Source organism: Streptomyces sp. bgisy027, assembly GCF_057710365.1.
The window spans coordinates 1-55,249 of the sequence record NZ_JBYIVZ010000035.1; the positions used below are offsets into that span (position 1 = coordinate 1).

Genomic DNA, 55,249 nt, shown 5'->3' on the forward strand with positions numbered 1-55,249 from the left:
GGTCATGGCGCCGGTGTCCTTCGTCCGATGTGAATGACCTTCAGGATAGGGCATCTGCGAAATTTCCAGCGATTGCGTGTAGAGCGCGGTTGCAAGGATCGCGGTGCTTGCGGTGCTTGCAGTGCTTGCGGGGATTGGAGCGCTTGGAGGGGTTGTGGAGAACTCCGTTGCTGCCCTCCGGCGCGGCTAGCCCCGTGCGAGGTGCCGCATCGCCAGCGCCAGGCCCAGCCTGAACCGGCCTTGCGGTGTGCGCAGTGGCCAGCCCAGCAGGTGCTCGGCGTGCGCCAGCCGTTCCTGGAGCGTGGAGTGGTGGACGTTGATCTCGGCCGCCGCCGCCCGCAGGCTCACCGTCGAGGCGACCGCGTGCAGTGTCCCGAGCAGCCAGGGCGCCGCCGCCGAGGCCGCCTCCAGGGCCTGTACGTCGGGTGGCGGCTCGGCGCCCGCTACGACGAGGTCGGCGAGGAGCGCGATACCGCCCAGCGCGTCGGCGTGGACGACACCGGGGCCGGGGTCCTGGGCGGTGCCCTCGGCCGAGAACCGCAGGGCGACGCGGGCCTCGGACCAGGAGCGGGGCAGTTCGAGCACCGGAACCGCGGGTCCGACGCCGACACGGCCGACCGGCGGCACGGCGTCGGGGTGCGCGGGAACGACCACGGGGCGGCCGGCAAGCGGGGCCAGGACGCGGGCCGGGGCGGCGGGGTCGAGCCCCAGCCCCCGTGCCGCGTGCAGCCGTGCCGCTTCCGGCGCCGAGGCGTCGAGGACGGTCTCGACCAATGCCGGATCGTCGGCGGGCGCCCGTCCGCGGGTCCGATCGAGAACCACTCGGATGACCCCCGCGGCCCGCTCCAGGATCACCGCGTCCACGACGCTCGGCTCCGCCTGCCCGGCCCGCTCCAGCCACAGACCGGTGGCACCGCCCGGCGTCAGCGCGACCGACGGCCACGCGGGGTCGGCCGCCGCCTCGCTCTCCCGGCGCGTCCCGTCCGCCTCGACCCGGACACGCACCCGCCGCTCCACATCCACCAGCCGCGCGGGCACCCCCGCCAGCACGGCAGCGCCACGCACCAACGCCTCCAGCCCGGCCCGCCCCTCGGCAAGCCGATCAAAGTAGGCAATGACCCGAACAGCGGCCCCCGCATCCGGATCAAGCGCAGTCAAACGCCCGGCCAGCTCTTTCATGGGCCCCATGGTGCGCCATGAGACGGAAAACAGGGGAGGCCGATGCCCTGGAACGCTCAGAACGCCGAGCCCGCCGGCGACCTGAAGCGGCGCGGGGAACTGCGCGACCAGCCACATACAGCCCGCACCCACCCAACGACAGAACCCGGCGGACGAGCAGGCACGGCCCGGCACCTCAAGGGGCGCGGGGAACTGCGCGACCAGCCGCACGAGACCCTGCGCGACCAGCCGCACGAGACCCTGTGCGACCAGCCGCACGAGACCCTGCGCGACCAGCCGCACGAGACCCTGTGCGACCAGCCGCACGAGACCCGCACAACCACCCAACCCGGCCCATCCCCCGGGTCACCGCCCCAACAACCGCCGCAGCCACCCCACATGCGCCCCTCGACACGCCCGGGACACCGCCGCCTGCGGAGCGAACCCGTCAAACCCGTGGAACCCCCCGGGCCACACATGAAGCTCCGCCACGCCCCCCGCCTGCCAGATCCGCGACGCATACGCCACGACCTCGTCCCGGAACGTCTCCGCCGAACCGACATCCAGAAACGCCGGCGGCAACCCGGACAGATCCCCGGCCCGAGCCGGCGCAGCGTACGCGGGCACCTCGGGCCCACCTCGCCGCTCCCCGAGCAGCGCAGTCCACCCGGTCTCGTTCGCCGTCCGGTCCCACACACCGAGCCCCGCCATCTGATACGTGGACGGACTGTCGTTGCGGTCGTCCAGCATCGGGCACATCAGCATCTGCCCGATCAGCTCGGGCCCCTTGCGGTCCCGCGCGAGCAACGCCAGCGCGGCCGAGAGCCCCCCACCCGCACTGGCCCCCGCCACCACGATCCGCCCCGCGTCACCACCGAACTCGCCCGCGTGCGCCGCCGTCCACTCCAGCCCGGCGTACACGTCCTCGACCGGCGCCGGATGCGGATGCTCGGGCGCCAGCCGGTACTCCACCGACACCACCACCGCGTCCAGCTCCTTCGCCCAGGCCAGGGGAGCGTCCACGCCGACACGGTTGTTGCCGATGATCATCCCGCCGCCGTGCACGTGGTAGATCACGGGCCGCGGTCCCGCGTCCACGGGCGCGGCCGGCCGGCAGATCAGCAACGAGATCTCCGGCGCGCCGACGGGACCCGGCACCGCTCGGTCCTCGACCTCGAAGTACCCGTCCATCGTCAGGTCCAGCTCGGCCAGCAACTGGATTCCCGCACCCTGACGGACCTCGGCTATCTCGTCCATCGTCAGGCCGGGTGAGATCACGTCCTTGATGAGTTCCAGCGCGGCGGCCAGCTCGGGATCGAACGGGGGTGGGGCCTGGGTCATGGCTACTCCTCACACAGGGGGCACTCACGTGCCTCGCGGCTCTGCGGTCAGCATCCGCGCACCGGCCCCGCCCGCGGGGGCCGCCGGACGGCGGAAGCTGCCCGCCGCCCGGCGGGTGGCACACCCGTGACCGGGAGCTTGCCAGGACATGACCGGCTCAGCACCTCCTTCTCGCCCGGCTTCGGTGTGCTCGTCCGCGCGGTCGTGACGGCGACCGGCCCGTGCGCTTCGAGGAGACGGGAGCGGGCATCCGCCGAACCCGTACGAGCAGATGGCGTCCCAGCGCCACTGCCGTCAACGCGGCGACCAGCGCGCACACGCCGAGCCACCCGAAGCCGCCGTAGGCACGCGCCCCCAGCCACGAGCCCGCGGTGCCGCCGAGGTAGGCGCAGGTCATGTACGCGGTGCTCAAGCGGGCGCGGACATCGGTGCCGAGGCCGTAGATCCGGACCAGGTTCGCCACTTGGCCGGACTGCATGCCGACATCGAGCAGCAGCGTGCCGACGACCAGCGCGCCGAACCCCGGTAGGCCGCCGACGACGCCGAGGGCCAGGACCGGCGCCGCCGCGCCGACCATGAGCAGGCACACAAGGGTGACGCGGTCCGGACCGTGGCGGTCCACCAGCCGCCCCGCGACCGGCGTGCACACCATCGTCGCCGCGTTGACCAGGGCCAGCAGCCCGGCCGCCGTCGCGTCGAGGCCGTACGCCGGGCCCGTGAGCAGCAGCGCCACGCCCGTCCACACGGCGGAGAACCCGGCGAACACCATGGCCTGGTACAGGCCCGAGCGGCGCAACTCGGGCTCGGTGCGCAGCAGGCGCAGCGGTGCGGCGAGCAGCGCCGGGTAGGGCTCCGCGGTGGACGGCTCCGGGGACGGCAGCATGCGGGCCAGCAGCACGGCGACCGTCAGGGAGAGCGCGGCGGCCACGACGTACGGTGCCCGCCAGCCGAGCCAGTCGCCGAGGGCGCCGCCGAGCGCGCGGGACAGCAGCATGCCGGCGAGGCAGCCGCTGAGCAGGGTGCCGCCGACCACGCCCTGCCGCTCGGCGGGCACCAGGCCGGCCGCCAGCGGGCCGGCGAGCGGGGCGATCACCGTCGCCGTGCCGACCAGGACGCTCGCGGCGAGGAGCGGCATCAGCGCCTGCGCGGCGGACGCCGCGAGCAGGCCGGCACCGGTCAGGGTGAGCAGGGCGACGAGCAGCCGGCGGGGCCGCAGCCGGTCGCCGAGCGGGACGAGCAGGTAGATGCCGGCCGCGTAGCCGAACTGGGTCGCCGTCACCACCGTGGTCGCCGTGTCGGGGGAGACACCGAGGCCGGAGGCCACCAACGGGCCGATCGCCTGCGGGAAGTAGACATTGCCCACGGCGACTCCGCAGGCGAAGGCGAGCAGCGCGACCGCGGAGGTAGTCTGCCGGTGGTTGAGATCCGTCATGCACCGAAGTCCACGTCGGCGACGGTCCGTTGCCAAAGGATGTAGCCCGGGGCTTAATGATCAGCTTCCTGCTCGACGTCGACGACCTCGCGGACACCCGGTTCGCGATCTCGCCGCTGCGCGAGGTCATGGGCAGCCTGCGAGCCCTGCGCGCCCCCGCCCTCTTCCCCCTGCACACCCCGTGGCGCCGCGCGGTGCTCGACCGCCTCGACCCCGCCGACGCGCGGCTGCTGCGAGCCCTGGTCGGACAGACCCTGGTCCTGCCCGACTTCCTCACCCCGCGCCCGACGACCTTCGCACCCGCGCTGGAGGACCAGCTCGCCGTCGTACGGGCGACGCCACCCGAACTCATGCGGCGCGACCTGCTCGCCACCCACGCCCCGCACCCCCTGCCCGACGCACTGCGGCAGATCACCGCACCCGGCGACGGGCCGGTGACGGATCTGCTGGAGGAACTGTCCGAACTGCTCCTGCGCTACTGGGAGTTGGCCATCGGACCGCACTGGCCGAGGATGCGGCTGGTGCTGGAGGCAGACATCACCCACCGTGCCCGGCAGCTGGCCACCGGCGGCGCCCAGCTCCTCTTCTCCGACCTGCACCGCAACGTGCGCTGGCGAGACGGAGTGCTGCGCGTCGGGCAGATGATCGGCCGGCACGAGGTGGACGGATCCGGGCGGGGACTGCGCCTGGTGCCCTCCCTCTTCGCCCACAAGCCCGCGCCCCCGGTCAGCGCCGACGAGCCGCCGATGCTCGCCTACCCCGGCCGGGGCGCCGCCACCTTGTGGGAACCACGGCCCGACCCCGACGCCTCCGCGCTCACCGCCCTGCTCGGTGCTCCCCGGACCACCGTGCTGCGCCTCCTCGCCGAACCGCTGCCCACGGTCGAACTCGCCCGCCGCCTCGGCGTCACGCCCAGCGCGGTCTCCCAGCATCTGAAGGTGCTGCACGCGACGGGGCTGGTCACCCGGGCCCGGGACGGGCGGCGTGTGCTCTACCGGCGCACCGGACTCGGCGACCAGTTGGCCGACCGGGCTTGACTTCGAGAGCGCTCCAAGTCCTAGCGTCGTCAGGGACGGGGCAGGAACCGGGCGAACGGAGACAGGACATGCGGGTCGGCGTGCACATCAACCGGTTCGACCATCCCGGAGGAGGTCCCGCGCTCGGCGCCGAACTCGCCGCCGCGGGTGCCGCAGCCGAGGCGGCGGGCGTGAGCTGGCTGTCGGTGATGGACCACTACTTCCAGATGGAGTTCAACGACCGCGCCGAGGACCCCATGCTGGAGGCCTACACGACCCTGGGCTTCCTCGCCGGGCACACCTCCACGGTCCGCCTCGGCGCGCTGGTGACCGGGGTGACGTACCGTCACCCCGGTCTGCTCGCCAAGATCGCCACCACGCTCGACGTGCTCTCCGGCGGCCGCGCCACCCTCGGCATCGGCGCCGCCTGGTACGACCGGGAGCACGCGGGCCTCGGTGTGCCGTTCCCGCCGGTCGCCGAGCGGTTCGAGCGGCTGGAGGAGACCCTGCGGATCTGCCTGCAGATGTGGGACCCGGCGACGAACGGCCTGTTCGAGGGCAGGCATTACCGGCTCGCCGAGACCCTCGGCATCCCGGCGCCGGTCAGCACCCCGCACCCCGAGATCATGATCGGCGGGGGCGGGGAGAAGAAGACGCTGCGGCTGGTGGCCCGGTACGGCGACGCGTGCAACCTGTTCATGACCTCGCCGGAGGAGGTCGGGCACAAGCTCGACGTGCTGCGCGGCCACTGCGACACCGAGGGGCGCGACTACGACGAGATCCGCAAGACCGTCGTCCACTCGGGCGAGGCCGCGATGAAGGGCGACCTCGACGCCTTCACCCGGGAGATCGCGGGCTACACCGAGCTCGGCATCGACACGGTGATCCTCGGCCCTCGTACGGGGGAGCCGGCGGCGTTCATCGAGAACTTCGCGGCTCCCGCCGTACAGCGGCTGGCCGGGCTCGACTGAACCCCGGCGGCTACCCGCACGGTGTGCTCGACCGAGGGGTGTCCGCGTCGGCGGGGCGGCTGCGGGAGACGATCCGCATCCCGCGGGCGTCGACGACCCGGACCTGCAGCGACCCGCAGCCGCACCGTGTCCACATCGTGCTGCCCGCCGCCGTGTTGTGCCGGGAGATGATCCGGAAGGGCTCGGCACCGTCGGGCCATCCGCAGTGCGGGCAGACGGTGCCGGTCGTGCTGGTCATGGTGACTCCTCGTTCGTCGTGTGGCTGATCGACCGTCGCGACACCATCAAGCGTGCGATGAGCCTTCGTACACGTCCAGGTTGACTTTGTGGACCTGACCTTGAAGCGTGGGCTTCATGATTGACCTGCGCCGACTGCACGTACTGAGAGCCGTGGCGCACTACGGCACGGTCACCGCGGCCGCCAGCGCCCTGCACTTCACAACGTCCGCCGCCTCCCAACAGATCCGGCAACTGGCCCGGGAACTGGGCGTCGACCTGCTGGAGCCGCAGGGCCGCGGGGTGCGCCTCACCTCGGCGGCCGAGAGCCTGCTGGCGCACGCCGACGCGATCCAGGCGCGCTGGGAGCAGGCCGAGCTGGATCTGCGGGCCGACCGTGGCGCGCCGGCGGGGCTGTTGCGCGTGAGCGGTTTCCCGGTGGCCGTCTCGATGCTGCTCGCGCCCATGGCGTCCCGGCTGCGCGAACGGCACCCGGGGCTCACCGTCCGGATCCGGGAGGCGGAGGCGCCGACCGGCTTCGACCTGCTCTTCGAGGGGGAGGCCGACCTGGCCGTCGTCGAGGCGACCATCTACAACCCGCCCCTCAGCGACGACCGCTTCGACCAGCAGCCGCTTCTGGACGACCCGTTCGACCTGGTCGTCCCCGAGGATCATCCGCTCGCCGGACGGGACCGCGTCGACCTCGCGGAGGCGGCGCGCGAGGACTGGATCGCGCCGGTGCCGGACAGCCCCTGTCGGCCGCATGTGCTGTCGGCGTGCGGCGCGGCCGGCTTCACACCGGACATCGTCCATCACGCGAGGGACTGGAACGTCATGGCCCACCTCATCGCCCACGGGCTCGGCGTCGCTCTCGTCCCGCGACTCGCCCAGCTCACGCCCCACCTGCCGATCACCCGGGTCCGCTGTACGGGCGACCCGCACCGCAAACTGCTGACCTGCACCCGGGGCGGCGGGCACGCCCGGCCCGCGGTGGCGGCGGCCCTGGCGGAACTGCGCGAACTGGCACCGAAGGCGGTGGCCTGAGGCACGGGAAAGGGCCGGAGCGCAAGGCTCCGGCCCTTCGTGGTGACCCGTGGCGGGGTCAGGCGGCGACGGCCTCGCCCGCGTGGCCGTGGACGCGCGCGATGACCTCGGTCAGCTGGGCCGCGACCTCGGCGTCGTCGGCCGGGTGGGTCTCGGCGAATCGGGTCACCGAGCCGGGGATGGACAGCTTGACGTCCTCGAGCACCTTGCCGCCGGCGATGCCCACGGCCTTGCGGGTCTCGTCCTGCGCCCACACGCCGCCGAACTGGCCGAAGGCGGTGCCGACCACGGCGACCGGCTTGCCGCCGAAGGCGCCGGAGCCGTACGGGCGGGACAGCCAGTCGATGGCGTTCTTCAGGACGGCCGGGATCGTGCCGTTGTACTCGGGGGAGAACAGCAGGAACGCGTCGGACGCCTGCGCGGCCTCACGCAGCTTCGCGGCGGCGGCCGGGACCCCGCCCTCGACGTCGATGTCCTCGTTGTAGAAGGGGATGTCGGCGAGGCCCTCGAAGAGCACGACCTCGGCGCCCTCGGGAGCGAGCTTGACGGCCGCCTCGGCCAGCTGACGGTTGTGCGAACCGGCGCGAAGGCTGCCGACGAGCGCGAGGATGCGAACAGACATGCGAACTCCAGGGGGGATGAAACACTGCCGTAATGAACCGGACCGAGGTCCGCTTACGTTTCTAGCACCCTAACCGGACCGCGGTCCAGTTTCATTCCCGATGCTTTACGCTGGCTTCATGTCCGCCGCCCTGTCCCCCTTCCCGAAGCCCGAGGAGCCCGACGGCGCGCCCCGGTTGCTGGAGGTCGGTTCCGCCGCCGACGAGCCCTGCCTGCGCGCCGACGCGGCACGCAACCGCGCCCGGTTGCTGGAGGCCGCCTCCGAGCTGATCGCCGAGCACGGCGCGGCCGGCGTCACCATGGAGGCGGTGGCGGCCGCGGCCGGCGTCGGCAAGGGGACCGTCTTCCGTCGCTTCGGCGACCGCACCGGCCTGCTCACGGCGCTGCTGGACCACTCCGCGCGCAAGCTCCAGGGCGACTTCCTGGGCGGACCTCCGCCGCTGGGCCCCGGGGCGCCCCCGGTCGACCGGCTGCGCGCGTTCGGCGTGGCCGTGCTCCACCGCTCGGCGGAGCAGCTGGACCTGCAGCTGGCGGCCCAGCCCGAGCCGACCCGCAGGTTCAGCCACCCCTCGGTCACGGCACTGCACACCCACGTCACGGTGCTGCTGCGGCAGATACAGCCGGAGGCCGACTGCGACCTCCTCGCCCAGACCCTGCTGGCGTACCTCGACCCCGCCCTGATACACCACCTGACCAGGCAGTGCGGTATGCCCATGGACCGGCTGGAGACGGGCTGGCTCGACCTCGTGGACCGGGTGACACGCACACAGGTGTGAACGTTCCGGGGGTCCCCGGAACACCTCAACAGGGCGGCCACGGACCCTAATCGGAACCCCGCGCACAGGTTCTGCAAAGATGCCGTACGTCATGGTGCAGATACCGAAAACGCCCGCGCCCGCTTCCCCCGCACAGCGCTCGGTACCCACGAGCGCCGATGTGGCCCGCCTGGCCGGCGTCTCGCGCGCGACCGTCTCCTACGTCCTCAACAACACCAGTGCCGTCCGCATCAGCGAGCCCACCCGCCGCCGCGTCCACGAGGCCGCCAAGGAACTCGGCTACGTCCCGCACGCCGCGGCCCGCAGCCTGCGCGCCGGGCACAGCCGTATGGTCCTGATGCCCGCGCCCGGCTTCCCCGTCGGCTCCCTGTACAGCCGCTTCCTCGGCGACCTCCAGCTGGCCCTCGGCCGCCTCGACTACACCGTCGTCCAGCACGGCAGCGTCGGCCTGCACGGCGACGAGGCCGCCCGCGCCTGGGCGGAGCTGCGGCCCGTCGCCGTCCTGGTGTCGGGCGCCGGCCTCGGCCCGAAGGGCGTGACGGTCCTCAAGCGCTCCGGCGCCCGGGCCGTGGTCACCCTCGGCCCCGAGTCCGTCGACGGGGCACACGCCCTGCTCATGGACCACGAGGCCGTGGGTCACTGCGCGGCCCGTCATCTGCACGATCGCGGCAGGCGCCGTATCGGCGTCGTCGTGCCCGAGGAGGAGGGCCTGGAGTCCTTCTCGGCACCCCGTCTGCAAGGCGTGCGCCGCGCCCTGTACGGCACCGGCGCCACCCTCACCGAGCTCCCCCTCGCCTACGCGGAGGGGTCCGCGGCGCGGCTCGCCGCCCGCTGGCGCGACCTCGGCCTGGACGCCGTGTTCGCCTACAACGACGAGTACGCGATGCTGCTGACCCGCGCCCTGCAGGACGAGGGCGTCCGCGTCCCCGCCGACACCGCCGTCATCGGCGCCGACGACCTGATGCTCGGACGGCTGCTGCGGCCCAGGCTGAGCACCGTCCACATCGAGCTGCCGTCCGGCCGGGACCTCGCGGAGCTGGTCGACCGCGCGGTGCGCGACCCCGGTGCCGCGCCCGGGACGCACAAGGTGCTGGGGGCGACGGTGGTGCACCGCGAGTCCAGCTGAGGCCGCAGGGCCCTCGCCGGGGCATCCCGCCCGCGCCCCGGGCTCCAGCAGGCCCTGACCGGTCCGGCCGACGTACCGTCGAACTCAGGGAGGCGTGGAATGCGCACGACGGTCGGCATCATCGGCGGCGGCCCCGCCGGGCTGCTCCTGGCCCGGCTGCTGCACCGCGCGGGCATCGACTGCGTGGTCCTGGAGGCCAGGACCCGCGCGTACGTCGAGGCGCGCCAGCGGGCCGGCATGCTGGAGCAGGGCACGGTCGACGCGCTGCGCGAGGCCGGCGCCGCCGAGCGGCTGACGGCCGAGGGCCTGGTGCACCAGGGCATCGAGCTGCGCTTCGACCGGGAACGCCACCACATCGACTTCCCGGCCCTGACCGGCGGCCGTACGGTGACGATCTACGCGCAGACCGAGATCGTGAAGGACCTCGTCGCCCTGCAACTCGCGGACGGGCCACCGCTGTTGTTCGAGGCGGAGGCGCTCGCCGTCGAGGAACCGGACAGCGCCACGCCCGCCGTGCGGTTCGTGCACGAGGGCCGCGAGCACACGCTGACCTGCGACTGGATCGCCGGCTGCGACGGCTTCCACGGCATCGCCCGCGACGCCTTCCCGACCGGGGCCGGCCGCAGTTACGCGCACGAGTACCCGTACTCCTGGCTCGGCATCATGGCCGAAGTCGCCCCGTCCGGCGACGAGTTGATCTACGCACGCGGTGAACGCGGCTTCGCGCTGCACAGCATGCGCTCACCGTCGGTCTCCCGGCTCTACCTCCAGGTCCCCAACGGCACCGCCCCCGACGACTGGCCCGATGAGCGCATCTGGGACGAACTCGCCGCCCGCTTCGCGATCGACGGCGACTGGACTCTGGAGCGCGGCCCCGTCACCGCCAAGTCGGTGACCTCGATGCGCAGTTACGTCCACGAACCGATGCGGCACGGCCGCCTGCTGCTCGCCGGGGACGCCGCGCACATCGTCCCGCCGACGGGCGCCAAGGGCCTCAACCTCGCCGTGGCGGACGTCAGGGTGCTGGCCCGCGCGCTCATCGAGCTGCACCGCACAGGGAACACACAACCCCTGGACCGATACTCGGAGTTGTGCCTTCAGCGGGTGTGGCAGGCCACCCGTTTCTCGGACGACATGACTAGGATGTTGCACGCTCAACCAGACGGGGATGCGTTCGACCACCGGATGCAGCTCGCGCGTCTGCGCCGGATCACCGCATCCCGCCACGCCGCCGCCGAACTGGCGGTGAACTACTCGGGACTTCCGCTCCCGTTGTGAGTCCCGCCGGTGATCGAACGGAGAGTCGCCATGCCGTTGCTCGACCCCAGCACCTGGCAGTCCCCCTCCCTGTCGGGAGGTGAGTACGCCGTCACCGAGCCCGCCACGGGCGACAGGCTCGGCACCGTCACCCTGGCCACCGCCGAGGACATCGGCACCGCGGCCCAGGCCGCCCGTGCCGCACGGTCGGAGTGGGCCCGTGTCCCGCACTTCGTCCGGGCCGCGGTGCTGCGCAAGGCCGGCGACCTGTTCACCGCGCACGCCGACGAACTGCGTGGATGGCTCGTCCGGGAGTCAGGCTCCATCCCCGGCAAGGCCGACTTCGAGCTGCACGTCGCCGCCCAGGAGTGCTACGAGGCCGCCGCCCTCGCCTCCCGCCCCGCCGGGCACGTCCTGCCCAGCGAGGCACCCCGGCTGTCGTACACACGCCGGGTCCCCGTCGGCGTCGTCGGCGTCATCGCGCCGTTCAACGCCCCGCTGATCCTCTCCATCCGCTCCGTCGCCCCGGCCCTCGCGCTGGGCAACGCCGTGGTGCTGAAGCCGGATCCGCGAACAGCGGTCTGCGGCGGTCTGTCGCTCGCCGCGGTCTTCGCTGAGGCCGGTCTGCCCGAGGGGCTGCTGCATGTGCTGCCGGGCGGCCCGGAGGCGGGTCAGGCGCTGGTCGCGGACCCGCGCGTGCCGGTCCTCTCCTTCACCGGCTCCACGGCCGCCGGGCGCGCTGTCGGCGAGGCCGCCGGGCGCCATCTCAAGCGCGCGCACCTGGAACTCGGCGGCAACTCGGCCCTGATCGTGCTGGAGGACGCCGACCTGGACGCCGTGATCTCCACCGCCGCCTGGGGCTCCTTCTTCCACCAGGGCCAGATCTGCATGACGACCGGCCGCCATCTCGTCCACCGGTCGCTGTACGAGGAGTACGTCGAGCGGCTCGCCGCCAAGGCGGACTCCCTCGCCGTCGGCGACCCGCACCGGGCCGAGGTCCACCTCGGCCCGCTCATCGACTCCGGCCAGCTGAACAAGGTGCACGCACTGGTCGAGGCGAGCACCTCACGGGGCGCCAAGCTGGCCGCCGGCGGCACCCACGAGCAGCTCTTCTACCGGCCGACCGTGCTCGCCGGGACGGACGACGAGACGCCCGCGTACGCCGAGGAGGTCTTCGGCCCGGTCGCGCCGGTCCGTTCCTTCGCGACAGCCGACGAGGCCGCGGCCCTCGCGGCGGCGAGTGCCTACGGCCTCTCTCTGGGCATCGTCACCCGGGACACCGCCCGGGGCCTCGACCTGGCCGAACGGATCCCGACCGGCATCGTGCACATCAACGACCAGACCGTGAACGACGAAGCCGTCGCCCCCTTCGGAGGCGTCGCCGCCTCCGGGACCGGCGCCCGGTTCGGCGGCGAGGCCAACCTGGAGGCGTTCACCGACGTGCGCTGGACGACAGTGCGCGGCGACGTGGCGCCGTACCCCTTCTAGGCCGGGCCCCGCGAGGCCGCCTTCCGGATCCGGTCCCTGCGGGTTCCTACTGGCCGTCCTGCTGCGCCTGCGCCTGCTGGGCGGCGACGGCCTTGCGGACCTCGTCCATGTCGAGCCCACGGGCCTGCCCGATGACGTCCGTGAGGGCGGCCTCGGGCAGGGCACCGGGCTGCGCGAACACGGCGACACGGTCACGCACGATCATCAGCGTCGGGATCGACTGGATACCGAAGGCGGCGGCCAGCTCCGGCTGCGCCTCGGTGTCGACCTTGCCGAACACGAGGTCCGGGTTCTCCTCGGCCGCCTTCTCGTACACGGGGGCGAACTGACGGCAGGGCCCGCACCAGGACGCCCAGAAGTCGATCAGAACGAACTCGTTGTCCGTGACCGTCTGGTCGAAGTTCTCCTTGGTGAGCTCCACGGTGCTGCTCATGGCGTATTTCCCTCTTCCTGGTGTCGGGGGCGAAGCCGTCGGCGACAACACGACCGTACGGTCACGTATTCCGCGCGCGTACCCGTGTGGCCACGCCGCACACCACCCGTAAGACTGACCCCATGACGGAAACGGATTCCATCGCTTACGACGTCGTGGTGCTCGGTGCAGGGCCTGTGGGGGAGAACGTCGCGGACCGCACCCGTGCGGCCGGTCTGTCCACCGCGGTCGTGGAGAGCGAGCTCGTCGGCGGCGAATGCTCGTACTGGGCCTGCATGCCCAGCAAGGCCCTCCTGCGCCCCGGCCTCGCCCAGGCCGACGCCCGCAGGCTCCCGGGTCTCTCCCAGGCCGTGCAGGGCCCCCTGGACGCGGCCGCTGTCCTCGCCCGGCGCAACGCCTTCACCGGGGACTGGAACGACGACGGCCAGGTCCGGTGGCTGACCGGTATCGGCGCCGACTTCTACCGCGGCCACGGCCGCCTCGCCGGACCCCGGACGGTGGAGGTGACCGGCGCGGACGGCGCCCGGCACGTCCTGACCGCCCGGCACGCCGTCGCCGTGTCCACCGGCAGCCGGGCCGTCCTGCCCGACCTGCCGGGACTCGACGAGGTCAAGCCCTGGACCAGCCGCGAGGCCACCAGTTCGCAGACCGTGCCCGGACGGCTCATCGTGATCGGCGGGGGAGTGGTCGCCACCGAGATGGCCACCGCATGGCACGCCCTCGGCTCCCGGGTCACGCTCCTCGTGCGCGGCAAGGGCCTGTTGAACCGTATGGAGCCCTTCGCCGGCGAAATGGTCGCCGAGGCGCTCACCGAGGCGGGCGTGGACGTCCGCACCGGCACCTCGGTCACCTCGGTGACCAGGGACAACGGCACCGTCGTGGCCGTCACCGACAGCGGCGACCGCATCGAGGCCGACGAGATCCTCTTCGCCACCGGCCGCGCCCCGCGCACCGACGACATCGGCCTGGACACCATCGGCCTGGAGCCCGGCTCCTGGCTGGAGGTCGACGACAGCCTGCGCGTCACCGGCAGCGAGTGGCTGTACGCGGTCGGCGACGTGAACCACCGCGCGCTCCTCACCCACCAGGGCAAGTACCAGGCCCGTATCGCGGGCGCGGCCATCGCCGCCCGTGCCTCCGGCGTGTCCCTGCTCGACTCGGACCCGTGGAGCGCCCACGCCGCCACCGCCGACCACGGCGCCGTGCCCCAGGTCGTGTTCACCGATCCGGAGGCCGCCGCCGTCGGTCTGTCCCTGGCGGAGGCCGAGCAGGCCGGCCACCGGGTGCGCGCCGTCGACTACGACCTCGGCTCGGTCGCGGGCGCCTCGCTGTACGGCGACGACTACCGGGGCCGCGCCCGCATGGTCGTCGACCTGGAGCGGGAGATCCTCCGCGGCGTGACCTTCGTCGGCCCCGGCGTCGGCGAGCTCATCCACTCGGCGACGATCGCGGTCGCCGGCCAGGTGCCGATCAGCAGGCTCTGGCACGCGGTCCCGTCGTATCCGACGATCAGCGAGGTGTGGCTGCGGCTGCTGGAGTCGTACCGCGACAACTGACGCGCGCGCCGGCCCGGCCGGGGCTCACTCCGGCAGCGTGAAGCCGAGGGCCCTGGCCGCCCCGTCCGGGGCCGGCTGGGCCCAGTGCTCCGCCATCGCCTGATCGGACGACAGGGAGTGCAGTTCGGCCCGGTCCAGATAGAGCACTCCGTCGAGGTGGTCCGTCTCGTGCTGCACGATGCGGGCGGGCCACCCCGAGAACACCTCGTCGACGGCGTGCCCGTGCTCGTCCTCGCCGGTCAGCCGCACCTCGGCGTGCCGGGCCACCACCGCCTGATAGCCCGGGACGCTCAGACAGCCCTCGAAGAACGCGGCACGCCCGTCGCCGACTCCTTCGTACGACGGGTTCACCAGCACCCGGAACGGCTGCGGCACCCGCCCGCGCAGCAGCCGTACCTCCTCTGGCACCGGTGCCGGATCCTCGATCACCGCGATCCGCAGCGACACGCCCACCTGCGGTGCGGCGACGCCGACGCCCGGCGCCGCGTGCATCGTGATCCGCAGGGACTCCACGAAGCGGGCGAGCAGCGCCGGTTCAAGCTGACCGTCGAAGCGCTCGGTGGGGCGCCGCAGCACCGGGTCGCCGGCCGCCACGATGGGCAACGGGCCCTCAGCGGCCAGGAGCTGCTCGACCTGCTCGGCGAGCGGTGCGCGATGGTTCGGAAGTGCCATCGCGCCAGAATGCCACGGCGCGCCCGCGACGGGCGGACTTCCTTGTGGCGTACGTCACTTGAGATGCCGGGAACTCGGCGGTCCCGCGCTCCGACTACTGGACCGCCACAGCAGAGAAACTCCCCACTCCCCGGAGAAGCCGCCGATGTCCACCGCTCCCACCACCACCGAGGCGGAGGCGTCCCCACCCGGCGCCCCGGCGTCGTCGCCCCGCAGATGGGCGCCCCTGCGCCCGCTGGTCCTGCGTCTGCACTTCTACGCCGGAATTCTCGTCGCGCCGTTCCTCCTCGTCGCAGCGACCACCGGATTCCTGTACGCCGGGGCCTTCCAGGCCGAGAAGCTCGTCTACTCCCACGAGATGAACGTCCCCGTGGGCGACACGAAACTGCCGGTATCCGAGCAGGTCGCCGCCGCGCGCAAGGCCCACCCCGAGGGCACGATCTCCGCGGTGCGGCCCTCCCCGGCCGACGACGAGTCCACCCGGGTCATGCTGTCCGGGGTCGAGGGCATCGACCCCGACCACGCGCTGGCCGTGTTCGTCGACCCGTACACCGCCGAGGTGCGCGGCGCACTCGAACAGTACGGCTCGACCGGCGCGTTGCCGCTGCGCACCTGGATCGACGAGTTCCACCGCGACCTCCACCTCGGTGAAACAGGCCGTCTCTACAGCGAGTTGGCGGCCGGCTGGCTGTGGGTGATCGCGGCCGGCGGCCTGGTGCTGTGGTTCTCCCGCCGCCGCGCCCTGCGCAAGGTGCGCGGCACCAGCGGCCGCCGCCGCACGCTCGGCCTGCACGGCACCGTCGGCGTCTGGGCGGCCCTCGGCTTCCTCTTCCTGTCGGCGACCGGCCTGACCTGGTCGACCTACGCGGGCGCCAACATCGACGAGCTGCGCACCTCGCTGCGCCAGGCCACCCCGTCCCTCTCGGCCTCGGTGGGCGGCGAGCACGGGGGTCACGGCGGCGCCGCCGGTGCGGGCGGTAGCGGCGACCACGGTGTCGGCCTCGACAAGGTCCTGGCCACCGCGCGCGCCGAGGGCCTCGGCGACCCGGTCGAGATCGTACCGCCCGCCGACGCCTCCTCCGCGTATGTCGTGAAGCAGGTGCAGCGCAGCTGGCCGACGAAGCAGGACTCGGTCGCGATCGACCCGGCGACCGGTGAGGTGACCGACGTGCTGCGGTTCGCCGACTACCCGGTGCTCGCCAAGCTGACCCGCTGGGGCATCGACCTGCACACCGGGGTCCTGTTCGGCCTGGTCAACCAGATCCTCCTGATGGCGCTCACGCTGGCTCTGATCCTGCTGATCGTGTGGGGCTACCGCATGTGGTGGCAGCGCGGCCGTGACTCCGCCTTCGGCCGGCCCGTCCCGCGCGGCGCCTGGCAGCAGGTGCCGCCGCAGATCCTGGTCCCGCTGGTGGCGGTCGTCGCGGTCATCGGCTACTTCGTGCCGCTGCTCGGCATCTCGCTGGCGGCCTTCCTCGCCGTGGACGTCGTGCTCGGCGAGATCTCCCATCGCCGGGGCAAGCGGACGCCGACCGGCGCGAGCTAGCTCGAACGCATGGCGAGGGGCCCGGTTCCTGGGGGAACCGGGCCCCTCGCGTCGCGCGTATTCAGTCCTCGCCGAAGTCGCCGGTCAGCGCGGAAGCGAGGCGCATGTGCGGCTCCGCCTCCTCATGCCGCCCCTGACGCTGGAGGGTGCGGCCCAGCATCAGCCGGGCGTACTGCTCGACGGGGTCGCGCTCTACGATGACGCGCAACTCGGTCTCCGCGCGCCGCAGTTGGGCCGAGTGGTAGTAGGCACGCGCCAGCAGCAGCCGCGGACCCGTCTGCTCCGGCACCTCCTCGACCAGCCTGCCGAGGACGCGCGCGGCACCCGCGTAGTCCTTGGCGTCGAAGAACAGCTGCGCGCGCTCCCAGCGCTCGGCCGGTGTTCCGTGGTCGTAGTACATCGTCTCCACTCTGACCTCCTTCGTCGCGCTCAACGAAGGTCAGTGGTTCAATATTCCACTACTTGGCGGCGGTCGCGGTCATGGCGGCGAACTCGGCGTCGGCGCGCTCCGTGATGAGGGTCAGCACCCGTCCGGCGGCGGCCAGGTCCTCCTTCGGGATGCCGTCGTAGATACGGGCGGTGATGGGAGCGGTCGCGGCGGACGTGCTCGTGTGGCGCTCCCGTCCGGCCTCCGTGATCCGAACCGCGGACGGCTCCTGGTCCGCCAGCAGCTCCGCCGCGATCAGCTCGTCGACCACGGAGTGGGCCTGGGCCGCGTCGATCTTCAGCGCGCCGACGACGCCGGCGACGAGGGTGTCGCGCTCGACGGGCCCCTCGGCCACGGCGACGAGCCGGAGCGTGACGGACTGCTGGAAGGTCGAACCGTGGCGGGCCAGCACGTTCTCGAGCAGCGCGCGGCCGGCGTAGTGGGCCAGGGCTATGACCCGGGGGTCGACCAGGGGAGTGGTGGTCGTCATGACTGCTCCTTGTCGGACTTTCGGTCGTTGGACTCGCTGTCTCAGGGCTGGTTGCCGTCGGACTCGCTGTCGTTCACGAACGGGTCAAGCGGTACGTCGAGCAGGGTCGTCAACTCACGGGTGAACTCCCGCGTGCGCGCGCTGCCCAGCCCGCCGAGCGGTGCCAGCAGTTGCTGCAGGAGCCCCTGGACGACCTCGATCGCCTGCCGGGTCCGCTCCTGCCCCTGTTCGGTCAGCGCCAGCTGTACGGCGCGCGGGTCGCGGGGGTCCCGGGTGCGTTCGAGGAGGCCGGCCGACTCCAGGGAGCGCGCCAGCTTGGAGACGTACAGCGGTTCCAGGCCCGTGTGGTCGGCGAGGCGCCGCTGACTGGGGCGTTCTCCGCGGTGCTGCATGCCGTGGAGCGAGGCCACCAGCGCGTACTGCGCGTGGGTGAGCCCCAGTGGGGTGACGGCCCGGTCGACCGCGACCCGCCACTTCGTGGACAGGCGCCACACCAGAAACCCGGGTGAGACGTTCTCGGAACCCTTGCTCATGACGAATACAGTACATGGCGATTATATCCATGGCTACTATTTCGCGAACGCATCGAGCCAGCCCCGGGTTACGGACTGACGAGGTGGCCCCGGCAGGGCTAGGTTGGGCCTCATGAGCAATCTTGATCGCGAAGCGGTGCCCGCCGTCTGCGGCGGCCGCGGCTTCGTCGTGGCGGAGCCCGTACGCGAACTTCTCAGCCCTCGCCGCGTCAAGCTCGGCGAATCCACCGAAGTCCGTCGCCTGCTGCCCAACCTGGGCCGTCGCATGGTCGGCGCCTGGTGCTTCGTCGATCACTACGGTCCCGACGACATCGCCGAAGAGCCCGGCATGCAGGTGCCGCCGCACCCGCACATGGGCCTTCAGACGGTGAGCTGGCTGCACGAGGGCGAGGTGCTGCATCGCGACTCCACGGGCAGCCTCCAGACGATCCGACCGCGGGAGCTGGGCCTGATGACCTCCGGCCGGGCGATCAGCCACTCCGAGGAGAGCCCGAAGTCGCACGCCCGCTTCCTGCACGGCGCACAGCTCTGGGTCGCCCTCCCGGACAGCCACCGGCACACGGACCCACACTTCGAACACCACGGCGAACTGCCGGCCGTCACGGCGCCGGGCCTGAGCGCCACGCTGATCCTCGGCAGCCTCGACGGGGCGACCTCGCCCGGCACGACATACACGCCGATCGTCGGCGCGGACCTGGCCCTGACCCGCGGCGCCGACGTACGCCTCCCGCTGGAACCGGACTTCGAGTACGCCGTCCTGTCCATGTCCGGCGAGGCCCACGTCGACGGCGTGCCCGTACTGCCCGGCTCCATGCTCTACCTCGGCTGCGGCCGCACCGAACTGCCGCTGCGCGCGGAGTCGGACGCCGACCTGATGCTCCTCGGCGGCGAGCCGTTCGAGGAGGAGCTGATCATGTTCTGGAACTGGATCGGCCGCACCCAGGCGGAGATCGAGCAGGCCCGCGAGGACTGGATGCGGGGCTCTCGGTTCGGCGAGGTGAAGGGGTACGACGGTGCTCCACTGCCCGCACCGGAACTGCCGCCGGTGCCGTTGAAGCCGCGGGGAAGGGTGCGCTGACCTGCGGAAATGCGTCAGCGTTGGTGGTCGTGGGGCGGAGGGCGGTCGGGTCGTTCTCGCTGTCTTCCACCTGCTTGCCGGGAGGCGTCTGAACAGCTGGCTGACTCCGGCCGGTGCGGTTGGCGATTCCACAGTGTGGCTGCCTGTGGGCGGCTGTGGCAGGACTCTTGCTGACCTAGTGCTGACTTTGCTGACGCCCCGTCATGCTGGGGTGAGGAGCTCTTTTCCCGGCTTCGGCGCTTTCGTAGGCGTTTGCAGGTTCGATGGCGCCCGGACCGATGCTGACCTGGCTGGCGGTCGAGTAAGACGTTGCGGCGGGACGGCGTCGCCTCCCTGCCGCCTTGTGGAGATTCCACAAGATCCCGATGTCATCGCTGCCTGTCGGCAGCGCCGCTTGTGTCCGATCCGAAAGGTGCTGCGCTGGAGAGTGACTGGCAGGTTCTTCGTCTGCGAGAGCAGGACAGAGCCGTCAGGAACGTCCGCCGACTCCCACCTGGCAGGGATGGAACGGCGTCGTACGGGTCGTGCAGTTGAGGTTGACGCAACCACGCACTGAAGATCCACAGCGTGATTGACCGGCCACGTCCCAGAGACAGTGGACTGCTGGGCCTTCTGGGCCTCGTCAAGTAGCTACTTCGGCCTCCAGATCACCCCCTCGTTGGGGGCCAGCACCAGCGAGTCGCCGCTCGCGGAGGCCGCGGGGCAAGTGGAAAGGGACCGCCCCCAGTCACGGCCACCGAGGATCTGGTCGATAGGAACCGTGCGATCAATCAAGTTGAGCGTGATCAGGAGGCTTTCGGTCCCTGGCCGTCTGGAGCGCGTATAGGCCAACACTTCGGTGGGGCTGTCGAGGAATTCGATCACGCCGGGTCCGAGTGCCGGTTGGTTGCGGCGCAGATCCAGCAGCGCCCGTGTGAGCCGGAGCAAGGATCGGGGATCATCTTCCTGCGCTACTGCGGTGCCTCCGGGGGGAAGCGTCAGGGGAAGCCAGGGACTTACGCCTGGCTTGGTGAACCCCGCTGTCGGGCCGTCGTTCCAAGGCATGGGAGAGCGTGCGGGATCGCGGCTCAGTCCGGGGGCTCTCAGTCCCCAGGGGTCCCGGATGTCTTCGGGAGTGATGTCCGCGTTTGGTAAACCGAGTTCATCGCCGTTGTACAGGATGGCTGTGCCAGGCAGGGTGAGGAGCAGCATCATGGCGTTGGGGGCTTGTGCTGTTCCGACTCGTGAGGCCACCCTCGGGTCGTCGTGGCTGCCCATGACCCAGGTCGGCACCGCCGTGCTGGGAAGCACACGGGTGACGGCGCGAACGAGTTCTCTGATGGCCTGGGCCCGCCAAGGGGTCTGGAGCAGGCCGAAGTTGATGCGGTCACGGCGCAAAGCGCCGACGCCTACGCGAACTGGCTCAGCCGTCGCACCGGCCGCCGCTTTCGTCTGCCCACCGAGCAGGAATGGGAGTACGCCGCGGCAGGGCTGGCGGGGCTGCGTCATCCCTGGGGCGACAGCTGGAGCGCCCAGGCGGCCAACACACTGGAGACCGGCCTTCTCATGACCAGCCCGGTCGGGGTCTTCCCCGAGGGCCGGTCATGGTGCGGGGCCTTGGACATGGCGGGCAACGTCGAGGAGTACACCAGCAGCACCTACGGACCGTACCCGGGCGGGGAAGTGGTGCACGACGACCTGTACGTGAGGCTCGGCGCCTACCGCATCGCCCGGGGCGGATCCTTCAACCGGTTCCGTGATCTGGCCAGGTGTCAGCGCCGGCACGGCCCCTACCCGCGCTCGCTGTATGCGATGGGCTTCCGGCTGGCCGAGGACGTTCCCGCGTCGGGGGAGGGCTGACGAGCAGTGCCCAGGCCCGGCAGACGGTGGACGACTTCGAGAAGGAACACGACACATACTTCAGCCACCTCGTCCACTTCGACCCCCAACTACTGGAGTCGCTGCACGCCCCCGGCGCCCTGTCGGACAGCATGCGGATCGCGTCCACCAACGATCCGGTAGTGATCGAGCGGATGTCCACCGTCACCGCGGTCGCCAACCTTCCCGAACAGCATGAGGCCGATCGCAGCCGCTACCTACAGGCGCTGCTCGACATCTACGGCATGCTTCCCGTCCAGGCACAGCACAGTGCCTCTGTGGCAGGAACAACGGTCATCGCGCCGGAGCGCGAGGGGCGCATCCTGGCCGAGCGCCTCGACGTCCTGCCCCAGAAACGGGGGTGGACACCGCATGCCAAGCGGATGCCGGTGGCCGGGGGACTGCTCGTCGGTGTGGACGAGTGGCTGCCCTCGCAGGCAGACCGGCTGGTCATCGTTGACGGCGTCGTGGCCAGCGGGGTGACCCTCATGGCGATGCTGCAGCTGACACTCCGGCCGGGAGCCGACGTCGAGATCTTCACCTGCCACTCCACCCGGCAAGGCGCACTTGCCCTGGCGAGGTACGCCGAACAGCTGAAGGTGTCGCTGACCCTCCACGTCGGTCACGTGTCCGGGGCACTGAACGGAAAGTTCTACGCCGTGGAACCTGACGCACCCGACCAGGTACTGCTGGGCGATGTCGGAGACACCATTAGCCCCGTAACCCCCGCCTTTCCGCCACGCGGACAACGACGTGACCGCGCCTGACCGCCCAGGACTCAGGCCGAAGCCGGTCTCACACAACCCCATCTCCGGCCACGGAGCCGTCGACCGGTACTTCTCCCTGAGCGCGAGGGGCTCAACCTGGCGCCGCGAGATCTCCGCCGGGATATCGACGTTCCTGGCCCTCTCCTACATCGTCGTCGTCAACCCGGCGATCCTCAGCCAGGGAGGCATCCCCCACGCCGCCGCCTTCTTCGCGACAGCAGCAGTCGGCGGCCTCGCCACCATCACCATGGGCTATGGGCACGGCTCCCCTTCGCCGTGGCACCCGGCATGGAGATGAACGCGATGATCGCCTTCTCCGTGGTCGGTACCCTCGCCTACACCTGGCCCGAGGCACTGGGAATGGTGTTCTGGTCCGGCATCGCGATGCTCGCGGTGTCCCTGCTGCGGCTGCGCGAGGCCGTGATCAACGCGATCCCCCCGCAGATGCGTTCGGGACTCGCCGCCGCGGTCGGCATGTTCATCGGACTCATCGGCCTGCAGATCGCCCACCTCGTCACCACGTCCGACGGGCGGCTGTCCGGCCTGGGCGACTGGACGGGACCACCTGCCATCGCCCTCTACATCGGCCTCACCGTCGCCCTGGCCCTGGACGCCGTGGGCGCCCGTGCCGCGGCGGTCCTGGGAGGCATCGCAGCCGCCGCGCTGTACTGCGCGTTCGCGGGCATCCGCACCGACGCCGTCCACGACGGCGTCCACGGCAGCGGCGCCGCACTACTCCGCTTCGACCTCACCGTCATCACCGACCCGAGGGCTTGGAGCATCGTCCTCGTGCTCTTCGCCCTCGACTTCTTCGGCAGCATCGCGAAGGTGGTGGGCCTGTCGGCGCACACCCCCCTGCAGGACGGCAACGGACAGGTGCCCGGTATGCGTCAGGCGCTCCTCGTCGACGCCGGCGCCACCGTGGCCGGATCCGCAGCCGGATCCTCCAGCTTCGTGGCCTTCGTGGAGAGCGCGGTCGGCATCCGAGCCGGCGCCCGCACCGGGATCATGGCGATCGTCACCGGACTGCTTCTGTTCTCCTGCCTGTTTCTAGGCCCGCTCCTGGCCCACGTCCCCGTCGAAGCCACCACCGGTGCTCTGGTCTTCGTGGCGGTCAAGATGCTCGCCGCGCCCCGCTCAGGTGGAGCGGATCGCCTGGGCCTGGCCGTCACAGCGACTGCCGTGGGTGTCACGATCGTCACCCTCGCGATCGACCAGGCCATGGCCGCGGCCTTCATCGTGTGCACGGCCGCGAGCGTACTCAGCCGCCGACGACCGCATCCCGCTCTGTGGGTGACGACGTTGGTCCTCACGGCCAGCGTCCTACTGCAATATTTCAACCTCTGAACAGTGCACGCATGAACCTCTCAAGGAGCCTGCCATGCCCCACGACGACGCCCCCCTGCTCGCCGAATCGGTCCAGCAGCCCGACGGCACCCCCGACAGACTGCGCCGCCAGATCGAGTTCATCATCGAGGTGGACCGGCTCAAGGACATTTTCCGGCAGAGCCCGCTGCTGGCCGCGAACCGCAAAGAGAACGACGCCGAGCACTCCTGGCACCTCGCCCTGATGACCCTGGTACTCGCCGAATACGCGGACGAACCCATCGACACAAGCAAGGTCCTCGCCCTCGTCGTCCTCCACGACCTGGTGGAGATCTACGCCGGAGACACCTTCCTGTACGACACCGAAGCTGCCGCCGACCAGGAAGCACGGGAACAACAGGCGGCGGACAAGCTCTTCGCACTCCTGCCCGCCGACCAACGGGACCATTTCCGGTCCCTGTCGGACGAGTTCGAAGAACGCAGCACACCCGAGGCGCGATTCGCCAAGGCCATGGACCGGCTCCAGCCCCTGCTGCTCAATTACGGAAACCGAGGCGGGACTTGGCGCACCCCTGGCGTCACCGAGAAGGACGTGCTCGCCCGCAAGTCCGTGATCAAGGACGCCTCCGCAGACCTCTGGCAATACGCACAGGACCTGATCCACACCGGAGCCGCCAACGGCTGGGTCCCCCGCGCAGATCCCAGCACCTGAGGAAACTCCGCGTATGTTCACCGACATGGTGTCGTACGCGAGTGGCTGATCACCCTGTCGCGGCCGAAGGCGCCGGGGACGGCCGAGCGGCTGGTCGAGCAGATCTTCACCGCCGGAGTCCGAAGCGGTGCGGCCGGGACCGCGCGCCATGTCCGAGGCGGGACGTCAGCTCATCTTCTCGGCGAGTTCGGCGAGTTCGGCGAGGAACTGCGGCATTCGGCCGGCACCGAAGTCGTAGAACCTCGCCCACTGCGGCTCGAGGGCGATACGCGCCATCCGGTCGTACATGGCCCGGCAGTTCCGCTCGAACTCGGCCGCGTATTCGGCGTCGAAATTCTTCCTCGCGGCCGCGAGGTACTCCGGCACCACCCCGTCGACGATGGTCAGGTGAACCACACCGCGCACCGACAGCGCCTTGGCCGAGCCCGGGCTGTCGCCGGCGTCGATGGTCAGTGCGACCTCGGGGCGGGCCGACAGCGCCTTTACCTTGGGCGCCGTGGCCGCGGTGGACATGACGATCTCCTCGCCGGTCCAGAAGATGCCGATCGGGATGACGCGCGGCAGGCCGTCGAGTCCGTTGTACGCCAGCCGCGCCATGGACGCCTGGTTCAACAACTCTCGTGCGTCGGCCAGCTCCTGCTGCATCTGCCTGCGGTCCATGGTCGCCCTCCTCCTCTGCCAGGCGGCCCCTGCGGCCGCTCATGTCCCTGGGACGGAGCCGTCGAGCCGTTCTCGACATCGCGACCGATCTGGTTCGACCTCGTCAACGAAGCCGACGCCGCCTAGGACATGGAAGGACTCATTGGGTACGACGGGGCGCAGGAGGCTTCGCTGAACTGCGGGAATGCCTGAAGTCACGCGGTTGACGAGCGGGCGGCGGTCGGGCGTGGCCTCCTGTTTTTGATCCCTGAGGGACCCTGAGGGTGTTTATTCCGGCCGCTCAGGATCACGCGACCAGTGGGCACGAGGTGCCCCAGATGCGCGACGTCACTGCTGACGCACCACGAGAGGCAGACTCATGACGGAGATCCGACCCGCCACCACGACCGACTCCGGCGCGCCGGTGGAGAGCGACGAACACTCACTCACCGTGGGCCCCGGGGGACCGATTCTGCTCCAGGACGCCTACCTGATCGAGCAGATGGCGCAGTTCAACCGCGAACGGATTCCCGAGCGCCAGCCGCACGCCAAGGGAAGCGGGGCGTTCGGTCACTTCGAGGTCACGCACGATGTCAGTACGTACACGAAGGCGGCCCTGTTCCAGCCGGGCACCCGCACCGACCTGGTCGTCCGCTTCTCGACCGTCGCCGGCGAGCGTGGCAGCCCGGACACCTGGCGTGACCCGCGCGGCTTCGCGGTGAAGTTCTACACCAGCGAAGGCAACTACGACATGGTCGGCAACAACACGCCGGTGTTCTTCGTGAAGGACCCGATGAAGTTCCAGCACTTCATCCGGTCCCAGAAGCGCCGCGCCGACAACAACCTGCGCGACCACGACATGCAGTGGGACTTCTGGACGCTCTCCCCGGAATCCGCCCACCAGGTCACCTGGCTGATGGGGGACCGGGGCATCCCGCGGACCTGGCGTCACATGAACGGCTACACCTCCCACACCTACATGTGGATCAACGCCGACGGCGGGCGGTTCTGGGTGAAGTACCACTTCAAGACCGACCAGGGCATCGAGTACTTCACACAGCACGAGGCCGACCAGATGGCCGCCGCCGACACGGATTACCACACACGCGACCTCTTCGAGCACATCCGGGACGGAGACCACCCGAGCTGGACCCTCTACGTCCAGGTGATGCCGTACGAGGAGGCCGCGGGCTACCGGTTCAACCCGTTCGACCTCACCAAGGTGTGGCCGCACGGTGACTACCCGCTCATCCCCGTCGGTCGCATGACGCTGGACCGGAACCCCACCGACAACCACGCCCAGATCGAACAGGCGGCCTTCCAGCCCAACAACTTCGTGCCGGGCATCGGACCGAGCCCGGACCGGATGCTGCTGGCCCGGTTGTTCTCGTACGCGGACGCCCACCGCCACCGCATCGGCGGCAACTACCAGCAACTGCCGGTGAACGCGCCCGTCGTCGATGTCCACACGTACTCCAAGGACGGCGCGATGGCCTACCGGAACACCACCGACCCGGTGTACGCCCCGAACTCCAAGGGCGGTCCCGCCGCGGACACGGAGCGTTTCGGGTCCCCGCCCAGCTGGACGGCCGACGGCGAGATCACTCGCGCCGCCTACGTCTCCCACCCGGAGGACGACGACTGGGGGCAGCCCGGCACCATGGTGCGCGAGGTCCTGGACGACGCCGCCCGGGACCGCCTGGTCGACAACGTCGTCGGACATCTCCTCAACGGAGTGAGCGAACCGGTCCTCGAACGGGCCTTCGCGTACTGGTCCAACATCGACGAGACCATCGGCAAACGCATCGCCGACGGCGTACGGGCCAAGGCCGACGAGAAGGACCCCAAGGCTGCCGAACAGGGCAACAGCGCTCGGCGCTCCATGCAGCACAAGGCGTGACGGGCTGGGTGATCGTTGTGCCGGGCTGAGCGTTGCCGGGCGGTCACCGGGCCGCCTGACCGGCGGGCGGGGTCGCATCCCGCCCACGCACTGCCCGGGGCCTGCCAGGCGATGACCGGAGCCGCTGTGCCGCCGTCCGGCCTGCTCGCGCTGGGCGAGAGCACGGCGCCGACGCGAGCCCGCGCGCCGGGGTCGTGCCGGCCGGGCATCTCGTCGCCGTGGTCAGCGCCGCCCGGCTTCTCGGCCCGACCGAACGGCTGTTGTGGCAGAGCGGGCCGATGCTGGACGCCGTACACCGGCTGCCGCTGTTCGTCCGGCCGCTCCCAGGCCGGGTGCACGGCACCGGGCCGGCGCCCGCCATCAGCGAGGACACGACACCGCCGCGGTCGGCGGCACCGGTACGGCGGCACTCGGGCAGGGCGCCTCCTGCGAGCGTGCGCGTCTCCTTCGCCCCCTTCCGGCCGATGCCGATCGGCCTCCTGCTCCTGCCCTGACGGGCGTGACGCGGGGGCCGCCCGGTGCGGCCGGTCCCTCCCATGACCGAGAAGCAGGCTGGTGGTCGCTGCTGGAGCGGCCCTGGGCCGAGGGCCCGTTGGCGGACCAGTACGACGCAGGCGCCGTCGCCCGGGCCACCGGCGACATCCCCGTGCTCATCACCACGATCATCGCTGCTGGAGCGGCCCTGGGCCGAGGGCCCGATGGCGGACCGATACGACGCCGGCGCCGTTGCCTGGGCCACCGGCGACATCCCCGTGCTCATCACCACGATCATCCTCGCGATCCAGTGGGTCCGCTCCGACCGGCGCGAGGCCCGCCGCGTGGGCCGGCGGTCCGCCGTGTGGGGCGGTGGTCACTCACGGTGGCGAAGGCGATGGCCGTGAGCTTTCCGGTCATCTTCATGGCCCGGGACGCTTGCAGCGGGATCCTGCTGCTTGCAGCGCAATCCTGGGCTCGGTGCGTCGCCCGCGGCGGCGCACAGGGCCAATCAGGGCCATGCGTCACCTGATGCGGTGAGCCGTCGTCGGTGATGAGCGCTTTGCGTACGCGACTGATTACGGTTTGTTCTCATGTCGGCCGTGCCAGCTCCTCGACACCACCGCTCCGCGTCACGGACCGGAGCGGTGCTCGTGCTGCTGCTGGCCGCGCTCCTGCATGTGCTGGCCTGTGCCCACGGCCCGACCCCTGCGGGTGAGGTGCGCGCGGACACCCCGCTCGTCGCCGCCGTGTGTGGACAGACACCGCACGACCAGCAGCAGACAGGCACCGGGCAGTCGGCGCCGTATCACGACAGCGACGCGCACTGCTGGGGCGGGGACGAGCCGACGGTGCAGCCTCCGCGTGACGTCACGCCGGCCCTGCCCGTGGTGCATGACGCCGTGCCCGGCGGACACACAGCCGTCCCGGCACCTCCCTCGCGCCCCGGCCCGGCGCCGGCGGCCTTCGGCGGACCGTCGGCCGGGCATGCGCGGGCCCTCCTGGGCGTGTGGCGGGCCTGATCGGCCCCGCTGCCGACCCCGAACCTGACCCGGGCGTACGGCAGCCGACCAGCTCCGCCCCCCTTCCCCGAGCACCCGGCCGACGGCCCTTCACGGCACCGGCCGCAGGAGAAGCACGTCATGAACCACCCCAGCCGTACGCCCGTCCCGCCTTCCCCGGCCCAGCTCCTGGCCGACACCAAACGGCCGGCGCGCACCGTCGCCGGACTCGTCGGCGACACCCCCGTGTTGTGGATCGGGGAGCCCTTCACCGCCGCCGGCCGTGGCTTCTGGGTGAAGCTCGAAGGCCACAATCCCGGAGGCATCAAGGACCGCACCGCCCTGTACATGGTCCGGGCGGCCCGTGAACGCGGCCTGCTGCTGCCCGGTGCCCGGATCGTGGAGTCCACTTCGGGCACGCTCGGCCTCGGTCTGGCCCTCGCCGGCGCCACTTTCGGCCACCCCGTCACCGTCGTCACCGACCCGGGCATGGAACCGCTGATGACCGGCCTGCTCACCGCCTACGGCGCCGAGGTCGAACTCGTCGACACGCCCCACCCCACCGGCGGCTGGCAGGAGGCGCGCCGTCGACGGGTCGAGGAACTCCTGGCCGGCCGGCCGGACGCGTGGTGCCCCGACCAGTACAACAACCCGGACAACGTCGCCGCCTACGCCCCGCTCGCCCACGAGATCGTCGCCCAACTCGGCCGCGTCGACAGCCTCGTGGTGTCCGTGGGCACGGGCGGTCACTCCGCCGGGATCGCCACCGTGCTGCGCGGATTCTTCCCCCGCCTGCGGGTGGTCGGGGTGGACACCACCGGCTCGACGATCTTCGGGCAGCCCGCCGCGCCCCGCATCATGCGGGGACTGGGCTCCAGCATCCACCCCCGCAACGTCGCCTACGACCTGTTCGACGAGGTCCACTGGGTCGCCGCGCCCGAGGCGGTGTGGGCCGCGCGGCGGCTGGCCCGCGACCACTACGCCACCGGCGGCTGGAGCGTCGGGGCCGTGGCGCTGGTCGCCCGCTGGCTGGCCCGCGGGCTGCCGCCGGAGGAAAGGATCGTCGCCGTCTTCCCGGACGGCCCGCAGCGCTACGTCGGCACCGTCTTCGACGACCCCTACTGCCGTGAGCACGGCCTCCTCGGGCATCCGCCGGCCGACGACCCGGACGAGATCGCCCACCCCGCAGAACGGACCGTCACCCGCTGGACCCGCTGCACCCACGTGACCGACCCCCTCGCCACGGCCTCCGCTTCGGGGCTGACGGGAGCCGCCCGATGAGGACGCTGTGGCGGCAGACCCGCTCCTTCCCGCCCGCCGTACGGCTGCTGATGGCCAATCAGTTCGCCATCAACCTCGCCTTCTACATGCTGATGCCCTACCTCGCCGCCCACCTGTCCGGCGGTGTCGGCCTGGCGGCCTGGGCCGTGGGACTCGTGCTGGGCGTACGCAACTTCTCCCAGCAGGGCATGTTCCTCATCGGCGGCACCCTCGCCGACCGCCTCGGCCACAAGATCCCGATCATGACGGGCTGCCTGCTGCGCACGGTGGGCTTCGCGCTGCTCGGCTGGGTCGACAACCTCGCCACCCTGATCGTGGCCTCCGCCGCCACCGGCTTCGCAGGTGCCCTGTTCAACCCGGCGGTCCGTGCCTACCTGGCCGCCGAGGCGGGCGAGCGGCGGGTGGAGGCGTTCGCCGCGTTCAACGTTCACTACCAGGCCGGCATGCTCCTGGGGCCGCTCGTCGGACTTGCCCTGCTCGCCGCCGACTTCCGGCTCGTGTGCACGACCGCCGCGGCCGTCTTCGCCGCACTGACCGTGTTCCAGTGGCGCCGTCTGCCGGCCCGTCCCGGCCATGCGCAGGGAACCGTCCGCCGGGAGGGCGTGCTGTCGCAGTGGCGAACGGTCGCCGCCAACCGGCCCTTCCTGCTCTTCGCCGCCGCCATGATCGGCTCGTACGTGCTGACCTTCCAGGTCTACCTGGCGCTCCCGCTGGCAGCCGCCGACGCCCTCGGCGCCAACGCCACCGCGGCCACGAGCGGACTGTTCGTCGTCTCGGCGGCGGTCGCCGTCGTCGGCCAGTTGCGGCTGACCGGCTGGGCCGGACGGCGCTGGCGATCCGACCAGGCGCTGGCGCGGGGACTGGCCGCGATGGGGCCGGCCTTCCTGCCGCTCGCGCTCGTCCCGCGCGGCTCCTCGGCGGCGGCGCTGGGCGCGCTGGTCGTCGCGGTGGTCCTGCTCGCGGTGGGCTCCGCCGTGGTCTACCCGTTCGAGATGGACACCATCGTCGCCCTGTCCGGCAATCGCCTGGTCGCCACCCACTACGGCCTCTACAACACCATCTCGGGCCTGGGCATCACGCTGGGCAACCTCGTCACCGGAGCACTGTGGGACTTCGCCCGACGGCACGACGCCCTCTGGCTGACCTGGACGGCCCTGACCGCCGTCGGACTCGCCTGCGCCTTCGCCGTCACCGCCCTCGCGCGCACCGGCCGTCTCACCCCCGCGCGCAGGCCGGAGCCGGCCCCCGTCTGACGAGCGCGCTCACCGCGTGGGACGGTCCCCGGTGTCGGGCTGCTCCAGGTGGGAGGCCAGGACCGCGGCCTGGACACGGCGCTGGACGCCCAGCTTGGCCAGCAGCCGCGAGATGTGGTTCTTGACGGTCTTCTCCGAGAGGTAGAGCTTCCTGCCGATCTCGCGGTTGGTGAGACCGTCGCCGATCAGGGCGAGAATGTCCCGCTCACGCGGCGACAGACTCGCCAGCTCCGGGGGCACGGACGGGGTCTCCGCGGGGTCGGCCCGCAGCGAGCGCATCAGCCGGGCCGTCGTCGCGGGGTCCAGCATGGACTGGCCCGAGGCGACCGTGCGCACCGCCGAGACCAGGTCGGAGCCCCTGATCTGCTTGAGGACGTAGCCCGAGGCGCCGGCCATGATGGCGTCGAGCAGGGCGTCCTCGTCGTCGAACGACGTCAGCATCAGACAGGCCAGCTCCGGCATCTGGCTGCGCAGCTCGCGGCAGACGGTGATGCCGTCGCCGTCCGGGAGGCGTACGTCGAGCACCGCGACGTGCGGGCGCAGGGCCGGACCACGGACCAGGGCGTGCTCGACGGTGCCGGCGTCGCCGACCACGGAGATGTCCGGTTCGGCGTCGAGCAGGTCGGTCAGGCCCCGGCGTACGACCTCGTGGTCGTCCAGCAGGAACACGCGGATCGGGTTCTGCTCCGTGAAGGTGCCTGGCCCAGTCATGACGACCCCTCGTTCCCCGGTGTGGCTTCTGACGACGATCATCGCTCGCCGGGGCCGGTCGCACTAGGGCCGACCGGCCCTAGTGGCCCCCGGGAAGCGCCCGGGTCGGCCCGAGAGGTTTACTCACCGGCTCCAAGCGGTGCTCTCACCTGCCGATATGGGGGATTCCAGGGCGAAGTCCACATCCACCACCCCTTCGACGGTACGGATCAGACGGGCGGCGACGGGGATCAAGGACGTGTCCCGGACATGCCCGGCGAGGTTCACCACGCCGTCGTGGACCTCGACCCGGATCGCCGCGGACGACATGGGGAAGAGGTGGGCGACGACCTCGCGCCGTACCTCCTCGGCGATCTCGTCGTCCTCACGCAGGAACACCTTGAGCAGGTCGGCCCGGCTGACGACGCCCTCCAGCATGCCCAGCTCGTTGACCACCGGCAGCCGCTTGACCTTGGCGCGGGCCATGGTCCGGGCGGCCTGGGCCAGAGTCGCGTCCGGGCGGGTGGTGAGCGCCGGGGAGGTCATGAGCTCCTCCGCGGTGACCGCGCCGGCCTTCGCCAGGTCGGACAGGCGCCGCAGCTGGGTGTAGCGGTCCGGGTCGCTGTCGCGGAACTCCTCCTTGGGCAGCAGGTCGGCCTCGGAGACGACGCCGATCACCCGGCCCTCGCCCTCCAGCACGGGCAGGGCGCTGACCTTCCAGTCCTGCATCAGCCGCACGATCTCCACGAACGTGGCCCGGCGGCCGACAGCGGCGACCGTGTGCGTCATGACGTCGCTGACGACGTGCGGGTTGCCGAACATGACGGCTTCTCCTCACTTGCCTCGCGGGCGGGTCAGACGGAGCTGCCGGCGCCGTACGGCGCGTAGAGGTCCAGCAGCCGGGTGCGGGCCGAGCGCAGACGGTGCGCGAGGACGTTGCCGACCCACTGGGCGACGGCGTTGCCGAGCGCCGGGTCCTCCCGGCACATCGCGCGCACGGTCGTCGCGTCGAACTCGTACGCCCGGACGGGGGTCGTCGCCTCGGCGCCCAGGTGCCAGACGTGCGGGGTGAACAGCCAGGACCAGCCGACGAGTTCGTTGTGCCGCAGGCTCTCGATGACGGCCGGGCGGCGGCCCGGTACACGCATGTCGAGTTCTACGGTGCCGGTGCGGATGATCCAGAACCGGTCCGCCCTGTCGCCCTCCTCGAACAGGCGCGTCCCTTCGGGGAAGGACACCTCGCGTGCCATCTGCATGAGCCGTTGCCGGTGTTCGGCCGGCAGCGCGCGCAGCAAGCTGGGCGTGGGTGTGGTGATCATGGCGTGCCTCCCGACGGGTGCAGGGACTTCCACTGCCAGCGTCCGCCCGCCGGCCGCGCCGGACCATGGGCCACCCGGCCCCTCGCGGCGGGCCACCCGGCTCCCGCGCCCCGGTGCCGCCTACCGGTCGCCCGACCACTCGCGGTAGGCGGCCACGGCGGTCGGCAGGGTCGGAAAGATCCGCTCCGCCCCCACGGCGTCCGCGAGGCCGTACGCCTGGAGGTCCTCCCGGAGGTCCTGCTTCACGCGGGCGAGGGCGAACACGATGCCACGGTCCGTGAGCTCCTTGCGCAGCTCGTCGACCGCGTCCAGCGCGGTGATGTCGACCTCCACGTTGGCCTCGGTGTTCAGGACGAACCAGCGGACGGGTGCGGTCTGCTCGTCCACGGCGGCCAGGGCACGGCGGCGGAAGTCCTCGGCGTTGGCGAAGAAGAGCGGTGAGTCGTAGCGGTAGACCAGCAGCCCGGGGATCGTGCGGGCGGTCGGGTAGTCGTCGACGTCGTGCATGCCGGCGACGCCGGGGACCACGCCCTGGATGGCGTCGTGCGGCCGGGCGACCCGGGTCAGCAGCTCGGCCACCGACAGGCCGACCGCGACGAGGACGCCGTACAGGATGTCCAGGGCGAGGACGCCGACCAGGCAGCCGAGCGCGAGAAGGAGTTCGCGGCGGCGGAAGGACGCCAGGCGGCGGAAGCCCGCGAGGTCGATCATGCGGACCGCCGCGTAGACGACGAGCGCGCCGAGGGCGGCCGACGGCGTCCGGCTGAGCAGCGGGCTGAGGAACAGCAGGACCGTGAGGACCACGACCCCGGCGATCAGCGAATACCCTTGGCTGCGGGCGCCGGACGAGGCGGCGAGCGCGGTCCGGCTCGCGCTGCTGCTGACCGGGAAACCGTGCAGGGCGGCGGCGCCGAGGTTGGCCGCGCCCAGCGCCAGGAACTCCTGGTCGGCGTCGAGTTCGGGGCCGTCGTCCGAGTCGTCCTTGCGGCCGGAGAACGCCCGCGCGGTCAGGATGAAGTCCGTGTACCCGACCAGGAGTACGCCGAGGGCGGGCAGCACCAGACCCGGCACCTCGGCCCAGTCCGGCCGGGCGAGGCCGGGCAGGCCCGAGGGGACGTCGCCGATCACCTTGACGCCGTAGCGCTCGTCGAGGTCGAAGAACATCACGGCGAGCGTGCCGAGGAGCACGGCGAGCAGTGGACCGGGCACGGCACGGACGTACTTCGCCACCAGGAAGAGCAGGGCGAGGGCGGTGGCCGACAGCAGGACGGTGGCCACGTGGGCCTCCGTCACACCGGCCGCGAACGACCACACCTGAGGGAAGAACCTGGACCCCGTCGTCTCGACCCCGGTCAGCTTGGTCAACTGGTCCGCCATCATGATCAGCGCCACGCCCGCCATGTACCCGATCAGCACCGGGCGCGAGAGCAGATCCGCGAGGAAGCCGAGCCGTACCGCCCGCGCGACCAGGCACAACAGCCCGACGGTGACCGCGAGGGTGACGGCCAGGGTGGCGTACCGGCCGGGGTCGCCGGCGGCGAGCGGGGCGACCACGGTGGCTGTCATCAGCGCGGTCGTGGACTCCGGGCCGACCGACAGCAGGCGCGAGGACCCGAACACCGCGTACAGGGCCAGCGCCGGCAGGATCGCCCACAGCCCCGCGACCGGCGGCAGCCCGGCCACGCCCGCGTACGCCATCACCTGGGGGACGAGATACGCCGCCACGGTAAGGCCGGCCAGGACGTCACCGCGCAGCCAGGAGCGCCGGTAGCCGAGGAGGGCGACGACTCCCGGCACCAGGTGCCGCCACTGCGGAACGTGCCCGCTCCTGCCCTGCTTCATCGGCCACCCTTCTGCGTCGTGCCTCAGGATCCACCGGAGTGCCCACGGCCGCGACAGACGAATCGATTCCGGCCGAGCATGCACCCCAACGGGCCGTGCCGGCACCTCCGTTCAGCCCACCGGATCCCGCAACGGCCGGGGCCGGTCGGCCCCTTGCAGGGACTTGCGGCCCCTGCCGGGCACGCCGTCCGTGGGCGACGCTCGGATCGGGACCCCCGACTCGGGACCCCCGATCCAGGAGGTGGAACCATGACCCGCACCGTCACTCTCAGCGTGACCGCCGGGTTCGACGGCTCGCGTGAGAGTCGTGCGGCGGCCGAGTGGGCGGCTCGCGAAGCACAATTGCTCGGTCTGCCGCTGAAGCTCATTCACGTGTGGGAGCCCGTACCGGAGCCCATGGCCCAGGCACCGCTCCTCGGCGTCGAGACCCAGCGGCACCGGACCGAGCGAAGCGAGACGGGGGCACCCCCGGCCGAAGGCCCGGGGAGGATTCCACAGGACGCGGCCGAGGGCATCCGAGCGCGGCACCCCGGCCTCGACGTGACGGTCGAGCAGCTGTCCGGGCGGCCCGCCGAGGTGCTGGCCGACGAGGCGAAGGACGCCGAACTCCTCGTCCTCGGCTCGCGCGGACTCAGCGGTATCACCGGCTTCCTCGTCGGCTCGGTCGGCCTCGCGGTCGTGGCCCACGCCGACCGGCCCGTCGTCCTGGTCCGCGCCGCGGGACAGGACGCCGACGAGCACGAGAGCGACCCCGTCGGCACACAGTCCGCCGCGACCGCCCTCCGGCCTGTCGTCCTCGGCCTCGACATCGACAGCCCCGACCATGAGCTGATCGAGTTCGCGTTCGCCGCCGCTGCCCGCCGGGGTACCACGCTGCGGGTCGTACACGGCTGGAACCCGCCCCCGTACTACGCTTACGGCCTGTCCGCGGACCTCGAACTCCACGCTTCCCTCGCACAGCGCGAGACCACGGTCCTCACCGAGGTCATGCGCCCGTGGCGCAAGAAGTTCCCGGAGGTCGAGGTCACCGAGGAATCCCACTACGGCACCCCCGGCGGCCATCTCGTCGACGCCTCCCGGGACGCCTCCCTGGTCGTCGTCGGACGCCGGATCCGCCGCAGCACGTTCGGCGCCCACATCGGCCCCGTCACGCACGCCGTGCTCCATCACGCCATGGCCCCCGTCGCCGTCGTACCGCACAACTGACGGAAATCCGGAGGAGTTGAACGATGAACGCGATGGACCTGCCGATCGTCGTCGGTGTAGACGGCTCCGAACCCAGCCTGCGGGCCGTCGACTGGGCGGCCGACGAGGCCGTGCTGCGCGGACTGCCGCTGCGGCTGGTCCACGCCTCGCTGTGGGAGCGGTACGAGGGTGACGCCCTCGCCCACGACCTGGGCAAGCCGTCCGAACAGGTGCGGGCCCAGGACATCGTGACCACCGCGGCCCGGCGCGCCCACCGCCGCCGGGCCGATGTGAAGGTCCTGACCGACACGCTGCCCGAGGAACCCGAGTACGCGCTGGTGCGGGAGAGCCGCACCGCCACGCTGCTGGTGACGGGCACCCGCGGCCGCGGCGGCATGGCCGAGGCGCTGCTGGGCTCTGTGAGCCTGACCGTCGCCGGGCACGCACACTGCCCGATGGTCGTCGTGCGCGGCAACCACGACAACGCGGTCCGGCCGGGTGGCCGGATCGTCGTGGGGGTCGGAGAGGGGGCGCCGGTCCGGTTCGCCTTCGAGGAGGCAGGGCTGCGCGGAGCGTCGGTGGAAGCCGTACGGGCCTGGCGGTCCCCGGCACGTGAGACCACCGATCACCCGCTGCTCGCCGGCGAACCCGCTCGGCTGCACGAGCAGGAGGCGGCCCAGGCCCTGGAGAAGGCCCTGCGAGGGGTGCCCGCCGATACGGAGGTGCACCGGCGGGTCGTGGAGGGCCACGCCCGGACCGTGCTGGCGGACGCCTCCCGCGACGCCGACCTGCTCATAGTCGGGGCCCGGCGCCGGCCGCGGCACTTCGGGCTCCAACTGGGCCGTGTGGCGCACGGAGTGCTGCACCACTCCCTCTGCCCGGTCGTGGTCGTGCCCGAGCACGACGGATGACGCGCAGCGGGGTACCCGGCCGGATGACCCCGCCGACCGACGGGCCATTCCCATCAACCAACTGATGCTGAAATCAAGGCAGTTCGAAGCATCGACGACTCCGGAGTCGCCTTCATGTCCAAGGCCGAGAACCAGGACACCACCGAACTCTCCGCCGACGAGCTGCGCAAGCTCGACGCTCACTGGCGGGCCGCCAACTACCTGGCCGCGGGCCAGATCTATCTGCTGTCCAACCCCCTGCTGACCGAGCCGCTGAAGCCGGAGCACATCAAGCCGCGGCTGCTCGGCCACTGGGGCACCTCGCCGGGCCTGAACCTCGTGTACACCCACCTCAACCGGGTGATCGGGGCGCGCGGGCTCGACACGCTGTGCGTGTGGGGGCCGGGACACGGCGGGCCGTCCGTGCTCGCCGGGTCCTGGCTGGACGGCAGCTACAGCGAGATCTACCCGGACGTGCCGCGGGACGGCGGAGGGATGGAGCGGCTGTTCCGGCAGTTCTCCTTCCCGGGCGGCGTGCCGAGCCACGTCGCCCCCGAGGTCCCGGGATCCATCCACGAGGGTGGCGAGCTCGGATACTCCCTCGCCCACGCCTACGGCGCCGCCTTCGACAACCCGGACCTGCTCGTGGCCTGCGTGATCGGCGACGGCGAGGCCGAGACCGGGCCGCTGGCCGCCTCCTGGCACTCCAACAAGTTCCTCGACCCGGTGCACGACGGCGCCGTCCTGCCGATCCTGCACCTCAACGGCTACAAGATCGCCAATCCCACCGTGCTGTCCCGGCTGCCCGCGGCCGAACTCGACCAGCTGCTGCGCGGCTACGGCCACGACCCGCTCCACGTCACCGGTGACGACCCCGCCGCCGTCCACCGCGCGCTGGCCCGCGCCCTCGACGAGGCACTGGACCGGATCGCCCTGATGCAGCGGTCGGCCCGTGAGGGCGGCGTCGCCGAGCGGGTGCACTGGCCGATGATCGTGCTGCGCACGCCGAAGGGCTGGACCGGCCCCGCCGAGGTCGACGGTCTGCCCGTGGAGGGCACCTGGCGCGCCCATCAGGTCCCGCTCGCCGGCGTGCGCGAGAACCCGGAGCACCTGCGGCAGCTGGAGGCGTGGCTGCGCTCCTACCGGCCCGAGGAACTCTTCGGCCCGGACGGGCGGCCCGTCGCCGACGTCCTCGCCTGTGTCCCCGACGGCCCCCGCCGACTGGGCGCCACCGCGCATGCCAACGGCGGGCTCCTCGTCCGCGACCTGCCCATCGGGTCCCTGGACTCCTTCGCCGTACCGGTCGACAAGCCCGGCACGACCCTGCACGAACCGACCAGGGTTCTCGCAGAGATGCTCCGACAGGTCATGAAGGACACCCGCACGCGCCGGGACTTCCGGGTCGTCGGTCCGGACGAGACCGCGTCCAACAGGCTCCAGGCGGTCTACGACGCCAGCGGCAAGGCGTGGCAGGCGCAGACCCTGCCGGTCGACGAACACCTCGACCGGCACGGCCGCGTGCTGGAGATCCTGTCCGAACACACCTGTCAGGGCTGGCTGGAGGGCTATCTCCTGACCGGGCGGCACGGACTGTTCTCCTGCTACGAGGCCTTCGTCCACATCGTCGACTCCATGGTCAACCAGCACATCAAATGGCTCAGGACGGCCCGGCGACTGCCCTGGCGCGCGCCCATCGCCTCCCTCAACTACCTGCTGACCTCGCACGTCTGGCGGCAGGACCACAACGGCTTCTCCCATCAGGACCCCGGCTTCGTCGACCACGTCCTCAACAAGAGCCCCGAGGTCGTGCGGGTCTACCTGCCGCCGGACGCGAACACCCTGCTCTCCGTCGCCGACCACGCCCTGCGCAGCCGCGACTACGTCAATGTGATCGTCGCCGGCAAGCAGCCCTGCTTCGACTGGCTGTCCATGGACGCCGCCCGCGCCCACTGCGCACGCGGCGCCGGCATCTGGGACTGGGCCGGCACCGAGAACGGCGGCGAACCGGACGTGGTCCTCGCCTGCGCCGGTGACGTGCCCACACAGGAGGTGCTGGCCGCCGCGCAGCTGCTGCGCCGGCACCTGCCGCAGCTCGCGGTCCGCGTGGTCAACGTCGTCGACATGACCCGGCTCATGCCGCGCGAGGAACACCCGCACGGCATGACCGACTTCGAGTACGACGGCCTGTTCACCGCCGACAAGCCGGTGATCTTCGCGTATCACGGCTACCCGTGGCTGATCCACCGCCTCGCCTACCGCCGCACCGGCCACAAGAACCTGCATGTGCGCGGCTACAAGGAGTCCGGCACCACGACCACACCCTTCGACATGGTCGTCCGCAACGACCTCGACCGTTTCCGCCTGGTCATGGACGTCATCGACCGCGTCCCCGGCCTCGCCGTGCGCGCCGCCGCCGTACGCCAGGAGATGGCCGACGCCCGCACCCGCCACCACGACTGGATCCGCGAACACGGCACCGACCTGCCGGAGATCGCCGACTGGACCTGGAGTACCTGACCCCCCGCAGGGGACCGACCACGCCGATGGCCGGTCCCCTCCGCCCGGGCCTGTCGTGTCGCCGCGTTCCGGGCCGAAAGGCCCCATCGTCGGACCCGGGCAGCCCATGGGATCGGGCGGTCGGGTGCCGCACGGTGGGAGAGGAGGAGGCGAACCGTCATGACCGACAAGGTGCTGGTGGCCTACGGAACGACCAATGGATCGACCGCGCGGATCGCCGAAGCCGTCGCCGACGTCCTGCGCAAGGACGGGCTGGCGGTGGACACGCTGCCCGCCCGGTCCGTGCCGAGCGTGTCCCCGTACGACGCCGTCGTGATCGGCGGCGGACTGTACGCCGGACGCTGGCACAAGGACGCCCGCCGCTTCGTCCGGCGACACGGCCGGGCCCTGACCGGACGCCCGCTCTGGCTCTTCAGCAGCGGGCCCCTCGACGCCACGGCCTCCGAGCGGGACATCCCGCCCGTGCCCGGGGTGAAGAAGGCCATGGCACGGCTGGACGCCAGGGGCCACGTCACGTTCGGCGGCTGCCTGGAGGAAGGCGCCAAGGGCTGGGTCGCCGGGATGATCCTGCGCTCCGGCAAGGGCGGGGACTTCCGGGACTTCACCGCGATCGAGGCATGGGCGGAGCGCGTGGCCGCCGAGCTGAGGAACGGGGCGTGACGAGGGGCGTCCGACGAAGGCACCCCGTCCGGCCCCGCGAGGGTCCCGTCCGGCCCGAGCGGGGCCCGGGCATTCGCGCCAAGCTGGATATGCGGGGCAATTCCGGCGCGGGATGCCGACGGGCGCGAACCGCCTGCGAGACCCCACCGCCGGGCCCGCGCTCCGCGACACGTCGAGTGGGGTGAGGAGCGTCATGAAAGGCTACGTGTTCCACGGCGCCGGAGAGTCCGCCTGGGAAGAGGTCCCGGACCCGGCCGTCAAGGAGCCCACCGACGCGATCGTGCGCGTCGGAGCGGTCACCATCTGCGGCACGGACCTGCACATCCTCAAGGGCGACGTGCCCGAGGTGCAGCCCGGCACCGTCCTCGGCCACGAGGCGGTCGGCGAGATCGTCGAGGTCGGCAGCGACGTACGGACCGTGCGGCCGGGGGACCGGGTCCTGGTCTCCTGCATCACCTCGTGCGGGCGCTGCTCCTACTGCCGCCAGGGGGCGTACGGCCAGTGCCGGGGCGGTGGCGGCTGGATCCTCGGCCATCTGATCGACGGCACGCAGGCCGAGTACGTCCGGGTGCCGTACGCCGACCTGTCCGTGCACCCGCTGCCGGGCGCCATGGACAGCAAGGACGCCGTCCTGCTGGCAGACATCCTGCCGACCTCCTACGAGGTGGGCGTCCTCAACGGAAACGTCCGGCCCGGCGACACCGTCGTCGTGGTCGGCGCGGGCCCGATCGGACTGGCGGCCGTCGCCACGGCCCGGCTGTTCTCGCCCGAACGGATAGTCGCCGTGGACCTGGCCCCCGCCCGCCTGGAGGCCGCCCGGCAGCTCGGCGCCGACGCGGTGGCCGACGCCCGGGAGGCACCGGAACAGCTGGTCACCGACCTCACCGACGGGCTCGGCGCGGACGTCGTCATCGAGGCGGTCGGCGTGCCGGAGACCTTCGAGCTGTGCACCAGGATGGTCCGGCCCGGCGGACATGTCGCCAACGTCGGCGTGCACGGCGTGCCCGCGACCCTGCACCTCGAAGAGCTGTGGATCAAGAACATCACCATCACGACCGGACTGGTCGACACGTACTCCACCCCGACCCTCCTGCGGATGACGGCCGCCGGCCGGCTGCCCACCTCCGAGCTGGTCACCCACACCTTCCCGCTGGACCTCATGGAGGAGGCGTACGACGTCTTCGGCCGCGCCGCCGACACGGGCGCCCTGAAGGTCGTGCTGGGGGAGGAGCGGCACCAGGAGGTCGTCCCCGTGAGCGGCGCCTGACGGTCGGATGGCACTGAGCGGCGCCTGACGGTCGGATGGCACTGAGCGGCGTCTGACGGCCGGAGGGCGCCGGGTCGGGCGTCGCCGGTGGGGGGCTGGTGGCGCCCGAGCGGTGCTTCAGGAGCCGACGAGCGGTTCTTCAGGAGCGGGACTGGCACGGAGCGACACCGCGGGGGATCGGTGCCGCTCCTTCCTCCACCCTCTCTCGTGTCACCGACGGGTGCCAGGGCCGATGGGCCCCGATCACGGTCCGGACGGCCCAGCCGTGTCATCCCGGCCGGGTTCGCGCCCTCGCCGACCGGCGGGATTCCGCATCGCCGCGCGCCGGGGCCGGGGCCGGCAGCGTGACCGGTGTGCGGAGCGGCCGGTGTCCACCCGCCCGCGGGACCGGAAGGAGACGCAGGCGGGAATCCCCGAGGAGGCGCGGGCGGCCCGCATACGGCTGCCGCAGCTGAGGCCGGACGAGCTGCGGGAGGAGTTCCAGGCCCGGCTCGACGCGGCCCGCGGCAGACGCGACCGGGTGCACAGCCTGCTGGAGGCGGCTCTCCGGCGGCCGTGAGCTGGACCTGGAACAGGCCCTGCACGGCATCGTGGAGGCCGCCGAGCGGACCCCCGGCCGGGACGGTCCCGGCCGCCGGGGCACAGGGGATGGGCCGAACGTCCTTCCCCTGTGCCCCGTCCGCCTCTCGTGGCCGCCCCCGCCGGGTGTGACGGTGGGATGAGAGCCCGGATCGTCCGACAGGGCGACCCGGCAAGAGGTGGTGAGGACGATGACACTCCCCCTGGTCGTCGGCGTCGACGGATCGGACGCGAGCCTGCTGGCCGTCGACTGGGCGGTGGACGAAGCCGCCCGCGGTGACCGGCCGCTGGGGCTGGTGTACGCCTCCCTGTGGGAGCGCTACGAGGGCGCCGTACCGTCGACCGGACGTGAACGCCCCTCGGAGCGCGTGCTGGCCGAGCACATCGTGGCGTCGGCCGCCGAACGCGCCGCACTGCGCCAGCCGGAGGTGCCGGTGACGACCGGCATCGTCCCCGCGGACCCGGTCGACGCCCTCCTGTGCGAGGGCAACAACGCCTTCGCCCTGGTGACGGGCGAGCGCGGGCGCGGTGAGCTGAAGGGACTGCTCCTCGGATCGGTGAGCCTGGGCGTCGCCGCCCGCGCGCACTGCCCGGTGATCGTGGTCCGGGGCGACGAGACAGGACTGGTCGGCCTGCACGAGCAGATCCTGTTCGGTGCCGGGGACCTGGCCACCGGCGTGCAGGCCGTGCACTTCGCTCTCCGCGAGGCCGAGGAACGCGGCTGCGCCGTGGACGCCGTACGTGCCTGGCGCCGGCCCGCGTCGGAGGGCGCGTCCGCGTTCACCGAGGATCGCGCGCACGAGCCGGAGGAGCGGGCGGCGGCCCGGCTCGACGAACTGCTGGGCGAGGCCGTGGCCGAACACCCCGGCGTCCGGGTGCGCCGTACCACCGTCGAGGGCCCGGCCCGCCGGATCCTCGTGGACCGCTCGGCCGACGCCGACCTCGTCGTCATCGGAGCGCGTCACCGGCACGGCCATTTCGGCCTGCAACTCGGCCGCGTCGGCCACACCTTGCTGCACCACGCGCACTGCCCGGTGGCGATCGTGCCGCAGATGACGTGAACGTCCCTGACACGTCAGGTGTCGCGCACCCCGTGACGAGGCCGGAACTCTCACCGGCCTCGTTGCTCGGTTCTCGCTGCCGTTGCTAAAGTCCCGTCCGGCTTCTCACCGTTGGGCTCATGCCTCGCCAACCAGCTTCTTCGGGTCCCGATGACCGTGGAGAAGGTGGGAGTCACCTCACACCAAGGGATGTCCCTGTTCCGGTGGTGGCTCCCCACGTGCCGCCGCCGCGCGGGATTTCCCTTCGGCCAACGGTTTTCGGGCTCTGCGACGCGTGAGACCGGCGTTCCGCTCCAGCTCGTCGAGTGCGGGCGAACGGTACTGCGCCACGTCCCCGAAGCCACGGCCGGTGCTCCGAGTTCATGGAGGTCATCGGAGTGACGGAAGTCAAGACGGCCCAAGCCCCGGTCACGCAGCGGCCGTGGTTGATCCTCGCCATCATGTGCGTCGGCTTCTTCATGGCGCTGCTCGACGGAAGCATCGTCAACATCGCCGTCCCGACATTGATCGACGGCCTGGACGCGTCCTACGACCAGGTGCTGTGGATCATCGACGGCTACATGCTGGTGTTCTCGGTACTGCTGATCACCACCGGGCGTCTCGGCGACACCCACGGGTATCGGCGGCTGTTCCTGATCGGCATCACGCTCTTCACCGTGGCCTCGGCACTGTGCGGGCTGTCCGAGTCGCCCGACCGGCTGCTCGCCGCGCGTGTGCTGCAAGGGCTGGGCGGGGCGCTGCTGTTCCCACAGGTGATCTCGTCGATCCTGACGATCTTCCCGCCCCGGCTGCGCGGCCGGGCGTTCGGCCTCTTCGGAGCGATCGTCGGCTTCGCGCCCGTCGTCGGCCCGGTCGTCGGCGGTTTCCTCCTGGCCCATCTCAGCTGGCGCTGGATCTTCTTCATCAACGTGCCGATCGGCGTCGTCACCGCCCTGCTGGCCGTGCGGTACGTCCCGGTCATGCGGCCCGGCCGCAGCAACCGCCTCGACTTCACCGGCGTCGCCCTGGCCACCGCCGGCCTCACCGGCATCGTCTTCGGCCTCATCGAGGGCGAGCGCTACGACTGGGGAACCATCACCGGCCCGATCAGCATCGCGTCCGTCATCATCGCCGGAGTCGTGCTGCTCGTGCTGTTCGTCCTGTGGCAGCACCGCCGCAGGACCGACTCCCTCATGCCGCTCGCCCTTTTCCGCGCCCGCAACTTCTCGGTCGGCAACGGAGTCGGCTTCGTCTTCCAGCTCGGGATGATCGCCATCGCCCTCGTCCTGGTGCTCTATCTCCAGACGGCCCGCGGCCACAGCGCGCTGGAGACCGCCGCGGTCATGCTGCCCAACGCGATCCTGACCGCGCTCGGCTCCACCTACGCAGGCCGGCTGTCCGACAAGTTCGGCGGCAAGTACGTCCTCATGGCCGGCCTCGCCATGCTCACCGTCGGACTGCTCGTCCTGGTCGCCTCCACCGACGCGCACAGTGGTGCCTGGAGCCTGCTGCCCGGACTGATCGTCATCGGCATCGCCGGTGGCGCCACCTTCGCCCCGCTGCAACAGGCCACCATGGACGGCGTGAACCCCCGGTCGGCCGGCGCCGCCTCGGGCGTGTCCAACACGACCCGCCAGGTCGGCGGCGTCCTCGGCACCGCCGTACTGGGTGCCCTGCTGTCCGCCCGTATCAACGCCGATCTCCCCGAGGAGGCCCAGGCGCGGGCCGCCCAACTGCCCTCGGAACTGCGCGACGAGTTCCTGGCCGCAGCCGACGGCGCCGGGAACTTCAGCCCGCCCGCCGTTCCTTCGGGTCTCGGTGCGAGTGAGGCCGACCTCTTCCGACGCCTGGGCGACGAAGCCTTCGCGACGAGCTTCACCCACGCCATGCACGTCACCTTCCTGGTCGCGGCCGCCGTACTCGTCGCGGCGACCGCGCTGTGCGCGCTGTTCACGACGCCGCCGGGGGCGGAACCCGTCCAGGAGACGGCGGACGAGGAGGACACCCGCACCACACCCGAGGACTGACCCCGTGACCGCCGCCGCCGGCCGAGCGGAGCGGGCGCCTCACGCACCCGCTCCCGGCTCGGCGCCGACGCACTGTCGGGGGAGCGGAGGGGCAGGGCTTCGCCCAGATGACGCAGGGTCTGGAGACCGGCCGCCTCCAAGTCGCCGCCCGCGCCCTCGGGGTGGGCCGGGCCGCCCTGGAGGACGCGCTCGCCCACGCACAGGAACGCGTGTCCTTCGGCAAGCCGATCTGGCAGCACCGGTCCATCGGCAACCACGTCGCCGACATGGCGACCTCGCTCACCCCCGCACGCCGGCTCACCCTCTGCGCCGCCCGTCGCGCGGAGGCCGGACACCGGGCGGACATGGAGGCCGGCATGGCGAAGCCCTTCGCCTCCGAGGCGGCCATGCAGACCGCCCTCGACGCCGTCCGCATCCACGGCGGCTACGGCTACTCGACCGAGTTCGACGTCGAGCGCTGCTTCCGGGACGCGCCGCTGGTGATCGTCGCAGAGGGCACCAACGAGATCCGGCGCAACATCATCGCCGACCGGCTCGTGAAGCGGGGTGGGCTGGACCTCTGAGCCGGACGGCCCGAGCCGCCGCATGACACACCTCCTCCGGCCCGAGCCGCCGCGCCACACCCCCGACCACCTCACCAGGACCCACACCCCCCCCGCCGTGGCACAGTGGCCCTATGTGCGGCCGCTATGCCTCCACCCGCAGCCCCCAGGACCTGGTCCAGCTGTTCGAGGTCACCGAGTGGCACCCCGAGGAGACCCTCGCGCCGAGCTGGAACGTGGCCCCGACCGACGAAGTATGGGCGGTCCTGGAGCGCCCTCCGCGTGGCGCCGACGAGGACACCCCGGCCCTGCGCCGGCTGCGGCCGCTCCGCTGGGGCCTGGTGCCCTCCTGGGCGAAGGACGTGAAGATCGGCGCGAGGCTGATCAACGCGCGCGTGGAGACCGTGCACGAGAAGCCCGCCTTCCGCCGAGCGTTCGTCAAACGCCGCTGCCTGCTCCCGGCCGACGGCTTCTACGAGTGGGACCAGGTCAAGGACGCCAAGTCCGGCAAGGTCCGCAAGCAGCCCTACTTCATCCACCCCGAGGACGGGCAGGTCCTGGCCCTCGCCGGTCTGTACGAGTTCTGGCGCGACCCGGCCGTCAAGGACGGCGACGACCCCGCCGCCTGGCTGCTGACCTGCACCATCATCACCACCGAGGCCACCGACGCGGCCGGCCGCATCCACCCCCGGATGCCGCTCGCCCTCACCCCTGATCACTACGACGCCTGGCTCGACCCCCGGCACCGGTCCACCGACGACCTGCGTGCCCTGCTCACCACGCCTGCCGACGGCCAACTGGACGCCCGCCCCGTCTCGCCCGCGGTGAACAGCGTCAGCAACAACGGTCCCCAGCTCCTGGACGAGGTCCCCGCCCCCTGACCGCGGCGAAGGTGAGCTCTCGGTAAGGGCTGGTCCGGGAGAGGCTCATAGAGCGGTTTTGACATCCATTTTCATTTAGTGTGGAGCCGCTGCCGGGACGAATCGGGCTCGGCGGATCATTCGCCCTGCTCGGAGGTATCCATGCCCACGCCCCGACCCCGTCTGTCCGCGGCCCTGCTGACCGGCACCTGCATGACCCTCCTCACGGGCTGCGCCGGCTCCTCGGGCACCGCCGGAGCGCACAGTCCCGCCGCGGCCTCCGCCGTCACCGTCGTGGCCTCGACGAACGTCTACGGGGACCTGGCCCGGCGAATAGGCGGCACCAAGGTCCAGGTCACCTCGCTCATCAGCGATCCCGACCAGGACCCTCACTCCTACGAGGCCGACGCCCGCAACCAACTGGCGCTGTCCAGGGCCGAGGTCGTCATCGAGAACGGCGGTGGCTACGACGACTTCGTCGACCGCATGCTGAGGAGTTCCGGCTCTTCCCCCGAGGTGATCAACGCCGTCGAGGTGTCCGGGAAGACCGCCCCGAAGGTCGGGGAGCTCAACGAGCATGTCTGGTACGACTTCCCGACCGTCGCCGAACTCGCCGACCGCATCGCCGCCGCACTGGGCAAGGCCGACCCGGCCGGCTCCGCGACCTTCACCGAGAACGCGAAGGACTTCCTGCGCCTGCTCCGGCCGCTGGAGCGGAAAGAGGCCCGGATCAAGGCCGGGCACGGCGGCGAGGCCGTGGCGATCACCGAGCCCGTTCCGCTCTACATGATCGAGGCCTGTGGGCTGAGGAACGCCACTCCCGAGGAGTTCAGCGAGGCGATCGAGGAAGGCGACGACGTCTCCCCGAGGACCCTGCGGAACACCCTGGCGCTGTTCAGCGGCAGGAAGGTCAGGGCGCTGGTCTACAACGAGCAGACCTCCGGCCCGCAGACCGAGAAGGCGCAGCGCGCGGCCGAGGCCGCCGGCATCCCGGTCGTACCCGTGACCGAGACCCTCCCCAAGGGCAAGGACTACCTCGCCTGGATGACCGCCAACGTGGACGCGCTCGCGAGCGCGCTGACCAAGTGACAATCCCCGGCGTGTCCCACCCCGGCGCGGACGACGCTCTGATCGGCCTGCGACGAGCGGCCCTGTCGTACGGCGAGCGTGTGGTGTGGCGGGACCTCGATCTGGACGTGGGGCCGGGCGAGTTCCTGGCCGTGCTCGGGCCCAACGGGGCCGGCAAGACCAGCTTCGTCCGCGCACTGCTCGGGCAGCGGCGGCTGTCCGCCGGCACGCTCACGGTGCTGGGCGGTCCGCCCGGCCGCGGCGGTCGGCACATCGGCTACGTACCCCAGCAGTCGACCCTCTCCGCGCAGGCGATGCTGCGCGCCCGGGACCTCGTCCGCCTCGGCGTCGACGGGCACCGCTTCGGACCGCGGCCGCCTACGAGCGAAGTACGCCGCCGCGTGGACGACGTCCTCGCCTCGGTCGGGGCCACGGCGTACGCCGACGTCCCCCTCGCCCGGCTCTCCGGCGGCGAACGGCAACGCGTGCGCATCGGGCAGGCCCTCGCGACCGATCCGCGTGTCCTGCTCTGCGACGAACCGCTGCTCTCCCTCGACCTGCACCACCAGCGGGCGGTCACGGAACTGGTCGACGCCCGGCGCCGCTCCCACGGCACGGCGGTGGTCTTCGTGACCCACGAGATCAACCCCGTGCTGGGCCTCGTGGACCGTGTGCTGTACCTCGCCCGCGGTGGCCATCGCATCGGCGCGCCCGACGAGGTCCTCACCTCCGAGGCGCTGTCGCGGCTGTACGGCACCCAGGTCGACGTCGTACGCGTCCGCGACCGCGTGGTGGTCGTGGGCGTACCCGACGAGTCGGCACACCATTCCCAACTGCCCGACGGAGCAGGGCCATGACCCTCGCCCAGGGGACCTGGCAGCAGATCCTCGTCTTCGACCACTACGGCGAACTGCTCGCCCTCGTCCACAACTCCCTCGTCGCCGGGGCCGCGCTCGGCCTCGTGGGCGGGCTGGTGGGCGTGTTCGTGATCATGCGGGACCTGCCGTTCGCGGTGCACGGGATCAGCGAGCTGTCGTTCGCCGGTGCCTCGGCCGCGCTTCTGCTGGGTGTGAACGTCGTGGCCGGGTCGATCGTCGGCTCGCTCATGGCGGCGGGGGCCATCGGGCTGCTCGGGGCGCGGGCCCGGGACCGCAACTCGGTGATCGGCGTCATCATGCCGTTCGGCCTCGGGCTGGGCGTGCTGTTCCTCGCGCTGTACAAGGGCCGCGCGGCGAACAAGTTCGGTCTGCTGACCGGGCAGATCGTCGCTGTCGACACCCCGCAGCTGTCCTGGCTGCTCGGCACGTCGGCGGTGGTGCTGGTCGCGCTCGCGGTGATGTGGCGGCCGCTCGTCTTCGCGAGTGCCGACGCGGAGGTGGCCGAGGCGCGCGGTGTGCCCGTGCGCGGGCTGTCCTTCGCCTTCATGATCGTGCTGGGCCTCGCGGTCGCACTGTCCGTCCAGGTCGTCGGCGCCCTGCTGGTCCTCACCCTCGTCGTCACACCCGCGGCGGCCGCGGCCAGGGTCACGGCCTCGCCGGTGCTGCTTCCCGTCCTGAGTGTGGTGTTCGCGGTGGCCTCCATCGAGGGCGGCATCCTGCTGGCCCTCGGCGGCAGCATCCCCATCAGCCCGTACGTCACCACGCTCTCGTTCGGGATCTATCTCCTGTGCGGACGTGCCGGCCGCAAGCGGGCCCGGACCGGCGGCGTCGATGGGAAGGGCTGACGTGAAGGGCTGGCATGAAGGGCTGACATGAAGGCATGAATGAGTCTTCATGTATTCCTCTATTGTGGGGGCATGACTGTCACGCTCACTCCACCCGCGGCCGACTCCGCCGCTCCCGCGCGCGCCGGAGCCGTCCCCAGGCGGCGCACCCGGCTGCTCGCCCTGCCGGAGGTCCGCTGGGCCGGCGCGGCCACCGCGCTGTTCCTGCTCGCGCTGCCCCTCCAGCTCGCCGGAGCGCCCGCCTGGATCTGGGTTCCGCTGTACGCGTTGTCGTACGCCACCGGTGGCTGGGAGCCGGGCTGGGAGGGGCTCAAGGCGCTCAAGGACAGGACGCTCGACGTCGATCTGCTGATGGTCGTCGCCGCCCTCGGCGCCGCATCGATCGGGCAGGTGATGGACGGCGCGCTGCTGATCGTCATCTTCGCGACCTCGGGCGCGCTGGAGGCGTTCGCCACCGCCCGCACCGCCGACTCGGTGCGCGGCCTGCTGGACCTGGCGCCCGCCACGGCCACGCGTATCACCGCCGACGGAACCGAACAGTCCGTCCCCGTCGCCGAGTTGGCGGTCGGCGACACCGTCCTCGTACGGCCCGGCGAGCGCGTCGGAGCCGACGGACGGGTGCTGGACGGAGCCGGCGAGGTGGATCAGGCGAGCATCACCGGCGAGCCGCTCCCGGCGGCGAAGGGGCCGGGCGACGAGGTCTTCGCGGGCACCCTCAACGGCACCGGCGCGCTGCGCGTCCGGGTCGAGCGGGACGCCTCCGACTCCGTGATCGCCCGCATCGTACGGATGGTGGAGGAGGCGTCGCAGACCAAGGCGCCCACGCAGTTGTTCATCGAGAAGGTCGAACAGCGTTACTCGCTGGGCATGGTGGCCGCGACGCTCGCCGTGTTCGGCGTGCCGCTCGCGTTCGGCGAGGCGTTCTCCGAGGCGCTGTTGCGCGCGATGACCTTCATGATCGTGGCCTCGCCGTGCGCCGTGGTCCTGGCCACCATGCCGCCCCTGCTCTCGGCCGTCGCCAACGCCGGCCGGCACGGTGTGCTGGTGAAGTCGGCCCTGGTGATGGAGCGCCTCGGCCAGATCGACGCCGTGGCTCTGGACAAGACCGGCACTCTCACGGAGGGGACGCCGCGGGTCGTCGATGTACGGCCGTTGCGCGAACGTGGTCTGGACGAGGACGAGTTGCTGACGCTCACGGAGGGGACGCCGCGGGTCGTCGGCGTACGGCCGTTGAGCGAATGCGGTCTGGACGAGAACGAGTTGCTGACGCTCGCCGCATCGGCCGAGCACCCCAGCGAGCATCCGCTGGCCCGCGCGGTGGTGGACGCGGCGCGTGAGCGCGGCCTCGACCTGCCGGCCGCCGAGGACTTCACGTCCGCGCCCGGGATCGGCGTACGGGCCGTCGTCCGGGGCCGTACGGTCGAGGTGGGCGCACCTGCGCGGCTGCTCGCCGAGGCCGAGGCCGAGTGTGCGGCCGACAGCGACAGCGACAGCGACGGCGCGGTCGCGGCACTGGCCCGGGAACTGGAGGAGTCCGGCCGTACCGCCGTCCTCGTGGTCGTCGACGGAACCCCGGCCGGTGTGCTCGGCATCGCCGACCGGCTGCGTCCCGGCGCGGCCGCCACGGTCGCCGCTCTGACCGTCCTCACCGGCACCGCCCCGATCCTCCTCACCGGCGACAACCCCCGCGCCGCTGCCCGCCTGGCCGCCGAGGCCGGTGTCGAGGACGTGCGGGCCGGGCTTCTGCCGCAGGACAAGGTGGGTGCGGTACGGGAATTGGAGGGCGCGGGGCGCCGGGTGATGGTCGTGGGGGACGGCGTCAACGACGCGCCCGCGCTGGCCGCCGCGCACATCGGCGTCGCCATGGGCCGAGCCGGCTCCGACCTTGCCCTGGAGACCGCCGACGCGGTGATCGTGCGTGACGAACTCGCCGCTGTACCCGCCACCGTCGCCCTGTCCCGCCGCGCCCGCGAACTCGTCGTGCAGAACCTCGTCATCGCCGGGGTGTTCATCGCCGGCCTCGTCATCTGGGACCTGGTCGGCACGCTGCCGCTGCCGCTCGGCGTCGCGGGCCACGAGGGTTCCACGGTCCTCGTCGGCCTGAACGGGCTGCGCCTCTTGCGAGACGCCGCCTGGGACCGGGCGGCTGCGGAGGGAACCGGCTGACACTGGACGCGCCTCGGAGCCATCCTGACGGCGTGATGACTGCGCACGCGACTGCCGGACCCGACCGGGGGCGAGCCGCCAACGAGCGGGAGGTGCGCCGCTGCCGGCGCGGATCACCAGGTCGACCGGGCCCGGTGTGCGGGGCAGGGACGGTTTCTCGGTGCTGTCGAGCCGGTCCAGCAGCAGCCGCAGCGAGCGCGTGCCGATCTCGGCGAAGTCCGTCCGCACGGTGGTCGGCGGGGGAAGGGAGTGCGCGGCGGCCCGGGGGATGTCGTCGTAGCCCACGACACTGATGTCGCCGGGAACGGAGCGGCCGGCTTCGTGGAGGGCGTGCAGTGGGCCGAGGGTCATCTGGTCGCTGGCGGCGAACACGGCTGTGACGTCCGGGAGCGGGGCCGGATCCCGGCCCGGCTCACAGCCCGGGTCGGCACTCCGGTCGCCGATCAGCGGGGTCGGCACCTCCGCGCCGACGGCCTCCAGACCGGCCTGCCGACTGCCCAGCCGGTGGCCGGCCGAGGTTCAGCCGGTCGGGCCCGCGATGTGCCACACCGTACGGTGACCGAGGCCCGTCAGGTGCTCGACGGCCTTGCGGGCCCGGGCCCGGGGGGCGCCGGTGACCTGCTGGGTGTCGGCGTCGAGGCCGTTCTCCAGCACGACCAGCAGGGTGTGGCGTGCCGGGGATCGGATTCGATTTGGACTGGGAGTACAGCAATTGGACGTGTAGTCTAGTGAGTGGTCACTCGGTGCGTGTGGTGCCGAGTGCGGGCGGAGCGAGGTGTGGGCGATGGCGGCCGATGAGGCACTGGAGGCGGAGCGGGACGCGATCGTCGCCGCGCTGGGGCCGGTTGCCGACGGGCTCGCGGCGACGTTCGGGCCGATGTGCGAGGTCGTCCTGCACGACTACCGGCGGCCGGAGAAGTCCGTGGTCGCCGTGGCCGGGGCGGTGACCGGGCGGGCCGTGGGCGGCGCGATGAGCGAGATCGGCATGCGGATCGTCGCGCGCGGCGAGGGGGCGGGCGACGAGCTGAACTACGTCACCCGTACCCGCGGCGGCAAGCTGGTCAAGGCTTCCACGATGGTGCTGCGCGACTCGACGGGCACGGTGTTCGGCGCCCTCTGCGTCAACCTCGACGTCACCGCGGTGAACGACGCCCACGCCCTGCTCGGCGCCCTCGCCGGCATCGGCGCCGCCCCCGCCGACGTGCCGGTCACCACCTTCGGCAACGACATCGACTCCGTCGTGGACGCCATCCTCGACGCCCATCAACTCCGGCAGAACGGCAGCTGGGCCGGACTCGACCGCGCCCAGCGCCTGGAGCTGTTCCGCGGTCTCGACGAGCGGGGCGTGTTCGCCGTCCGGCGCGCGATCGAGCAGGTCGCGGGGCGGCTCGGGATCTCCCGTGCGTCCGCTTACAGCTATCTGTCGCAGGCGCGGGCGGAGGGCGGGGCGGCGGCGGACCAGGGCGGGACCGTCGAAGACGCGGGATCCGCGGCGGAGCGAGCGGTGGCGGGCGAGCTGCGGCGGACCGCACCGTGACGGACCGAAGCGCGACGGACCGAGCCGTGACGGACAGAAGCGTGATGGACCGAGCCGTGATGGACCGAAGCGTGATGGACCGAAGCGCGACGGACCGAAGCGTGACGGACGTGACCACGGCCTGCTCGGTCGCGTAGGACCCAGCCGCGTCGGCCCCGGCCATGTCGAACCCGGCTACGTCGGACCTGGCCGCAGCAGACCGAGCTGTCATCACCAAGACACCCTGGAGGACACGCGTGACGACCACCACCCCGCCGGTCACCCTCGACGACGTCCGTGATGCCGCCGCGCGGCTCAAGGTCGTCGCCCATCGCACCCCCGTGCTGCGCTCGCGCACGCTCGACGAACTGGTCGGCGCCGAGGTCTTCCTCAAGTGCGAGAACTTCCAGCGGGTCGGCGCCTTCAAGTTCCGCGGCGCCTACAACGCCGCCTCGCGGCTGACCCCCGAGCAGCTCGGCCGTGGCATCGCCGCCTACTCGTCCGGCAATCACGCCCAGGCCGTCGCCCTGGCCGCCCGGGAACTCGGCACCACGGCGGTCATCGTCATGCCGGAGGACGCCCCGCCGTCGAAGCGCGCGGCGACCGAGGGCTACGGCGCCGAGATCGTCACGTACGACCGCTACACCGGCGACCGGGTCGCGATCGCCGAGGCCCTGGCCGCCGAGCGGGGCCTCGCGCTGATCCCGCCGTACGAGCACCCGCACGTCATGGCCGGCCAGGGCACCGCGGCTCTGGAACTCCTGGAGGAGGCAGGGGAGCTGGGCGCCCTGCTGACGCCGGTCGGAGGGGGCGGGCTCATGGCCGGCAGCGCCACCGTCGCCAAGGGACTGCACCCGGACATCCGGATGATCGGTGTGGAACCGGAGGCCGGTGACGACACCAAGCGCTCCCTGGAGGCGGGGCGGCGCATCAGCATCCCGGTGCCGCACACCATCGCCGACGGGCAGGCCCTGCACATTCCCGGGGAGCTGACCTTCTCCGTGAACCGGCGGCTCGTCGACGAGATCGCGCTGGTCGCCGACGACGAGATCCGGGACGCGATGCGGTTCGCCTTCGAGCGTCTGAAGATCGTCGTCGAGCCGAGCGGCGCCACCCCGCTCGCCGCCCTGCTCACCGGCCGGGCGGGGGCACTGCCGCGCCGGGTCGGCATGATCGTCTCCGGCGGGAACGTCGACGCCGCACGCTTCGCCGAGCTCTGCGGGAACCGGGCCTGAGCCGGCGTTCCCCCGCCGGCGAGCGGGCCGTCCCCCGGTTGGCGGCCCCGGGTGGACAGGCGGACGATTGAGGGGAAGGAGGCCGGCCGCCGACGGCGGTGTCCAGGGCCGCCGGGGAGACCGGCACCGGCCGCGGTGAATCACGGCCGGAAGGGAGCGCGTCATGTTGGAAGTGAAGACGCTCGGCAAGCCCGACGAGCGGCGTGATTTCCCCCGCGGCCACCTCGAAGCCGTCCACATGCCGGACCTCGATTTCGCCGTGGCGACGTTCGAGCCCGGCTGGCGCTGGACGGAGTCCGTGGCCCCGCTGGCGGGCACCAAGACCTGCCAGATGCACCACAACGGCTACATCCTCCAGGGCCACCTCCACATCCTCATGGACGACGGCACCGAGACCGACGTCGGCCCCGGCGACGTCTTTGTCTGCACCCCCGGGCACGACGCCTGGGTGGTGGGCGACGAGCAGGTCGTGACCTACGACTTCCAGGGGCAGACGGCACGGGAGTTCGCGAAGAAGTAACCGCCGACCTGCACGAAAAGCACCCGTCGGCTCCACGCCGGCACGTCACACGGTGACGACGACCTTGGCGCGCGCGTGCTCCACCTCCAGGTAACGGATGGCCTCGGCCGCCTCGCTCAGCGGATACGTCCGCTCGACGACTGGAGCGATCTTCCCGGACTCGGCCAGCTCCCGCAGCGCGTCGAGGTTCGCCCTGCTCTGCCGAGCGGCGATCTCCAGCAGCTGGTGGTTCCGTGCGAACGGAGCCACCAGTCGGCGCTTGATGAACAGCCCCATCGGTCCGACGACGCTGCCGCCCTCGTACACCCCGCCGCCGGACAGGACGAGCGTCCCGACGGGGTTGAGCACGCGCCGGAACTCCCCGAGCGAGTGGTTGCCGACCAGGTCCAGCACCACGTCGTAGCGCGCCTCGCCCCGGGTGAAGTCCTCCTGGGTGTAGTCGACGACCCGGTCGGCGCCGAGTGAGCGCACCATGTCGACGTTGCGGGTGCTGCACACGGCCGTCACCTCGGCGCCGTACGCCTTGCCGAGCTGCACGGCGAACGTGCCCACGCCGCCCGACGCCCCGTTCACCAGCAGCGTCTGCCCCGGCTGCACCCGGGCGACGTCACGCAGGCCGATCAGGGCGGTGTTGCCCGCCAGTGGTATCGCCGCCGCCTGCTCGAAGGTGAGATCGGCCGGCTTCGGACCCACCTCGTCGGCCCGGGCGCACACGTACTCCGCGAACGCGCCGTCGGCCTCGCCGTACACCTCGTCTCCGGGCTTCAACTCCGTGACACCGGAGCCCACCGCCTCCACCACACCCGCGAAGTCCCGCCCCCGCACGGGCGCCTTGGGCCTGCGGAACCCCATCATGGTGCGACCGATCACCGGGTCGCCGTGCATGAGGTGCCAGTCGTACGCGTTGACCGAGGCAGCGTGCACCCGCACCAGCACCTCGTCCGCCGTCGGCACCGGCCTGTCGACGTCCCTGAACTCCAGGACGTCCGCCGAGCCGTACCGATCCTGAATCACTGCCTTCATGGGATCCCCCTCCACTCCTGTCGAGCGTATGGATGCCGGACCGCGCCGGCCATCAGGGGCGGACCCTGATTTTCTCCGGGGTCGAGCCCTCCCCTTGCCCTGAGGAAACCGATCGGTTTACGCTTCCGAGGCAAGGAAACCGATCGGTTTCCAATCTCTGGACAAGTGCTGAGCATGACGAGGAGACCC

54 protein-coding genes and 4 pseudogenes are annotated in these 55,249 nt (G+C 71.8%); 38 read left to right on the forward strand and 20 right to left on the reverse strand.

Translation table 11 applies throughout. The features are described 5' to 3' along the window. Positions 1-186: 186 nt before the first annotated feature. From AC3ETA_RS30825 to AC3ETA_RS30835, 3 genes are all read right to left on the reverse strand, one after another. On the reverse strand, positions 187-1,179 hold the full coding sequence (locus AC3ETA_RS30825) for a helix-turn-helix domain-containing protein (RefSeq protein ID WP_432196167.1): 993 nt from the start codon (positions 1,177-1,179) through the stop codon (positions 187-189). A gap of 345 nt (positions 1,180-1,524) precedes the next feature. Continuing rightward, on the reverse strand, positions 1,525-2,499 hold the full coding sequence (locus AC3ETA_RS30830; RefSeq protein WP_432196168.1) for an alpha/beta hydrolase: 975 nt from the start codon (positions 2,497-2,499) through the stop codon (positions 1,525-1,527). A gap of 157 nt (positions 2,500-2,656) precedes the next feature. Then, positions 2,657-3,931, reverse strand: a complete 1,275-nt coding sequence (locus AC3ETA_RS30835) for an MFS transporter (RefSeq protein WP_432196169.1) — start codon at positions 3,929-3,931, stop codon at positions 2,657-2,659. Positions 3,932-3,987: 56 nt separating this feature from the next. On the opposite strand from AC3ETA_RS30835, the gene AC3ETA_RS30840 reads away from it, so the two are divergent. Then, a complete protein-coding gene (locus AC3ETA_RS30840; protein WP_432196170.1) occupies positions 3,988-4,968 on the forward strand; it encodes an ArsR/SmtB family transcription factor in 981 nt (326 codons plus the stop codon). Positions 4,969-5,036: 68 nt separating this feature from the next. Then, the gene (locus AC3ETA_RS30845; RefSeq protein WP_432196171.1) at positions 5,037-5,918 is read left to right on the forward strand and encodes an LLM class F420-dependent oxidoreductase; all 882 of its coding nucleotides are present in this window, start codon (positions 5,037-5,039) and stop codon (positions 5,916-5,918) included. Positions 5,919-5,928: 10 nt separating this feature from the next. On the opposite strand, the gene AC3ETA_RS30850 is transcribed toward AC3ETA_RS30845, so the two are convergent. Continuing rightward, positions 5,929-6,156: a hypothetical protein gene (locus AC3ETA_RS30850; protein WP_107908460.1), complete on the reverse strand. Its 228-nt coding sequence runs from the start codon at positions 6,154-6,156 to the stop codon at positions 5,929-5,931. A gap of 116 nt (positions 6,157-6,272) precedes the next feature. Between AC3ETA_RS30850 and AC3ETA_RS30855 the strand changes: the two genes are divergently transcribed. Beyond that, positions 6,273-7,178, forward strand: coding sequence for a LysR family transcriptional regulator (locus tag AC3ETA_RS30855; protein WP_432196264.1), 906 nt, complete (start codon positions 6,273-6,275; stop codon positions 7,176-7,178). Positions 7,179-7,236: 58 nt separating this feature from the next. On the opposite strand, the gene AC3ETA_RS30860 is transcribed toward AC3ETA_RS30855, so the two are convergent. Continuing rightward, positions 7,237-7,800 carry an NAD(P)H-dependent oxidoreductase gene (locus AC3ETA_RS30860; protein ID WP_030960260.1) on the reverse strand — a complete coding sequence of 188 codons (564 nt, stop codon included), beginning with the start codon at positions 7,798-7,800 and terminating at the stop codon, positions 7,237-7,239. Positions 7,801-7,900: 100 nt separating this feature from the next. On the opposite strand from AC3ETA_RS30860, the gene AC3ETA_RS30865 reads away from it, so the two are divergent. The 4 genes from AC3ETA_RS30865 to AC3ETA_RS30880 all read left to right on the forward strand — a co-directional run bounded on the left by AC3ETA_RS30865 (position 7,901) and on the right by AC3ETA_RS30880 (position 12,446). Beyond that, a complete protein-coding gene (locus tag AC3ETA_RS30865) occupies positions 7,901-8,575 on the forward strand; it encodes a TetR/AcrR family transcriptional regulator (RefSeq protein ID WP_432196172.1) in 675 nt (224 codons plus the stop codon). 91 nt (positions 8,576-8,666) lie between these two features. Beyond that, entirely contained in the window at positions 8,667-9,701 is a 1,035-nt protein-coding gene (locus AC3ETA_RS30870; protein WP_432196173.1) for a LacI family DNA-binding transcriptional regulator, read from the forward strand. 99 nt (positions 9,702-9,800) lie between these two features. Further along, positions 9,801-10,979, forward strand: a complete 1,179-nt coding sequence (locus AC3ETA_RS30875; RefSeq protein ID WP_432196174.1) for a 4-hydroxybenzoate 3-monooxygenase — start codon at positions 9,801-9,803, stop codon at positions 10,977-10,979. A gap of 30 nt (positions 10,980-11,009) precedes the next feature. Further along, the gene (locus AC3ETA_RS30880; RefSeq protein ID WP_432196175.1) at positions 11,010-12,446 is read left to right on the forward strand and encodes an aldehyde dehydrogenase family protein; all 1,437 of its coding nucleotides are present in this window, start codon (positions 11,010-11,012) and stop codon (positions 12,444-12,446) included. A gap of 46 nt (positions 12,447-12,492) precedes the next feature. Here the strand turns inward: AC3ETA_RS30880 and trxA are convergent, their stop codons facing one another. After that, the gene (gene trxA / locus AC3ETA_RS30885; RefSeq protein WP_432196176.1) at positions 12,493-12,879 is read right to left on the reverse strand and encodes a thioredoxin; all 387 of its coding nucleotides are present in this window, start codon (positions 12,877-12,879) and stop codon (positions 12,493-12,495) included. Between the two features lie 122 nt (positions 12,880-13,001). Between trxA and AC3ETA_RS30890 the strand changes: the two genes are divergently transcribed. Beyond that, positions 13,002-14,435: a dihydrolipoyl dehydrogenase family protein gene (locus AC3ETA_RS30890; RefSeq protein ID WP_432196177.1), complete on the forward strand. Its 1,434-nt coding sequence runs from the start codon at positions 13,002-13,004 to the stop codon at positions 14,433-14,435. A gap of 24 nt (positions 14,436-14,459) precedes the next feature. Here AC3ETA_RS30890 and AC3ETA_RS30895 read toward each other — a convergent pair whose 3' ends face one another. Beyond that, entirely contained in the window at positions 14,460-15,107 is a 648-nt protein-coding gene (locus tag AC3ETA_RS30895; RefSeq protein ID WP_432196178.1) for a peptide deformylase, read from the reverse strand. A gap of 145 nt (positions 15,108-15,252) precedes the next feature. Between AC3ETA_RS30895 and AC3ETA_RS30900 the strand changes: the two genes are divergently transcribed. Further along, on the forward strand, positions 15,253-16,653 hold the full coding sequence (locus AC3ETA_RS30900; RefSeq protein WP_432196179.1) for a PepSY-associated TM helix domain-containing protein: 1,401 nt from the start codon (positions 15,253-15,255) through the stop codon (positions 16,651-16,653). Positions 16,654-16,714: 61 nt separating this feature from the next. Here the strand turns inward: AC3ETA_RS30900 and AC3ETA_RS30905 are convergent, their stop codons facing one another. The 3 genes from AC3ETA_RS30905 to AC3ETA_RS30915 are packed head-to-tail and all read right to left on the reverse strand — an operon-like array spanning position 16,715 to position 18,103. Further along, positions 16,715-17,062: a tetratricopeptide repeat protein gene (locus tag AC3ETA_RS30905; protein ID WP_432196180.1), complete on the reverse strand. Its 348-nt coding sequence runs from the start codon at positions 17,060-17,062 to the stop codon at positions 16,715-16,717. A gap of 49 nt (positions 17,063-17,111) precedes the next feature. Beyond that, positions 17,112-17,570: a MarR family transcriptional regulator gene (locus tag AC3ETA_RS30910; protein WP_432196181.1), complete on the reverse strand. Its 459-nt coding sequence runs from the start codon at positions 17,568-17,570 to the stop codon at positions 17,112-17,114. A 41-nt stretch (positions 17,571-17,611) separates the two neighbouring features. Then, entirely contained in the window at positions 17,612-18,103 is a 492-nt protein-coding gene (locus tag AC3ETA_RS30915) for a MarR family winged helix-turn-helix transcriptional regulator (protein ID WP_432196182.1), read from the reverse strand. A gap of 112 nt (positions 18,104-18,215) precedes the next feature. Here AC3ETA_RS30915 and AC3ETA_RS30920 point away from each other — a divergent pair, with 112 nt between their 5' ends. Beyond that, a complete protein-coding gene (locus tag AC3ETA_RS30920) occupies positions 18,216-19,181 on the forward strand; it encodes a pirin family protein (RefSeq protein WP_432196183.1) in 966 nt (321 codons plus the stop codon). 630 nt (positions 19,182-19,811) lie between these two features. Here AC3ETA_RS30920 and AC3ETA_RS30925 read toward each other — a convergent pair. Both AC3ETA_RS30925 and AC3ETA_RS30930 read right to left on the reverse strand, forming a co-directional pair. Then, complete coding sequence (locus AC3ETA_RS30925) at positions 19,812-20,108, reverse strand: DUF3459 domain-containing protein (RefSeq protein WP_432196265.1); 297 nt, start codon at positions 20,106-20,108, stop codon at positions 19,812-19,814. Between the two features lie 6 nt (positions 20,109-20,114). After that, a pseudogene (locus AC3ETA_RS30930) lies at positions 20,115-20,471 on the reverse strand (alpha-amylase family glycosyl hydrolase); the annotation flags it as partial. Here AC3ETA_RS30930 and AC3ETA_RS30935 point away from each other — a divergent pair. The 5 genes from AC3ETA_RS30935 to AC3ETA_RS30955 are packed head-to-tail and all read left to right on the forward strand — an operon-like array spanning position 20,427 to position 23,843. After that, entirely contained in the window at positions 20,427-21,020 is a 594-nt protein-coding gene (locus tag AC3ETA_RS30935) for a formylglycine-generating enzyme family protein (RefSeq protein ID WP_432196184.1), read from the forward strand. The pseudogene AC3ETA_RS30930 and the gene AC3ETA_RS30935 sit on opposite strands and share 45 nt — an antisense overlap. 26 nt (positions 21,021-21,046) lie before the next feature. Beyond that, positions 21,047-21,805, forward strand: a complete 759-nt coding sequence (locus AC3ETA_RS30940) for a hypothetical protein (protein ID WP_432196185.1) — start codon at positions 21,047-21,049, stop codon at positions 21,803-21,805. Then, positions 21,792-22,103, forward strand: coding sequence for a hypothetical protein (locus AC3ETA_RS30945; protein WP_432196186.1), 312 nt, complete (start codon positions 21,792-21,794; stop codon positions 22,101-22,103). Before AC3ETA_RS30940 ends, AC3ETA_RS30945 begins: the two co-directional genes overlap by 14 nt. A gap of 5 nt (positions 22,104-22,108) precedes the next feature. Beyond that, positions 22,109-23,152, forward strand: a complete 1,044-nt coding sequence (locus tag AC3ETA_RS30950; protein WP_488187651.1) for a solute carrier family 23 protein — start codon at positions 22,109-22,111, stop codon at positions 23,150-23,152. A 34-nt stretch (positions 23,153-23,186) separates the two neighbouring features. Then, a complete protein-coding gene (locus tag AC3ETA_RS30955; RefSeq protein WP_432196188.1) occupies positions 23,187-23,843 on the forward strand; it encodes an HD domain-containing protein in 657 nt (218 codons plus the stop codon). A 165-nt stretch (positions 23,844-24,008) separates the two neighbouring features. Here AC3ETA_RS30955 and AC3ETA_RS30960 read toward each other — a convergent pair whose 3' ends face one another. Continuing rightward, positions 24,009-24,503 (reverse strand): pyridoxamine 5'-phosphate oxidase family protein, encoded by a 495-nt coding sequence (locus AC3ETA_RS30960; RefSeq protein WP_432196189.1) that lies wholly within the window; start codon positions 24,501-24,503, stop codon positions 24,009-24,011. 358 nt (positions 24,504-24,861) lie between these two features. Here AC3ETA_RS30960 and AC3ETA_RS30965 point away from each other — a divergent pair, with 358 nt between their 5' ends. The 6 genes from AC3ETA_RS30965 (at position 24,862) to AC3ETA_RS30990 (ending at position 30,391) form a co-directional block, all read left to right on the forward strand. Next, positions 24,862-26,382: a catalase gene (locus AC3ETA_RS30965; protein WP_432196190.1), complete on the forward strand. Its 1,521-nt coding sequence runs from the start codon at positions 24,862-24,864 to the stop codon at positions 26,380-26,382. 194 nt (positions 26,383-26,576) lie between these two features. Further along, positions 26,577-26,876: a hypothetical protein gene (locus AC3ETA_RS30970; RefSeq protein WP_432196191.1), complete on the forward strand. Its 300-nt coding sequence runs from the start codon at positions 26,577-26,579 to the stop codon at positions 26,874-26,876. Between the two features lie 204 nt (positions 26,877-27,080). Further along, on the forward strand, positions 27,081-27,263 hold the full coding sequence (locus AC3ETA_RS30975) for a hypothetical protein (RefSeq protein WP_432196192.1): 183 nt from the start codon (positions 27,081-27,083) through the stop codon (positions 27,261-27,263). A 195-nt stretch (positions 27,264-27,458) separates the two neighbouring features. Further along, complete coding sequence (locus AC3ETA_RS30980; RefSeq protein ID WP_488187652.1) at positions 27,459-27,878, forward strand: hypothetical protein; 420 nt, start codon at positions 27,459-27,461, stop codon at positions 27,876-27,878. A 120-nt stretch (positions 27,879-27,998) separates the two neighbouring features. Beyond that, positions 27,999-29,138 carry a PLP-dependent cysteine synthase family protein gene (locus AC3ETA_RS30985; RefSeq protein WP_432196194.1) on the forward strand — a complete coding sequence of 380 codons (1,140 nt, stop codon included), beginning with the start codon at positions 27,999-28,001 and terminating at the stop codon, positions 29,136-29,138. Continuing rightward, positions 29,135-30,391, forward strand: a complete 1,257-nt coding sequence (locus AC3ETA_RS30990; RefSeq protein ID WP_432196195.1) for an MFS transporter — start codon at positions 29,135-29,137, stop codon at positions 30,389-30,391. Before AC3ETA_RS30985 ends, AC3ETA_RS30990 begins: the two co-directional genes overlap by 4 nt. Positions 30,392-30,400: 9 nt before the next feature. Here AC3ETA_RS30990 and AC3ETA_RS30995 read toward each other — a convergent pair whose 3' ends face one another. The 4 genes from AC3ETA_RS30995 to AC3ETA_RS31010 all read right to left on the reverse strand — a co-directional run bounded on the left by AC3ETA_RS30995 (position 30,401) and on the right by AC3ETA_RS31010 (position 34,242). Next, entirely contained in the window at positions 30,401-31,102 is a 702-nt protein-coding gene (locus AC3ETA_RS30995) for a response regulator (RefSeq protein ID WP_432196196.1), read from the reverse strand. A gap of 123 nt (positions 31,103-31,225) precedes the next feature. After that, positions 31,226-31,903 (reverse strand): CBS domain-containing protein, encoded by a 678-nt coding sequence (locus AC3ETA_RS31000; protein ID WP_432196197.1) that lies wholly within the window; start codon positions 31,901-31,903, stop codon positions 31,226-31,228. Positions 31,904-31,935: 32 nt separating this feature from the next. Continuing rightward, complete coding sequence (locus AC3ETA_RS31005) at positions 31,936-32,400, reverse strand: cyclic nucleotide-binding domain-containing protein (protein WP_432196198.1); 465 nt, start codon at positions 32,398-32,400, stop codon at positions 31,936-31,938. A 120-nt stretch (positions 32,401-32,520) separates the two neighbouring features. Continuing rightward, complete coding sequence (locus AC3ETA_RS31010; RefSeq protein WP_432196199.1) at positions 32,521-34,242, reverse strand: SulP family inorganic anion transporter; 1,722 nt, start codon at positions 34,240-34,242, stop codon at positions 32,521-32,523. A gap of 249 nt (positions 34,243-34,491) precedes the next feature. Between AC3ETA_RS31010 and AC3ETA_RS31015 the strand changes: the two genes are divergently transcribed. The 14 genes and pseudogenes from AC3ETA_RS31015 (at position 34,492) to AC3ETA_RS31080 (ending at position 50,766) form a co-directional block, all read left to right on the forward strand. Further along, positions 34,492-35,448 carry a universal stress protein gene (locus AC3ETA_RS31015; protein WP_432196200.1) on the forward strand — a complete coding sequence of 319 codons (957 nt, stop codon included), beginning with the start codon at positions 34,492-34,494 and terminating at the stop codon, positions 35,446-35,448. Between the two features lie 23 nt (positions 35,449-35,471). Then, complete coding sequence (locus AC3ETA_RS31020) at positions 35,472-36,338, forward strand: universal stress protein (protein WP_432196201.1); 867 nt, start codon at positions 35,472-35,474, stop codon at positions 36,336-36,338. 114 nt (positions 36,339-36,452) lie between these two features. Next, complete coding sequence (locus AC3ETA_RS31025; protein ID WP_432196202.1) at positions 36,453-38,834, forward strand: phosphoketolase family protein; 2,382 nt, start codon at positions 36,453-36,455, stop codon at positions 38,832-38,834. A gap of 159 nt (positions 38,835-38,993) precedes the next feature. Continuing rightward, complete coding sequence (locus tag AC3ETA_RS31030) at positions 38,994-39,494, forward strand: flavodoxin domain-containing protein (RefSeq protein WP_432196203.1); 501 nt, start codon at positions 38,994-38,996, stop codon at positions 39,492-39,494. A gap of 193 nt (positions 39,495-39,687) precedes the next feature. After that, positions 39,688-40,761, forward strand: a complete 1,074-nt coding sequence (locus AC3ETA_RS31035) for a zinc-dependent alcohol dehydrogenase family protein (RefSeq protein ID WP_432196204.1) — start codon at positions 39,688-39,690, stop codon at positions 40,759-40,761. 409 nt (positions 40,762-41,170) lie between these two features. After that, a pseudogene (locus AC3ETA_RS31040) lies at positions 41,171-41,363 on the forward strand (histidine kinase); the annotation flags it as partial. Positions 41,364-41,531: 168 nt separating this feature from the next. Then, the gene (locus tag AC3ETA_RS31045) at positions 41,532-42,401 is read left to right on the forward strand and encodes a universal stress protein (protein ID WP_432196205.1); all 870 of its coding nucleotides are present in this window, start codon (positions 41,532-41,534) and stop codon (positions 42,399-42,401) included. Positions 42,402-42,778: 377 nt separating this feature from the next. After that, on the forward strand, positions 42,779-44,407 hold the full coding sequence (locus AC3ETA_RS31050; protein ID WP_432196206.1) for an MFS transporter: 1,629 nt from the start codon (positions 42,779-42,781) through the stop codon (positions 44,405-44,407). Between the two features lie 74 nt (positions 44,408-44,481). Continuing rightward, positions 44,482-44,970, forward strand: a pseudogene (locus AC3ETA_RS31055) (acyl-CoA dehydrogenase family protein); the annotation flags it as partial. Positions 44,971-45,083: 113 nt separating this feature from the next. Next, complete coding sequence (locus AC3ETA_RS31060) at positions 45,084-45,830, forward strand: SOS response-associated peptidase (protein WP_432196207.1); 747 nt, start codon at positions 45,084-45,086, stop codon at positions 45,828-45,830. Between the two features lie 141 nt (positions 45,831-45,971). Further along, positions 45,972-46,898 carry a metal ABC transporter solute-binding protein, Zn/Mn family gene (locus AC3ETA_RS31065; RefSeq protein WP_432196208.1) on the forward strand — a complete coding sequence of 309 codons (927 nt, stop codon included), beginning with the start codon at positions 45,972-45,974 and terminating at the stop codon, positions 46,896-46,898. 11 nt (positions 46,899-46,909) lie between these two features. Beyond that, positions 46,910-47,734, forward strand: a complete 825-nt coding sequence (locus AC3ETA_RS31070; RefSeq protein WP_432196209.1) for a metal ABC transporter ATP-binding protein — start codon at positions 46,910-46,912, stop codon at positions 47,732-47,734. Further along, entirely contained in the window at positions 47,731-48,600 is an 870-nt protein-coding gene (locus AC3ETA_RS31075) for a metal ABC transporter permease (protein ID WP_432196210.1), read from the forward strand. The genes AC3ETA_RS31070 and AC3ETA_RS31075 overlap by 4 nt, the downstream gene beginning before the upstream one ends. 72 nt (positions 48,601-48,672) lie before the next feature. Further along, a complete protein-coding gene (locus AC3ETA_RS31080; RefSeq protein WP_432196211.1) occupies positions 48,673-50,766 on the forward strand; it encodes an HAD-IC family P-type ATPase in 2,094 nt (697 codons plus the stop codon). Positions 50,767-50,883: 117 nt separating this feature from the next. Here AC3ETA_RS31080 and AC3ETA_RS31085 read toward each other — a convergent pair. Together AC3ETA_RS31085 and AC3ETA_RS31090 are read right to left on the reverse strand one after the other, a co-directional pair. Continuing rightward, positions 50,884-51,225, reverse strand: a pseudogene (locus AC3ETA_RS31085) (substrate-binding domain-containing protein); the annotation flags it as partial. A gap of 60 nt (positions 51,226-51,285) precedes the next feature. Beyond that, positions 51,286-51,420: a hypothetical protein gene (locus AC3ETA_RS31090; RefSeq protein WP_432196212.1), complete on the reverse strand. Its 135-nt coding sequence runs from the start codon at positions 51,418-51,420 to the stop codon at positions 51,286-51,288. 130 nt (positions 51,421-51,550) lie between these two features. Between AC3ETA_RS31090 and AC3ETA_RS31095 the strand changes: the two genes are divergently transcribed. The 3 genes from AC3ETA_RS31095 to AC3ETA_RS31105 all read left to right on the forward strand — a co-directional run bounded on the left by AC3ETA_RS31095 (position 51,551) and on the right by AC3ETA_RS31105 (position 54,037). Beyond that, a complete protein-coding gene (locus tag AC3ETA_RS31095) occupies positions 51,551-52,303 on the forward strand; it encodes a helix-turn-helix transcriptional regulator (protein ID WP_432196213.1) in 753 nt (250 codons plus the stop codon). A gap of 236 nt (positions 52,304-52,539) precedes the next feature. Continuing rightward, entirely contained in the window at positions 52,540-53,517 is a 978-nt protein-coding gene (locus AC3ETA_RS31100; RefSeq protein ID WP_432196214.1) for a pyridoxal-phosphate dependent enzyme, read from the forward strand. A 163-nt stretch (positions 53,518-53,680) separates the two neighbouring features. Then, the gene (locus tag AC3ETA_RS31105; protein ID WP_432196215.1) at positions 53,681-54,037 is read left to right on the forward strand and encodes a cupin domain-containing protein; all 357 of its coding nucleotides are present in this window, start codon (positions 53,681-53,683) and stop codon (positions 54,035-54,037) included. Between the two features lie 45 nt (positions 54,038-54,082). Here the strand turns inward: AC3ETA_RS31105 and AC3ETA_RS31110 are convergent, their stop codons facing one another. Beyond that, complete coding sequence (locus AC3ETA_RS31110) at positions 54,083-55,060, reverse strand: NAD(P)-dependent alcohol dehydrogenase (protein ID WP_432196216.1); 978 nt, start codon at positions 55,058-55,060, stop codon at positions 54,083-54,085. Between the last annotated feature and the right edge of the window lie 189 nt (positions 55,061-55,249).

Coding starts and splice junctions, on each gene's coding strand:
- AC3ETA_RS30825 (WP_432196167.1), bottom strand. CDS start 1,179: ATGAAAGAGCTGGCCGGGCGTTTGACTGCGCTTGATCCGGATGCGGGG.
- AC3ETA_RS30830 (WP_432196168.1), bottom strand. CDS start 2,499: ATGACCCAGGCCCCACCCCCGTTCGATCCCGAGCTGGCCGCCGCGCTG.
- AC3ETA_RS30835 (WP_432196169.1), bottom strand. CDS start 3,931: ATGACGGATCTCAACCACCGGCAGACTACCTCCGCGGTCGCGCTGCTC.
- AC3ETA_RS30840 (WP_432196170.1), top strand. CDS start 3,988: ATGATCAGCTTCCTGCTCGACGTCGACGACCTCGCGGACACCCGGTTC.
- AC3ETA_RS30845 (WP_432196171.1), top strand. CDS start 5,037: ATGCGGGTCGGCGTGCACATCAACCGGTTCGACCATCCCGGAGGAGGT.
- AC3ETA_RS30850 (WP_107908460.1), bottom strand. CDS start 6,156: ATGACCAGCACGACCGGCACCGTCTGCCCGCACTGCGGATGGCCCGAC.
- AC3ETA_RS30855 (WP_432196264.1), top strand. CDS start 6,273: ATGATTGACCTGCGCCGACTGCACGTACTGAGAGCCGTGGCGCACTAC.
- AC3ETA_RS30860 (WP_030960260.1), bottom strand. CDS start 7,800: ATGTCTGTTCGCATCCTCGCGCTCGTCGGCAGCCTTCGCGCCGGTTCG.
- AC3ETA_RS30865 (WP_432196172.1), top strand. CDS start 7,901: ATGCTTTACGCTGGCTTCATGTCCGCCGCCCTGTCCCCCTTCCCGAAG.
- AC3ETA_RS30870 (WP_432196173.1), top strand. CDS start 8,667: ATGGTGCAGATACCGAAAACGCCCGCGCCCGCTTCCCCCGCACAGCGC.
- AC3ETA_RS30875 (WP_432196174.1), top strand. CDS start 9,801: ATGCGCACGACGGTCGGCATCATCGGCGGCGGCCCCGCCGGGCTGCTC.
- AC3ETA_RS30880 (WP_432196175.1), top strand. CDS start 11,010: ATGCCGTTGCTCGACCCCAGCACCTGGCAGTCCCCCTCCCTGTCGGGA.
- trxA (WP_432196176.1), bottom strand. CDS start 12,879: ATGAGCAGCACCGTGGAGCTCACCAAGGAGAACTTCGACCAGACGGTC.
- AC3ETA_RS30890 (WP_432196177.1), top strand. CDS start 13,002: ATGACGGAAACGGATTCCATCGCTTACGACGTCGTGGTGCTCGGTGCA.
- AC3ETA_RS30895 (WP_432196178.1), bottom strand. CDS start 15,107: ATGGCACTTCCGAACCATCGCGCACCGCTCGCCGAGCAGGTCGAGCAG.
- AC3ETA_RS30900 (WP_432196179.1), top strand. CDS start 15,253: ATGTCCACCGCTCCCACCACCACCGAGGCGGAGGCGTCCCCACCCGGC.
- AC3ETA_RS30910 (WP_432196181.1), bottom strand. CDS start 17,570: ATGACGACCACCACTCCCCTGGTCGACCCCCGGGTCATAGCCCTGGCC.
- AC3ETA_RS30915 (WP_432196182.1), bottom strand. CDS start 18,103: ATGAGCAAGGGTTCCGAGAACGTCTCACCCGGGTTTCTGGTGTGGCGC.
- AC3ETA_RS30920 (WP_432196183.1), top strand. CDS start 18,216: ATGAGCAATCTTGATCGCGAAGCGGTGCCCGCCGTCTGCGGCGGCCGC.
- AC3ETA_RS30950 (WP_488187651.1), top strand. CDS start 22,109: ATGATCGCCTTCTCCGTGGTCGGTACCCTCGCCTACACCTGGCCCGAG.
- AC3ETA_RS30955 (WP_432196188.1), top strand. CDS start 23,187: ATGCCCCACGACGACGCCCCCCTGCTCGCCGAATCGGTCCAGCAGCCC.
- AC3ETA_RS30960 (WP_432196189.1), bottom strand. CDS start 24,503: ATGGACCGCAGGCAGATGCAGCAGGAGCTGGCCGACGCACGAGAGTTG.
- AC3ETA_RS30965 (WP_432196190.1), top strand. CDS start 24,862: ATGACGGAGATCCGACCCGCCACCACGACCGACTCCGGCGCGCCGGTG.
- AC3ETA_RS30975 (WP_432196192.1), top strand. CDS start 27,081: ATGGCGGACCGATACGACGCCGGCGCCGTTGCCTGGGCCACCGGCGAC.
- AC3ETA_RS30985 (WP_432196194.1), top strand. CDS start 27,999: ATGAACCACCCCAGCCGTACGCCCGTCCCGCCTTCCCCGGCCCAGCTC.
- AC3ETA_RS30990 (WP_432196195.1), top strand. CDS start 29,135: ATGAGGACGCTGTGGCGGCAGACCCGCTCCTTCCCGCCCGCCGTACGG.
- AC3ETA_RS30995 (WP_432196196.1), bottom strand. CDS start 31,102: ATGACTGGGCCAGGCACCTTCACGGAGCAGAACCCGATCCGCGTGTTC.
- AC3ETA_RS31000 (WP_432196197.1), bottom strand. CDS start 31,903: ATGTTCGGCAACCCGCACGTCGTCAGCGACGTCATGACGCACACGGTC.
- AC3ETA_RS31005 (WP_432196198.1), bottom strand. CDS start 32,400: ATGATCACCACACCCACGCCCAGCTTGCTGCGCGCGCTGCCGGCCGAA.
- AC3ETA_RS31010 (WP_432196199.1), bottom strand. CDS start 34,242: ATGAAGCAGGGCAGGAGCGGGCACGTTCCGCAGTGGCGGCACCTGGTG.
- AC3ETA_RS31015 (WP_432196200.1), top strand. CDS start 34,492: ATGACCCGCACCGTCACTCTCAGCGTGACCGCCGGGTTCGACGGCTCG.
- AC3ETA_RS31020 (WP_432196201.1), top strand. CDS start 35,472: ATGAACGCGATGGACCTGCCGATCGTCGTCGGTGTAGACGGCTCCGAA.
- AC3ETA_RS31025 (WP_432196202.1), top strand. CDS start 36,453: ATGTCCAAGGCCGAGAACCAGGACACCACCGAACTCTCCGCCGACGAG.
- AC3ETA_RS31030 (WP_432196203.1), top strand. CDS start 38,994: ATGACCGACAAGGTGCTGGTGGCCTACGGAACGACCAATGGATCGACC.
- AC3ETA_RS31035 (WP_432196204.1), top strand. CDS start 39,688: ATGAAAGGCTACGTGTTCCACGGCGCCGGAGAGTCCGCCTGGGAAGAG.
- AC3ETA_RS31045 (WP_432196205.1), top strand. CDS start 41,532: ATGACACTCCCCCTGGTCGTCGGCGTCGACGGATCGGACGCGAGCCTG.
- AC3ETA_RS31060 (WP_432196207.1), top strand. CDS start 45,084: ATGTGCGGCCGCTATGCCTCCACCCGCAGCCCCCAGGACCTGGTCCAG.
- AC3ETA_RS31065 (WP_432196208.1), top strand. CDS start 45,972: ATGCCCACGCCCCGACCCCGTCTGTCCGCGGCCCTGCTGACCGGCACC.
- AC3ETA_RS31075 (WP_432196210.1), top strand. CDS start 47,731: ATGACCCTCGCCCAGGGGACCTGGCAGCAGATCCTCGTCTTCGACCAC.
- AC3ETA_RS31080 (WP_432196211.1), top strand. CDS start 48,673: ATGACTGTCACGCTCACTCCACCCGCGGCCGACTCCGCCGCTCCCGCG.
- AC3ETA_RS31095 (WP_432196213.1), top strand. CDS start 51,551: ATGGCGGCCGATGAGGCACTGGAGGCGGAGCGGGACGCGATCGTCGCC.
- AC3ETA_RS31105 (WP_432196215.1), top strand. CDS start 53,681: ATGTTGGAAGTGAAGACGCTCGGCAAGCCCGACGAGCGGCGTGATTTC.
- AC3ETA_RS31110 (WP_432196216.1), bottom strand. CDS start 55,060: ATGAAGGCAGTGATTCAGGATCGGTACGGCTCGGCGGACGTCCTGGAG.